Source organism: Aphanizomenon sp. CS-733/32 (genome assembly GCF_028330045.1).
Taxonomy (GTDB): Bacteria; Cyanobacteriota; Cyanobacteriia; order Cyanobacteriales; family Nostocaceae; genus Dolichospermum; species Dolichospermum gracile.
Genome location: NZ_JAQMSE010000112.1, coordinates 1 through 57671, shown reverse-complemented (window position 1 = coordinate 57671; position 57671 = coordinate 1). Strand labels below are relative to the sequence as shown.

General features: G+C 38.4%; 50 protein-coding genes and 1 pseudogene (1 of these 51 running past the window's edge). 19 read left to right on the top strand and 32 right to left on the bottom strand.

The window, feature by feature from the left end:
* From aroC to PN471_RS08560, 4 genes are all read left to right on the top strand, one after another.
* Window positions 1-718, top strand: partial view of a chorismate synthase gene (gene aroC, locus PN471_RS08575; RefSeq protein WP_271776481.1) — the 3' portion only. 371 nt of this gene lie to the left of the window's left edge; the window shows 718 of its 1089 coding nt (coding positions 372-1089); the start codon falls outside the window, past its left edge; the stop codon is at window positions 716-718.
* A 129-nt stretch (window positions 719-847) separates the two neighbouring features.
* A complete protein-coding gene (locus PN471_RS08570; protein ID WP_271776480.1) occupies window positions 848-1945 on the top strand; it encodes an AAA family ATPase in 1098 nt (365 codons plus the stop codon).
* A 15-nt stretch (window positions 1946-1960) separates the two neighbouring features.
* Window positions 1961-2188 (top strand): DUF4276 family protein, encoded by a 228-nt coding sequence (locus PN471_RS08565; protein WP_271776479.1) that lies wholly within the window; start codon window positions 1961-1963, stop codon window positions 2186-2188.
* A gap of 168 nt (window positions 2189-2356) precedes the next feature.
* Window positions 2357-2506, top strand: a complete 150-nt coding sequence (locus PN471_RS08560) for a nicotinate phosphoribosyltransferase (RefSeq protein WP_271776478.1) — start codon at window positions 2357-2359, stop codon at window positions 2504-2506.
* 92 nt (window positions 2507-2598) lie between these two features.
* Here PN471_RS08560 and PN471_RS08555 read toward each other — a convergent pair whose 3' ends face one another.
* Window positions 2599-3279 (bottom strand): tetratricopeptide repeat protein, encoded by a 681-nt coding sequence (locus PN471_RS08555; RefSeq protein WP_271776477.1) that lies wholly within the window; start codon window positions 3277-3279, stop codon window positions 2599-2601.
* A 259-nt stretch (window positions 3280-3538) separates the two neighbouring features.
* Between PN471_RS08555 and PN471_RS08550 the strand changes: the two genes are divergently transcribed.
* Window positions 3539-3865: a YbjQ family protein gene (locus tag PN471_RS08550; RefSeq protein WP_027402424.1), complete on the top strand. Its 327-nt coding sequence runs from the start codon at window positions 3539-3541 to the stop codon at window positions 3863-3865.
* 205 nt (window positions 3866-4070) lie between these two features.
* On the opposite strand, the gene PN471_RS08545 is transcribed toward PN471_RS08550, so the two are convergent.
* The 10 genes from PN471_RS08545 to PN471_RS23420 all read right to left on the bottom strand — a co-directional run bounded on the left by PN471_RS08545 (window position 4071) and on the right by PN471_RS23420 (window position 12865).
* On the bottom strand, window positions 4071-4619 hold the full coding sequence (locus PN471_RS08545) for a carbonic anhydrase (protein WP_271776476.1): 549 nt from the start codon (window positions 4617-4619) through the stop codon (window positions 4071-4073).
* 24 nt (window positions 4620-4643) lie between these two features.
* Window positions 4644-4883: a SulP family inorganic anion transporter gene (locus PN471_RS08540; protein ID WP_271776475.1), complete on the bottom strand. Its 240-nt coding sequence runs from the start codon at window positions 4881-4883 to the stop codon at window positions 4644-4646.
* 232 nt (window positions 4884-5115) lie between these two features.
* Entirely contained in the window at window positions 5116-5376 is a 261-nt protein-coding gene (locus PN471_RS08535) for a hypothetical protein (protein WP_271776474.1), read from the bottom strand.
* A gap of 143 nt (window positions 5377-5519) precedes the next feature.
* Entirely contained in the window at window positions 5520-6167 is a 648-nt protein-coding gene (locus PN471_RS08530) for a Uma2 family endonuclease (RefSeq protein ID WP_271776473.1), read from the bottom strand.
* A 252-nt stretch (window positions 6168-6419) separates the two neighbouring features.
* Entirely contained in the window at window positions 6420-6518 is a 99-nt protein-coding gene (locus PN471_RS23320; RefSeq protein WP_334311906.1) for a type II toxin-antitoxin system HicA family toxin, read from the bottom strand.
* A gap of 180 nt (window positions 6519-6698) precedes the next feature.
* On the bottom strand, window positions 6699-9164 hold the full coding sequence (gene recG / locus PN471_RS08525; RefSeq protein WP_271776472.1) for an ATP-dependent DNA helicase RecG: 2466 nt from the start codon (window positions 9162-9164) through the stop codon (window positions 6699-6701).
* Window positions 9165-9277: 113 nt separating this feature from the next.
* Window positions 9278-10144, bottom strand: a complete 867-nt coding sequence (locus PN471_RS08520) for a hypothetical protein (protein WP_271776471.1) — start codon at window positions 10142-10144, stop codon at window positions 9278-9280.
* Between the two features lie 224 nt (window positions 10145-10368).
* Complete coding sequence (gene tsf, locus PN471_RS08515) at window positions 10369-11313, bottom strand: translation elongation factor Ts (RefSeq protein ID WP_271776470.1); 945 nt, start codon at window positions 11311-11313, stop codon at window positions 10369-10371.
* Between the two features lie 459 nt (window positions 11314-11772).
* A complete protein-coding gene (gene rpsB, locus PN471_RS08510; protein WP_193894661.1) occupies window positions 11773-12546 on the bottom strand; it encodes a 30S ribosomal protein S2 in 774 nt (257 codons plus the stop codon).
* Between the two features lie 217 nt (window positions 12547-12763).
* Window positions 12764-12865, bottom strand: a complete 102-nt coding sequence (locus PN471_RS23420; RefSeq protein WP_442867142.1) for a type II toxin-antitoxin system PemK/MazF family toxin — start codon at window positions 12863-12865, stop codon at window positions 12764-12766.
* A gap of 468 nt (window positions 12866-13333) precedes the next feature.
* Between PN471_RS23420 and PN471_RS08505 the strand changes: the two genes are divergently transcribed.
* Complete coding sequence (locus PN471_RS08505) at window positions 13334-14395, top strand: D-alanine--D-alanine ligase family protein (protein ID WP_271776469.1); 1062 nt, start codon at window positions 13334-13336, stop codon at window positions 14393-14395.
* A gap of 91 nt (window positions 14396-14486) precedes the next feature.
* Window positions 14487-14981, top strand: coding sequence for a hypothetical protein (locus PN471_RS08500; RefSeq protein WP_271776468.1), 495 nt, complete (start codon window positions 14487-14489; stop codon window positions 14979-14981).
* 676 nt (window positions 14982-15657) lie between these two features.
* On the opposite strand, the gene PN471_RS08495 is transcribed toward PN471_RS08500, so the two are convergent.
* Entirely contained in the window at window positions 15658-16809 is a 1152-nt protein-coding gene (locus PN471_RS08495) for an alanine--glyoxylate aminotransferase family protein (protein WP_193894669.1), read from the bottom strand.
* 324 nt (window positions 16810-17133) lie between these two features.
* Between PN471_RS08495 and PN471_RS08490 the strand changes: the two genes are divergently transcribed.
* The gene (locus tag PN471_RS08490; protein WP_271776467.1) at window positions 17134-17517 is read left to right on the top strand and encodes a hypothetical protein; all 384 of its coding nucleotides are present in this window, start codon (window positions 17134-17136) and stop codon (window positions 17515-17517) included.
* 158 nt (window positions 17518-17675) lie between these two features.
* Here the strand turns inward: PN471_RS08490 and PN471_RS08485 are convergent, their stop codons facing one another.
* Window positions 17676-19862, bottom strand: a complete 2187-nt coding sequence (locus tag PN471_RS08485) for a recombinase family protein (protein ID WP_271776466.1) — start codon at window positions 19860-19862, stop codon at window positions 17676-17678.
* Window positions 19863-19920: 58 nt separating this feature from the next.
* Between PN471_RS08485 and PN471_RS08480 the strand changes: the two genes are divergently transcribed.
* The 4 genes and pseudogenes from PN471_RS08480 to PN471_RS08465 all read left to right on the top strand — a co-directional run bounded on the left by PN471_RS08480 (window position 19921) and on the right by PN471_RS08465 (window position 25168).
* On the top strand, window positions 19921-21234 hold the full coding sequence (locus tag PN471_RS08480; RefSeq protein ID WP_442867141.1) for a proton extrusion protein PcxA: 1314 nt from the start codon (window positions 19921-19923) through the stop codon (window positions 21232-21234).
* Window positions 21235-21452: 218 nt separating this feature from the next.
* Window positions 21453-21524, top strand: a pseudogene (locus PN471_RS08475) (phycobiliprotein lyase); the annotation flags it as partial.
* Window positions 21525-21883: 359 nt separating this feature from the next.
* Window positions 21884-22207 carry an RNA recognition motif domain-containing protein gene (locus tag PN471_RS08470; RefSeq protein ID WP_271776465.1) on the top strand — a complete coding sequence of 108 codons (324 nt, stop codon included), beginning with the start codon at window positions 21884-21886 and terminating at the stop codon, window positions 22205-22207.
* 354 nt (window positions 22208-22561) lie between these two features.
* Entirely contained in the window at window positions 22562-25168 is a 2607-nt protein-coding gene (locus PN471_RS08465; protein WP_271776501.1) for a chloride channel protein, read from the top strand.
* 112 nt (window positions 25169-25280) lie between these two features.
* Here the strand turns inward: PN471_RS08465 and PN471_RS08460 are convergent, their stop codons facing one another.
* Window positions 25281-26531 carry a hypothetical protein gene (locus tag PN471_RS08460; RefSeq protein WP_271776464.1) on the bottom strand — a complete coding sequence of 417 codons (1251 nt, stop codon included), beginning with the start codon at window positions 26529-26531 and terminating at the stop codon, window positions 25281-25283.
* A gap of 1316 nt (window positions 26532-27847) precedes the next feature.
* On the opposite strand from PN471_RS08460, the gene fmt reads away from it, so the two are divergent.
* Window positions 27848-28849, top strand: coding sequence for a methionyl-tRNA formyltransferase (gene fmt, locus PN471_RS08455; RefSeq protein ID WP_271776463.1), 1002 nt, complete (start codon window positions 27848-27850; stop codon window positions 28847-28849).
* A gap of 62 nt (window positions 28850-28911) precedes the next feature.
* On the opposite strand, the gene PN471_RS08450 is transcribed toward fmt, so the two are convergent.
* Together PN471_RS08450 and PN471_RS08445 are read right to left on the bottom strand one after the other, a co-directional pair.
* On the bottom strand, window positions 28912-29262 hold the full coding sequence (locus PN471_RS08450; protein ID WP_271776462.1) for a DUF6464 family protein: 351 nt from the start codon (window positions 29260-29262) through the stop codon (window positions 28912-28914).
* A 325-nt stretch (window positions 29263-29587) separates the two neighbouring features.
* Entirely contained in the window at window positions 29588-31903 is a 2316-nt protein-coding gene (locus PN471_RS08445) for a fimbria/pilus outer membrane usher protein (RefSeq protein ID WP_271776461.1), read from the bottom strand.
* A gap of 6 nt (window positions 31904-31909) precedes the next feature.
* On the opposite strand from PN471_RS08445, the gene PN471_RS08440 reads away from it, so the two are divergent.
* Entirely contained in the window at window positions 31910-32431 is a 522-nt protein-coding gene (locus tag PN471_RS08440) for a Csu type fimbrial protein (RefSeq protein ID WP_271776460.1), read from the top strand.
* Window positions 32432-32546: 115 nt separating this feature from the next.
* On the opposite strand, the gene PN471_RS08435 is transcribed toward PN471_RS08440, so the two are convergent.
* Both PN471_RS08435 and PN471_RS08430 read right to left on the bottom strand, forming a co-directional pair.
* Window positions 32547-33329: a fimbrial biogenesis chaperone gene (locus PN471_RS08435; RefSeq protein WP_271776459.1), complete on the bottom strand. Its 783-nt coding sequence runs from the start codon at window positions 33327-33329 to the stop codon at window positions 32547-32549.
* Between the two features lie 121 nt (window positions 33330-33450).
* Entirely contained in the window at window positions 33451-33984 is a 534-nt protein-coding gene (locus PN471_RS08430) for a Csu type fimbrial protein (RefSeq protein WP_271776458.1), read from the bottom strand.
* A 1036-nt stretch (window positions 33985-35020) separates the two neighbouring features.
* Here PN471_RS08430 and PN471_RS08425 point away from each other — a divergent pair.
* From PN471_RS08425 to glmS, 3 genes are all read left to right on the top strand, one after another.
* The gene (locus PN471_RS08425; protein WP_271776457.1) at window positions 35021-35635 is read left to right on the top strand and encodes a Uma2 family endonuclease; all 615 of its coding nucleotides are present in this window, start codon (window positions 35021-35023) and stop codon (window positions 35633-35635) included.
* A gap of 495 nt (window positions 35636-36130) precedes the next feature.
* Window positions 36131-36376: a photosystem I iron-sulfur center protein PsaC gene (gene psaC / locus PN471_RS08420; RefSeq protein WP_015080270.1), complete on the top strand. Its 246-nt coding sequence runs from the start codon at window positions 36131-36133 to the stop codon at window positions 36374-36376.
* Between the two features lie 226 nt (window positions 36377-36602).
* On the top strand, window positions 36603-38498 hold the full coding sequence (gene glmS / locus PN471_RS08415; RefSeq protein ID WP_271776456.1) for a glutamine--fructose-6-phosphate transaminase (isomerizing): 1896 nt from the start codon (window positions 36603-36605) through the stop codon (window positions 38496-38498).
* A gap of 113 nt (window positions 38499-38611) precedes the next feature.
* Here glmS and PN471_RS08410 read toward each other — a convergent pair whose 3' ends face one another.
* From PN471_RS08410 to PN471_RS08385, 6 genes are all read right to left on the bottom strand, one after another.
* Window positions 38612-40138 (bottom strand): lipopolysaccharide biosynthesis protein, encoded by a 1527-nt coding sequence (locus PN471_RS08410; protein ID WP_271776455.1) that lies wholly within the window; start codon window positions 40136-40138, stop codon window positions 38612-38614.
* Window positions 40139-40429: 291 nt separating this feature from the next.
* A complete protein-coding gene (locus PN471_RS08405) occupies window positions 40430-41407 on the bottom strand; it encodes an FkbM family methyltransferase (protein WP_271776454.1) in 978 nt (325 codons plus the stop codon).
* A 52-nt stretch (window positions 41408-41459) separates the two neighbouring features.
* The gene (locus tag PN471_RS08400) at window positions 41460-42593 is read right to left on the bottom strand and encodes a glycosyltransferase family 4 protein (protein WP_271776453.1); all 1134 of its coding nucleotides are present in this window, start codon (window positions 42591-42593) and stop codon (window positions 41460-41462) included.
* A 104-nt stretch (window positions 42594-42697) separates the two neighbouring features.
* Entirely contained in the window at window positions 42698-43780 is a 1083-nt protein-coding gene (locus PN471_RS08395; RefSeq protein ID WP_271776452.1) for a hypothetical protein, read from the bottom strand.
* 134 nt (window positions 43781-43914) lie between these two features.
* Window positions 43915-45084, bottom strand: coding sequence for a glycosyltransferase family 4 protein (locus PN471_RS08390; RefSeq protein WP_271776451.1), 1170 nt, complete (start codon window positions 45082-45084; stop codon window positions 43915-43917).
* Window positions 45081-45869 carry an FkbM family methyltransferase gene (locus PN471_RS08385; RefSeq protein ID WP_271776450.1) on the bottom strand — a complete coding sequence of 263 codons (789 nt, stop codon included), beginning with the start codon at window positions 45867-45869 and terminating at the stop codon, window positions 45081-45083. The genes PN471_RS08390 and PN471_RS08385 overlap by 4 nt, the downstream gene beginning before the upstream one ends.
* 636 nt (window positions 45870-46505) lie before the next feature.
* Here PN471_RS08385 and PN471_RS08380 point away from each other — a divergent pair.
* Window positions 46506-47144, top strand: coding sequence for an acyltransferase (locus tag PN471_RS08380; RefSeq protein ID WP_271776449.1), 639 nt, complete (start codon window positions 46506-46508; stop codon window positions 47142-47144).
* Window positions 47145-47211: 67 nt separating this feature from the next.
* On the opposite strand, the gene PN471_RS08375 is transcribed toward PN471_RS08380, so the two are convergent.
* The 8 genes from PN471_RS08375 to PN471_RS08340 form a co-directional block, all read right to left on the bottom strand.
* Window positions 47212-47832, bottom strand: a complete 621-nt coding sequence (locus tag PN471_RS08375) for a hypothetical protein (protein ID WP_271776448.1) — start codon at window positions 47830-47832, stop codon at window positions 47212-47214.
* A 389-nt stretch (window positions 47833-48221) separates the two neighbouring features.
* Window positions 48222-49007 carry an FkbM family methyltransferase gene (locus PN471_RS08370; RefSeq protein ID WP_271776447.1) on the bottom strand — a complete coding sequence of 262 codons (786 nt, stop codon included), beginning with the start codon at window positions 49005-49007 and terminating at the stop codon, window positions 48222-48224.
* A gap of 103 nt (window positions 49008-49110) precedes the next feature.
* Window positions 49111-50238: a glycosyltransferase family 4 protein gene (locus PN471_RS08365; protein WP_271776446.1), complete on the bottom strand. Its 1128-nt coding sequence runs from the start codon at window positions 50236-50238 to the stop codon at window positions 49111-49113.
* Window positions 50239-50243: 5 nt separating this feature from the next.
* Window positions 50244-51605, bottom strand: coding sequence for a hypothetical protein (locus PN471_RS08360; protein WP_271776445.1), 1362 nt, complete (start codon window positions 51603-51605; stop codon window positions 50244-50246).
* A gap of 30 nt (window positions 51606-51635) precedes the next feature.
* On the bottom strand, window positions 51636-51971 hold the full coding sequence (locus PN471_RS08355; RefSeq protein WP_271776444.1) for a hypothetical protein: 336 nt from the start codon (window positions 51969-51971) through the stop codon (window positions 51636-51638).
* 56 nt (window positions 51972-52027) lie between these two features.
* On the bottom strand, window positions 52028-52705 hold the full coding sequence (locus tag PN471_RS08350; protein ID WP_271776443.1) for a class I SAM-dependent methyltransferase: 678 nt from the start codon (window positions 52703-52705) through the stop codon (window positions 52028-52030).
* A complete protein-coding gene (locus PN471_RS08345) occupies window positions 52702-53826 on the bottom strand; it encodes a glycosyltransferase (RefSeq protein WP_271776442.1) in 1125 nt (374 codons plus the stop codon). Before PN471_RS08345 ends, PN471_RS08350 begins: the two co-directional genes overlap by 4 nt.
* Complete coding sequence (locus tag PN471_RS08340; protein ID WP_271776441.1) at window positions 53823-55031, bottom strand: glycosyltransferase; 1209 nt, start codon at window positions 55029-55031, stop codon at window positions 53823-53825. Before PN471_RS08340 ends, PN471_RS08345 begins: the two co-directional genes overlap by 4 nt.
* Window positions 55032-55556: 525 nt before the next feature.
* Here PN471_RS08340 and PN471_RS08335 point away from each other — a divergent pair.
* The gene (locus tag PN471_RS08335) at window positions 55557-57650 is read left to right on the top strand and encodes a GumC family protein (protein ID WP_271776440.1); all 2094 of its coding nucleotides are present in this window, start codon (window positions 55557-55559) and stop codon (window positions 57648-57650) included.
* Window positions 57651-57671: the final 21 nt, after the last annotated feature.

Below are 57671 nucleotides of genomic sequence, written 5' to 3'. Positions count from 1 at the left end.
GTCGTCCGCCCGTGAGACAATAGGTAGAGTTGCTGCTGGTGCGATCGCTAAAAAGATTTTACATCAAGTTGCAGGTGTAGAAGTAATCGCCTATGTGAAGCGCATTAAAGATTTAGAAGGGGTTGTTGATACCAATACTGTCACTTTAGCAGATGTCGAAAGCAATATCGTCCGTTGTCCAGATGGCGAAATTGCCAACACCATGATTTCCTTAATTGAACAAACCGGTCGAGATGGTAATTCTATCGGTGGTGTCGTTGAATGTGTGGTGCGGAATGTTCCCAAGGGTTTAGGCGAACCAGTTTTTGATAAATTAGAAGCTGATTTAGCAAAAGCGGTAATGTCACTTCCTGCAAGTAAAGGTTTTGAAATCGGTTCTGGTTTTGACGGAACTTTATTAACAGGTTTTGAACATAACGACGAATTTTATATTGATGAACATGGGGAAATTCGCACAGTAACTAACCGTTCAGGAGGGATTCAAGGAGGAATTTCCAACGGTGAAAACATTATTATCCGCGTGGCTTTTAAACCAACAGCTACTATTAGAAAGGAACAAAGAACTGTAACGAAAGAAGGGGAAGAAACGGTTTTAGCAGGAAAAGGAAGACATGATCCTTGTGTTTTACCCCGCGCTGTGCCGATGGTTGATGCGATGGTGGCTTTGGTTTTATGTGATCATCTATTAAGGCATTATGGACAGTGTAAGGTGTTGTAGGAAGTTAGAGTTTTAGGTGATTTTAAGAACTACACAAAGTATTGATGTAACAAGCTATCTATATTTTACCAAGTCCTTAAATATAGCTATCTTCGCAGTTCAAAAAATTAAAAATCAGGAGATTATTATATGCCTGAATTAATCAGTACAAGTCAGCTATCGAGAATTGTTTTGAAGGGCTTTAAGTCCATTGTAGAATGCGACATTGAGCTTACTCAACTCAACATATTCATTGGCTGCAATGGTGCTGGTAAATCTAACTTTATCGGCTTTTTTCGGATGATTGAACAGATGCTTGAAAATAAACTCCAAGTTTTTGTCAGTCGTCAAGGTGGACCCGATGCGATTTTGCATTTTGGTCGGAAAATAACCGAACAATTAGAAGTTGAACTCTACTTTGGACACAACGGTTACTTTGCAACCTTTGAACCAACTCAGGATAACCGTTTGATGTTCTCTAAAGAATCTTTTTGGTGGGACATGAGTGGAGAGAAGAGAATCAGTAGTGGTCATTTTGAAACTAAAGCCTCACAAGGGACTGGAACTGGAAGTGATATGTATGTATTACCTGCTATGAAGCAATGGCGAGTTTATCATTTCCATGATACAAGCGATAGTGCTTATGTGAAGCAACCACATGGCATTAATGATAATGCTTACCTGCGGGCTGACGGGCGAAATCTTGCAGCTTTTTTGTATTTATTAAAGGAAAAATATTCTGAATCTTATCAACAAATCGTAAAAACAGTTCGACTTGTCGCTCCTTTTTTTGGTGATTTCTATCTACGACCTTCTCCACAAAATAATGATGTCATAGAACTAGAATGGTTTGAGCAAGGTCAGGATATACCCTTTAAAGCTCATCATTTTTCCGATGGAACGTTGCGGTTTATCTGTTTAGCAACGGTTTTTTTGCAACCTAATTTATTTTATAAACCTGCAACAATTTTAGTGGATGAACCTGAGTTAGGTCTTCACCCTTATGCAATTACTGTTCTGGCATCGTTAATGCGTGCGGCTGCACAAAAAAAACAAGTTATTGTTTCTACTCAATCGGTGGAATTGCTAAATGAATTTGCAGCCAAGGATGTAATTGTTGTAGATAGAGATGATGGTAAATCATTACTGCGAAGATTGAAAGAGGAAGATTTATATGAGTGGTTGGAAGACTACAGTTTAGGAGAACTTTGGAAAAAGAATATTCTTGGAGGAAGACCTTCACGATGATTCGAGTCAACGTTTTTGTGGAAAGATATATTACAGAGTGAGCGTGACTTATTTCCTTCACCTGAACATATCAATGACGGTCCGATAACAGCTCCATCTAAAAGGATTAAAAAATGCTGCCCTTTCTATGATAAACCATTACATGGATCTTTGATTGCAATGGATATCGGGTTAGATGTAATTCGTCAGCATTGTCAACATTTTGATAAATGGTTAACGCGGCTGGAAAAAATTATATTGTAGAGATTTTAAATATCAGACTAAAAAAATGCAATTATAAAGTATTGCAAAGTTATTTGAAAAAAGATTTTTTTTAGTATAGATATATGAAGAATATGAGCAAATAGATCATCACAGTATTACAGTACGAATATCAACAATTAAAAGATTTAAGAAAGGGGCTATAGTATTATGGCTATCTCCAAAATGTTTGCTGATATGGCTGAGTTTGTTTCTGAAGCCTTCATGCGGATTTTCACCCCTGCTAATGATGCCTATCCTGTGATTGGGGTACAGCCCTTTACAGGGAAAATATATAAAAAAGGTAAAGCAGCTTGGTAGGTATTAAGTTAGTAGCACTGAAGATTTTTCTCTATCATCAGAGTAGGGACAAGGTAAACATTTTGATAGCCTGTCCCTATTTTTAATTGATTCTAACCGCCTATTTCTTGCAGCATGGTTTGGATTCTGGCAACGCCTTCTTGATCATTTCCCCGCTGATACAAATCTAATGCCTTTCTGAGAACCTTGTTTGCTTGTGTCGTTTGTCGTCGTTGTTTAAACATAGAACCGATTAACTCATAGGTGCGGGGATTATTTTTATCCAAATTAATAGCTTGTTCATAAGCCCACATAGCTGCTTGATAATCACCCAAACTAGTTTGAGAAACTCCTAATCCTAAATAGGCGTTGACATTATTCCGATTTAACTGAATAGCCCGACGGTAAGCTTCTTTTGCGCCTTTGTTATCTTTTGTACTACTTTTAAGATAACCGACGGCATAGTAAAAATCACTATTATTAGGATTAATGGCAATAGCTCGACGATAAGCATCTAAAGCAGAGGTAAAATTGCCTTGTTGAGTATATAAGTAGCCAATCCCAGCGTAAATTCTGTCATTTTTGGGATCTAATTTTGCGGCTTGTTGATAGACTGCGATCGCTCCATGATAATCTTGAGCATCTACCAGTCTTTTTCCCTCATCTATCAAGCTTTTCAACTCTGGATTATTCACCTGTGCCACTAAGACCTCAGCTTTCGCTACTACAGGTGTGTTAGTAAATAAACATCCTAGTAATAAAGCAGTTAACAGGACTGATGTTTTTCTGTACATAGTAAATTTTCCTAAGTTTTCTTAAACCGTTTTTATTCGCACATTAAAACAAAAATCTTGATCTTTGTAATCTGTATTTATTCACATTTACAGAATATTAATAATTTCTTAAAATTACTTGACATCCTCATAACTATAACAATAAATTGATCCTTTCGCCAACCGATACGGATAAATTACACAAAATGACAGGTATAATGAAGTATCAGGCGATGTTTTTTCTGGAATTTGGCCATAATCACCTAATGTACATGAATGTATGCTGTTAACTACTACTGATGTGATTCAAGGTGCTGTAATTCAATCCTACTTAGGTATTGTCACAGCAGAAGTTGTCTATGGTAGCAATTTCCTCCGAGATTTCTTAGCGAGTATTCGGGATATTGTTGGTGGACGCACTGGCAGCTATGAACGTCTCTTTGAAGAAGGGCAGCGGAAAGCAATGGAGGAATTAGAACAAAGAGCGCAACGTTTAGGCGCAGATGCTGTTGTCGGTATTGCTGTTGATACTGGGACAATTAATGTTGATCAATCTGGTGTTTTATTAGTAATTACAGCCACAGGAACAGCCGTCAAAATTCGTTAATATTTTGATAATTTTGTCATTTTTTACCATTTCTCATCTAGCCAATTTATAACTAAAGAAATTGAGTTCATTTTTTAGCGCCCTTGGTACAGGGAGAATTGCTGAATCCTTAGCGCCGAGAACAATTGCTCCTACTATTATTAGTGGGAGCAGTGGCGGGGGCGCGAACTTCTCGAATTAATAATTACAATTCTTGACGGAAAAATCACAATTTCGGCAATATTTGTGAAAATTCTCCTTGATTGAGAGTTGCAAAATACAGTTCAACTTTAAGATCAGGATAGCGATCGCGAATTGATGAATAGGCACAACTTAAATAATCTGTATGTATTTGCAACTCTCGTTGAGGATCTTTACTTAAATTAGGGTCAATCATCATTGCATAAGCCCCACAATCTTGATGATCAATAATAATAACTGTGTTGATATGATGGAGTTTATAGGAGATATCTAACTGATCCCAAAATGCTTCAGCGTCAGATTTGTGGGGGAATCCGGTTAAAGCTAATGAAGCACCAGCTAAAGCTGTTAAATCATATTTATCTGTGAGATTTTTATCCCTTAAAAAAGACTGTTCTGCTGTCCAAAACCGGAAGTCAATACAACTCAGAACTAAAGCTTGGGATTGATTGACTGTGGCTTTTGCTGGTGTTGCTGATTGCAGAACAGTAAATGCCACTGCTGCGGGAAGAAAAGATCTAAGAAAATGACGACGACTATAACAACAAAGACATTGATTGATATTTTTATTCATGTTTTACTTAGTCATTTAATTCCATTAATTCTTTTGATTTCGGCAATCTTCACCAAACTCAAATCGCTCATCCGTTTGATAAATAAAGCACCGCCAGCAATTAATCCTACCTCCACGAATTACGCCAGATAGTCGGGTTTTGCTCCCAGAACGGAAACTCATCGCAGTTCCCGCGATCGCCCCTGTGGCGGGAATACCACCAAAAAATTGATTCTTGGAGGGTATTTGCGATCGCCATATCGTTATTCCAACTCTTATACACAACTAGTTGATGCCACAGTTTGTGCTATTCGATTGTTAGTAAAGTTTAATTCTGTCCCCTAAAATATTGCTGCCTACCAGATACGCAATTTTTATTGCATTTATTTTAAGATAGTTCTTCCTCGTCAAGTGTATTATAACAAATTACAAATCCATTGTCAACCCCCAAATACTCTTTATTGGCGTTGAACAATCAAAAGATTACCGCCAGTCAGGATATTCTAGATACCACAACTTACCACTTCAAAACCGCTTCCTCAATTCCTTTCTCTCTTCTAACTTTGGCATCAGTTTCAAACCAAGTAATAATTTGCCTAGTTGTCAACTCCTCAATAGACACATCATATTCCTGAGCAATATGTTGTAAAATCCGCAAAGAAGAAATAGTCAGTCTAGTTAAAAACTTCTCAGGAGAAGATAACAAAGCTGCATCAACTTGTGCAGATTCGTCATGGGTTAAAAATTGAGTTGATGATTGATTAGGGGCGATATCCATAAAAATTCAAAATTCTGTTTAATCGAGAGGTTGCCTTCATACCATTAAATCATATTATTGTCACCCCTGAGCAATAAAAACCGAGCAATAAGTAACTCAACCTTAAAAAGCATAATACCCAGATCACCGACTTATTAATTTAATCAGGAAATCTGTGTTTTTAACCAACTCCGAAAATTTTTAATCATTGACACCTCACCCACTTGTAAACTAGAAGCTAAAAACCGAGGAACTTCTGTATTTAAAGGTAAATTCGCAAAGGTTGGTGAACCATTGCCAGGAATATATTTATCCTCATATAAACTATAAATTTGCATTACAGGTTCAGCATAACGCCAAACTTCAGGAACACCTAAAGCTAAATAAATCGGTAATTTATCAATAGAAGAACTAGCATAATCAACTTCTATGACTAAATCAGGTGGGGGATCTTGAGTTAAATCTAAACTGGTTTTATTTCTCATGATTGGTTCATTTTGAATATAGAAACTAGAATCAGGTTCTACACCTCTAGCTAGATCTTCTCTTTTACAAGTTAATGAACCAGTGCTTTTGACATTGAGATTTAACTCTTCAACTAAAACAATAATTAGATTTTGTAACAAACGGTTATTATGTTCATGGGGCATTAATGGAGTCATAATTTCTAAGATTCCCTGATTATAAGTAAACCTGTTATGGCGATCATCACCTGTTTCTAATAAAATTCGTTCAAAAGTATTCCAAGAAATATGATGGAGGATGACGCTATTGGTGTGAGTGTTGCTGTAAGTAGGTGCTAGAATTACCATAGAAATTTACTTTGCAGTTTTAATTATTCTATTATATCACTTTAGGGAATAAAGAAAATTCTCCCTAAGAACTAATTTAAAACTTCGATCAATTCATCTTTAGTTAAATCTGCATCTCAAATTATTTTTACTAATAAGCCTTTTCCGATAGTTTTAAGTAATGGGACAGAATTAATTACACAACTGATTTTTCTGTTCCCAGTTAAGAGTTAAGAGTTCCCTCTCTCAACGAGTGAATTTAATTTTGTCCGACTACTTACCAATATAAGAAGGAATAGAAACAACTCGATTATCTTCATGTTTCATTCTTACATGACTTCCCTTTTGTCTGACTAAGTAGGGTGAACACAATAAAACCAATCTGTGTAAAGAAAAGTAAAATTTTTCAGCAAGCCCTATATAAAAACCTGCTTTTTCTAAGAGGGTGTTGGAAAAGTTTTGAGGAGTCAAAATTTATGCCAATCGCCTAATCATAATACGGATCGTAAAAGTTATCGCCATTCCCGTTAACCAAGATATTACTCAGTTATTTTACGTCAAAATCGCGCCACCCATTAACCGCTCATACCTATACCTTAACTCATCCTGCATTAATGGCCAACGCGCTAAACTTGCATCCATATCAATCACCTTTTCCGCTGCTTGTCGCGCTAACAGCAAAATGTCCTCATCTTCCACCAAACTCGCTAAAGTAAAATCTGCTACACCAGATTGACGAGTTCCCATCACCTCCCCAGGACCGCGAAACCGCATATCCATTTCCGAGATAAAAAAACCATCTTGGGACTGTTCTAGCACCTTTAAACGTTGTTGAGCATCAGGACTTCGAGAGCTACTCATTAATAAACAATAAGATTGCGCTGCACCTCGTCCCACTCGTCCCCGCAATTGGTGCAATTGTGATAAACCGAATCTCTCCGCGTGTTCAATCAGCATTACAGTAGCATTAGGTACATCTACACCCACCTCAATCACAGTCGTAGAAACAATAATTTGAGTTTCATTATCGCGGAATTTATTAATTGCTTCTTCTTTTTCTGCTGAAGTCATGCGTCCATGCAATAACCCAACTTGAACATCAGGAAACACACTTTCTTGTAACTTCTGATATTCATCTACAGCCGAACGCAAATCTAATTTTTCCGATTCTTCTACCAAAGGTAAAACTATATAAACCTGTCTACCTTGAGCAACTTCTCGCCGGATTAAATCGTAAGCTTGGGGACGTTGTTTTCCACTTAACATCGTGGTTTGAATTTGTTGTCTTCCCGGTGGTAATTCATCAATTTGACTAACATCTAAATCCCCATGTACAGTTAATGCTAAAGTCCGGGGAATGGGTGTAGCTGTCATTGTTAAAACATGAGGTTGTTCGCCTTTTTGCTGTAACTTTGCCCTTTGTTCTACTCCAAAACGATGCTGTTCATCTATTACTACTAAACCCAACTGTTGGAAATTAACTTTATCTTGAATTAGAGCATGAGTTCCTACCAATAAAGGTAATTCACCTGTTTCTAATTGGGAATAAATTTCTCTTCTTTTAGCTACTTTTGTCGAACCTGTTAATAATTCAACTGGTAAATGGAGGAGATTAAACCAACTTACTAATTTACGATAATGTTGTTCTGCTAATACTTCCGTAGGAGCCATTAACGCCGCTTGATAACCTGATTGAATTGCTGCCAAAATAGCAATAACAGCAACAACAGTCTTCCCTGAACCAACATCACCCTGAACTAAGCGATTCATAGCTACAGGTTTTTGTAAATCCGTGAGAATTTCATTCACAACTCTCTGTTGTGCGCCAGTTAATTGAAAAGGAAGAATTTTGTCGAATTGTTCTAATAATTTGCCTGTGGGTGTCAGTATGGCACTGGTTTGAATTTCTTGCGCCTTCTTTTGTCGTTGCAGTAAGCCAAGTTGTAAATAGAAAAATTCATCAAATACTAACCGACGACGGGCAATTTTTAAAGAGTCACTATCTTTAGGAAAATGAATATTCGGAATTGCTTCTTTCAATTCCATCAAAGCATATTTTTTTCGTAAACCTTTAGGTAAAGGATCTTTTAAATTCACTGCTGCTGTTAAAGCTGTCATTACAGCCTGTCTGACTGTATTAGCCATTACTCCTTCAGTCAAGGCATAAATAGGGACAACTCGCCCAATAGTTATAGAATCAATAGGGTCTCCTGGATTTGCCAAAACTTCTAATTCTGGATTATCCAAAGTTAAACCATATTTACCACCTTTGACTAATCCACAAACCGCCAACATACTACCTACAGGATAGTTGCGTTTTAAACTTTCTTGCCAACCACGACTACTAAAACGCGCACCTGCGTAAAAACGGGTAACTTTAATTTGTCCGGTATTGTCTTTTAAAATTAATTCTAAAATTGATAACTTTTTATTTTTAGGACTGGTGAAAAAATTAAATCTTTTAACGGTCGCTATGATAGTTACTGTTTCCCCTCCTTCCAGTTCGCTAATATTTACCTGACGGGCATAATCAATATGATCACGAGGATAATAAAGCAGTAAATCCCGAACAGTATGTAAATCCAGCCGCGCTAAACTATCAGATTTTTTAATGCCAATTTCTGGGACATCTCTAAGTTTTTTATCCAGTGTTAGTGGTAATTTTTTATTAATTTCGACAACAATTGGCGTAATGGGATGTTGGTTTTTAGATTCGTAATTTGTTTTGGGTTCTTCTGTTTCTAGTTCTTGTTGCAGTTGATTTAGATATCTTCTAATTTCGGCTACTAAATGTTGTCTTTCTGGTAATGTTAAATTTGGATAATTGGCAAATTGCGTTCCTACTTGATGCCAGCGGAGTCTTTCTTTTGGTGGTAAGGCAGTTGGGAAATTACCAAAAGTCAAACACAGAAATTCACTAAAGCGGTATTGCTTACCTACTAAATCTATAAAGCCTTTTTCAGCTTCAAATGCTAAGGCTTTATGTAATCTTATCCAATCGGGCGTTTCATTAGTCATTGGTCAGTTGTCAGTTGTCAAGGGAATATGTAGTGTTAATAGATAGATATTTTTAATAACCTATACAGGTTCTAATTTTTAATTTTGCATTTTTAATTTCCCTGCTCACCTACTTAATCCTCAAACCAACTGGCACGCCAAGCGGCTTCGGCTTCAGCAATTTTCAGTTCTCGTTGCCTTTTTTGATATTCTCGTCCTAGTTTATTCAATTGCATTAAAATGTTACGAATTCCTTTGCGTTCTGCCAACAGTGTCGCTTCAGCAAATTCTATTTCTCCTAGTCGTAAGTGAATAGCCATAATCTGAGTCAGGCTAGAATCTTCGGAATCTTCTTCATCACTAATTTCTATCACTAAGTTTAAGAGATTAGGGGGACTAGGTATCATATTACTAGAACCCTCTGAGGAAGCAGCAGCAGCGGTGGCAGCGACTAAAATTGGTTCTGGTAGTTTTTTGGGTAAAACTCCGGTTTTTTGGATTAAAATATTAACCGCCTGGGAGACTTTTTTCAAAGTTTCCTGAATTGCCTCTTCTAAATCTTGTTGCCATTCAACTAGTTCTACGGGGTTAGAAGGATCTAATGCTTGAGGTTGTTGTTCCTTTTCTTCATTTTCTTCGTTCCCTTCATTTTCTTGATTTTCCGTTTCAATGTTCTCTTTTTCTTCAGTTTCTACAACTGCTTCCGCTTGAGTAATTTCTGGGGGTTGAATATAACTAATTAATTCTTGAGCGGCTTGTTGACTGAATTTACGAATGCCTTGTTGTAATTTTTGCCGCTGATTTAGTGATAAGTTCAGAAATTCATCAGGATATCCCTGGGTACAAAGGTAATAACTAGCTAAAATCAGTTGCTTTTGTAAGGCTGCCCCCAGTATATTTATATATCTAGCATAGGCTAAATTGAGTTCTTGAGCGATCGCCCTAACCGCCTCTTTTAATTCATTAATATCTTTTTCTATCCGTTCAATTGCTCTTGCCATAAGTTTGTCAGTTGTCAGTTGTTAATTGGTTTGTATAGTACAAATATAGGCAATTTTGAATAAATAATCATCATTTAAATAAAATACAGGCCAGCGTGTTTTACGTGGCCTGTAAATACATAGAGTTATTAGTCAAAGGTAAAAGTCCATAATCAACAGCTAACTATTAAGTGTATATTCTTAACAACTTACCACTGACCACTAACCACTGACTAATCACAAAATTACTTAGCGCCAATTTGGGCCGCAACTTCATCAGCAAAACTCATTTCGTTCTTTTCAATGCCTTCACCGAGGACATAACGCACAAAGCGACTAACTTGAATTTCTTCGCCAACTTTAAATTTTACTTGCTTCACCAAGTCTTCTACCGAAATACTTTGATCACGGATAAAAGGTTGATCTAGTAAAGTCATTTCTTTGAGACGTTTCTCAATTCTGCCTTGAACAATCTTTTCTTTGATGTTCTCTGGCTTATTACCCAAGTCATCCTTACCCATTTCGATATCTTTTTCTTTGGTGACAACTTCGGCAGGAATGTGGTCTACACTAACGTACTCAACATTGGGACAAGCAGCAACTTGCATTGCTGCATTTTTAGCCAAGTTTTGGAAATCTTCCTTAGTAGCAGCCGCATTCGTTTGAGAATTTAATTCCAATAATACACCAATACGACCACCAGTATGAATATAGCTAGCTGCTATTCCTGGTGTGTCAGTGGTGGGAGAGAAATTCACAAAGCGGCGAACTTGAATATTTTCACCAAGAGTCGCAATGGTCTCTTTGATGAATTCATCAACGGTGACACCGGACTTTTCAATATAGGGTTGAGCCAATAAAGACTCAACACTATCAGCGGTTGCAGCTTGTTTTGCCAGGTTCTTAACTAAGGATTGGAAAGCTTCATTGCGGGCAACAAAGTCGGTTTGGCAGTTTACCTCGATGAGTACACCTACCTGACCATCGGGTTGAATGTAAGTGTCTACTAGACCTTCTGCAGCGATACGAGCGCTTCCTTTATCAGCTTTGGCAATACCTTTTTGCCTTAGCCAAGTGATGGATTCTTCGACATCGCCATTATTTTCCTTCAGTGCCTTTTTGCAGTCCATCATGCCAGCACCGGTTTTTTGGCGTAGCTCTTGGACGAGTTTTGCAGATATTTCCGCCATATTGCCTCAATTCTTAACTTGACAGATACAAATATTATTCAAGATTATCAGACGATCAGGACTCATTTGAAAATCATTTACAGCAGGAGTCACCGAGTCAGGAGTAAAACTGAATTGATGTCTGACTTTGAACTTAGATCCCGTACCTAATTAATCTACAATCGCCTGTAAGGGACTTTCATTCAAAGAAATACCGCAATCTTTAGTATAGACTTAGGGGTTTAGTAAAACGGGCGGTTAGAAACCGCGTCTACACAGGCAAAACCCACCTACGTGGGTTTCAATCCTTGATTTTTCCTTAGTCCGCGCAGGCGGACTTTGTTTGTGTAGCCGTGAATTCCATTCGCCAGGGCTTAAGTTGACACCATTAAACTTTTGCTTTACCCCTACTTGTTTGCCAGACTACTAAAAAATTGGCTAATTTATTTTTTGGTATGCCTTAATCCCGATTATAGATGCTTATGCTTCGTCCTCTGAATCAGTGCTATCACTTTCATCATATTCGTAGTCTTCGTCAGCGTAATCATCGTAGTCTTCTTCCACTTCTAGCTGACCGTGACGACCTTCATAGATAGCATCTGCTAATTTACCAACAATTAACTTAATGGATCTAATTGCGTCGTCGTTGGCTGGGATAGGAATATCTACAACGTCTGGGTCACAATTGGTATCCAACATGGACACAATGGGAATCCCCAATTTTTCGCATTCTTGAACAGCATTATATTCCCGCTTCTGGTCAACAATAATCACGATATCGGGGACTTTCCGCATATTTTTAATGCCGCCCAGATATTTTTGTAGCTTCGTCATTTCCCGACGCAGCATGGAGGCTTCTTTCTTGGGTAATAAATCCAGTGCGCCGCTTTCTTCTCTCCGTTCTAAATCTTTGAGACGCTCTGCTCTGGTTTTAATGGTTGCCCAGTTGGTGAGCATTCCACCCAACCAACGTTGGTTAATGTAGTGAGAACCACAACGGAGGGCTTCTTGGGCAATAATTCCGGCTGCTTGGCGCTTAGTGCCAACAAACAGGAATTTTTTACCTTGCTCTGATTGAGTCCGCATATAATTATACGCGTTATCCATCAACTGGGCTGTTTGTACCAAGTCAATGATATGTACACCATTTCGTGAGGTGTAGATATAAGGAGCCATTTTGGGGTTCCAACGTCTGGTCTGGTGACCAAAGTGAACACCTGACTCCATCATTTGAGCCAAGGAAACTACTGGCATATTCTGTTACTCCTATTCGGGTTAAACCTCCATCTAGGTGTATTTCTCAATTTTAAGAAACACCCGAATTCCCAGATGTGCGGATTTTAGACAACTGTTCTAGGGTAACACATTATGGATTTTTTGTAAAAGGTAGGAGTCAGGAGTCAGGAAGAAGAAGAAATTACCTATTCCCCAGTCCCCAGTCCCCATGACTCCATCATTTGAGCCAAAGAAACTACAGACTAACAACTATACAGGGTCTAGTTTTGCCCGTCTCCGATCCTTGACTGGGATCTAAATTGACATTGATAATTAATCCCCGGTATAGTTCGCTCATACTGGCCAATCAGCGATCGCAGCATCTGTAAGTTCTTGAAGTTCTTCATCTTGTGCTCTTTGTTTTGGCTACGCTCAAATACAATTTGGGCTACGCAACTCAACTCACTCGCATTCATCCCACGCTCCTAAGAGTGAGACGTGGGGCTTCTGCTGATTAAGCTAAAAAATCAATATGGGATTGTTCTAAGGTAAATTTTGCTGAAATCATAACGATTGAAATTAAGACCCTATATTAAGAACTATTTTACGCCCCTAATATCGGCACTTGCAATTTAGCATCATGATCACACCTGAGTTCGGAGTTATGATTTTTTCAACGAGAGAATAAGGGCTTGAGACTCCTACGTGGGGTGAGTTTTCCACAAATTATCGTTATGTCGAAGTCACGTGATCACAATTCTCCTCCACCCTGTTCCCTTTCTTTGGTGATAATGGAAATTGCGGATTTGTGGAGATAGAGAAGAAAATGACTAAGCTACGGGTGGGTTTGCTGTTTGGTGGACGTTCTGGAGAACATGAGGTTTCAATAATTTCGGCGCGGGCGATCGCTCATGCCCTCAGTTTAGAAGAAAATGCTCAGGAATACGAAGTTTTACCTTTCTATATTCAAAAAAATGGCAGTTGGCAAGCAGGAGTTACTGCACAACAGGTTTTAGCATCTGGTGTTCCCCCTGAAATCCCCTCCACAACCCCTAATTTATGGCAATTTCCCCCAGAAACTCAAGAAGTTGATCTTTGGTTTCCCGTGCTGCACGGTCCAAATGGCGAAGATGGAACAATTCAAGGCTTACTAACTTTAATGCAAGTTCCCTTCGTAGGTTCTGGAGTCTTGGGTTCAGCAGTGGGAATGGATAAAATTGCCATGAAAATGGCCTTTGCCCAAGCGGGATTACCTCAAGTAAAATATAAGGCGGTGACGAGAGAGCAAATTTGGTCAAATGCTTGCGTATTTCCCAAACTGTGTGATGAAATTGAAGCCACATTGGGCTATCCCTGTTTTGTCAAACCTGCTAATCTAGGTTCATCGGTGGGAATTGCCAAAGTGCGATCGCGCCAAGAACTAGAAACAGCTTTGGATAATGCTGCCACCCATGATAGACGAATTATTGTCGAAGCTGGAGTTATAGCCAGAGAAGTCGAATGTGCCGTTTTCGGTAACGACAACCCCAAAGCCTCCGTTGTTGGTGAAATTACCTTTAATAGTGATTTTTACGATTACGAAACCAAATATACCCCTGGGAAAGCCGATTTATTCATTCCCGCCAATTTACCAGATACGGTGGCACAGCGAATTCAAGACATGGCTTTACAAGCCTTTGCGGCTGTGGATGCCGCTGGTTTATCTAGAGTAGACTTTTTCTATGTAGAAGCTACCGGAGAACTTTTTATTAACGAAATTAACACCTTCCCAGGGTTTACCTCCACAAGTATGTATCCCCAACTTTGGGCTAATACGGGTATACCCTTTGCCCAGTTGGTAGATCAGTTAATTCAACTAGCGATCGCCAGACATTCTCCCATTAATTAGGGGGATTAGGGATAGGAGATAGCGGATTAGTTAAAAGGGGAAAATATTTCTTTTTCCTCTTGTCATAAATATGATTTATGTGATTAATATAATGGACAATGAACAAGAGTTAAAAAGAAAGCGAAATCCTGGAAAAATTCTAGTAAACATACTGAAAAATTACTCTGGAATCTGGTTTTTAAGTTTGTTACTAATTCCTGTAGGAGTTGTAATTATTGCCTATAATCAATTGATTTATACTGGCTATGTGCCACAGGTAGAAAAAGCAGAAACCGCATATATCCCGATAAAATCAACCATTTCTACATTTGCCGATACTAGTAATCCCCTACCTCTATGGTTGATCATTGCCGTGATCTTTTGCTGTTCTAGCGGTTCGTTTGTAATTTTCTACCTATTGCAAAACTCCAAAGAAAGCACAAGAAATAATCAACGCTATCGCCATAGTCACAAAATGCCCTCCCGGAAGCATTATAAATCCACTAACAGCAAAAATATGCTGATAATTTCGCCTCCAGAGAAAATTTATCCCCTCAATACCAATACAGCATTTATCAAAGACAGACAAGATTCAAGATTCTTCTAAAAACTTAGCAATACAAAACTTTCAATAAAATGCCAACTTGGCAACCAAGTTTTAATTACCTAAGTTACATTGATGCAAGATAAACAAATTCAATTTTGTGGTTATCAACGTTTACTAAATATTGACTATTTCAAACAATCCCTTAATTTATGCTCACGTTTTTCAGCATAAATAACAATAATTTATAAACACCTAATTGACCATTAATTGAATCAAAAATAATCACAATAATCAGATTTGACATTTGCTGCAAAGGGAATATTAACCGCATATCAATACTGTCGTTGTTAAATCAACCCCCCTAAATAACTGGCAGTGTTTATATATGTTCCCAAACGCTACAGCAGTAAATGTAGAGTGGGAGATTTTAGGCTTTTGGTATGCCTTCTCCCACTCTCTTTTTATTTATTTGAACAGGTAATTGGTAATTGGTAATTGGTAATTGGTGAAAACTATTCTTCTTCCTCCTGAACTCCTGATAGTGCAGCGTGGCGTTAGCCATACTCCTGACTGGGCGCAGAAAAAAGCGCCCCTACCTCCTGACTCGCCTAAGTAGGTGAACACAATAAAACCAAACTGTGTAAAGAAACGTAAAATCGCCCAAACCCTCTTCACTCTTGCCTCTTGCCTCTTGCCTTTTGCCTTGCCATAACGACAATTTTCAACGCCAACCTACTTAATTATTAGAGATCATTGTTCCTAGTGCGGCTATCAACTTATCTACACTTTCAGGACGGCTATTAAAACCCATTAGACCTACACGCCAAACTTTACCGGCAAGTTCACCTAAACCGCCGCCAATCTCAATATTATGCTCAATTAATAACTGCCTAGCAACTGATTTACCATTTACTCCTTCGGGAATACAAACAGTGGTTAAAGTTGGTAATCTGTATTCTTTGGCAACGTGCATTTTTAAACCCATGTCTTCCAATCCTTCCCACAGATATTCGACATTTTTTTGGTGACGTTGCCAACAACTAGCTAACCCTTCCTCTGCTACTAAACGTAGAGCTTCCCGTAATCCATAATACAGGTTAATTGGTGCAGTGTGGTGATATGTGCGATCGCTTCCCCAGTATTTCCTCAACAATGTCATATCTAAATACCAGTTTGCCACCTTAGATTGACGCTTCTGTAACTTCTCCATTGCCCGCCCACTCATGGTAAATGGTGACGCACCAGGAGAACAACCCAACCCTTTTTGACTACAGCTATAAGCCAAATCAACGCCCCATTCATCCAAAAATATGGGAACACCACCTAAACTGGTAACGGTATCTACTAACAACAATGTGTCATGTTGACGACACAACTCACCCACACCTTCCAAAGGTTGACGTGCGCCGGTGGAAGTTTCAGCATGAACTAAAGCCAAAATAGCCGGTTTATGGGTAGCTACTGCGGCACTGATTTCCTCTAAATTAAAAACTTGTCCCCAGGGTTTAGTAATAGTTCGCACATCTGCCCCATATCTACCCGCCATATCTACCAGGCGATTACCGAAATAACCCGCTACCCCAATTAATACGACATCACCCGGTTCTACAGAATTAGCTAATGTGGCTTCCATAGCGGCTGTACCTGTGCCACTGACAGCAATAGTATGGGGGTTTTCTGTTTGCCATGCGTAACGCAACAGACATTGAACCTCATCCATGAGGTTTAAAAAAGCCGGATCTAAATGTCCTACAGGTGTGCTATTCATCGCCTGTAATACCGCTGGATGGGTGTTAGAAGGACCTGGTCCCAATAGGAGACGGTGGGGAATATTTAGGGGTTCAAGTCCTAACCGCTGACTGTCGTTAATGGAAATGGTAGATGTCATAAACTTAATTTATCTGAGATTCAATGGGAATTAATCGCATGATATAGCGGTATGTAGTCAATGTGTATGCCGAAGTGCAACTAATTAACTTATCTTACTAATGATCTCTTTGGCGATGAATCCCATGAAGCTAAACGTAAGTAAACCTTTGTGAATTATCCGTTGTTATTACGGCATTTTCTGACAAATATCTCATCATAAGTAAGTCATCTAACTTAGGGTTAATTTAAAATATCTAACTTAGGATTAATTAAATTACTTCAATTAAAGCATAAGCTGTTTATAGCAGGTTAGTTCCAACTATGTAATTGCGGAGATATTAAGATGATGTTGCAAGGAAATTTTACGACTTCTCAGACAGAAAAAGATACTTCTTTAATTGGTTTTGATGAAAATTGTCTATCGGAATTAAGTTCGGAACAAGCTTCTAATATTGTTGGAGGATTCACACTGAGAAATAATACGGAAGCACCAAGGACTTTCTATAATTTTGGGGAGAATTTACCCCTGAAACAGCAAACTTTACAACCCGGAGAAAGCGGTACTTATCAAGGAGAGTTTCTTTTATATAACTCTTCAGCATCAAAGCCGGGAATTAGCCCAGCCGTATTCAAAGCAGACCCTTCCGGTTCGTTTAGTTTAAATCAATCAGGAACTAAGATAATTCCTACTGATCTTAGTTCTTCTAATGGAAGTGCAGATTGCTAAAAGAGCCTGTAAATAAATTTTGCATAAACAGCCTCTAGAACCTAATCTGGAGGTTTTATTTATAAGTAGTCGTGCAAAATAAATTTTATATTTGGGACAGGTAATTGGTAATTGGTGAAAACGATTCTTCTTTCCTCCTCCTGAACTCCTGACTTCTGCTAAACTACTTCACAGGAATGAACTAAAGGTAATAATGGACCTATTTGTTCCTGTCCATTTATAGCTAAATCACTATGACATAAATACAATTTATCAGACACACGCGCCAGTAAGTCAGCAACAATTTTTTGTAATCTTTGTGCTTCCGCTAGTTGTTCATCTGCGGCTGTCCAAGGTTGTCCTAACCTATCTCGTAAAAATAAAGTAGCACCAAATAAAGTAGCTGCACCACCTTTCGCCCACAGTGGTGAACCAATATCTAACCAAAAATGCCAACGGTGATGTTTACGACTGGCACGGTACTGGAAGATGGTTGCTAAAGTTACGGCTTTTCTACTGCTACCGATAGGACGGATAGGATAGGGATTTGCAGTAATTGTTCCTCGTCGCAACAGTTGAATAAATATGGCTATCGCCACGCTATCGCTATCAGTAATGTTAATACTAAGGGTTTCTGGTGTATGCAGTGAAAGTAATAGAGTATCGTTTTGTTTTAAGCGAGTATCTACTTCCCAATAATGTTGAGCGGTTTCTATTAATTCTCTTAATGCTGCTAAGTCTTGATATGAAGGGTTTTTATCCTGACACAGAAACTCTTGAATGGCTTTGTAGAGGAGGAAAATGGGGGTGAGGAGAAGTCGCTGGTGATATTCCTCTCTCTGTGTCTCAACCCATTGTAATATATCTTGATACGCCCGAGTGGCAATATAGCCAATTCTATCCCAGCGTTCAAAGGTTTTCACTGGTAATAAATTGGGTGTGTCGGGGTGGGGAACGAAACAAGCATCAGCGATTAACCCAGCCCGCACCGGATCTATTTGAGAATGATGGAATTCTTTTTCCTGCCCATTTTGGGTTTGATATTGACTCAAAACCACCAACATTTCCGCCACTGCATCCCTATCTACTAACCGCCCCAAACCGGGGTAAACTAGAGCCATGAGGGTAAGTAATGCTCTCACCACTGAAGAACTGATTAAGGGGCGTTGTTCGTTGAGAGATTCTACCTCGATATTTTGCTTAGTTAATATTTCTACTAGAGTATAACGAGCGATCGCATCTAAACCCGGTGCAATAATTACTACTTCGTCCGCCCCTACTTCCCCGGACTGCACCCCAGCAATAATCATCTCGGCTGTTTGGCGTAATAATTGAGCGCGGGAATTAGTTTGAATAGGCTTGACACAACTGGGTAAACTCAACATCGTCATCGGCTGTGTTACCAATTCTACCATTTGCTCAGTCAGAGTATAGCCCAAACTATTTACAGGAGGTGAAGTTAAAGTTTCTACTTGACAACGTTTAGATATTTGGTATAAATACTCAGGATCTGCACCTAAACCCCAACGGACAGCCCCATGAGGATTATAGCTAAAAGCCCCCACAGCACCAGTATCTAACAAAAATGCAAATAAGTTAGCAGCGATCGCTGGATAATCATCCACATCATCTGCTATGATCCCTTGATAACGGTGTTGTAAATGCTGTTGATAGCTACAATCAGGTAATAATTTTTGGTGATACAATTCAGTAATTAGTGCGTAAGTCAATAAACCTTTTTCTAAGCACCAATTCCGCCAATTTAGTAGTAAAAAACCCAAAAAATCTGCTTCTAAATTAAGAGAATTATCCTCTAGACCACTTTGTAATATCTGGGGAATATCTTCGCAGGATACACCGCTATAAGCCGCCAATTGCCATAAATCTAGAATCCTTCTGACCAAACGATTCTCATTCATCCCTACACGCCGCAAAACTTCTGAATTTAATTGAGAACTCCAGAGTTTCGTCGCCAATTCTTGTTCTGTTTCGGGACGTAATCTCACCGGAAATTGTGCTTTGATTGACAACGAGTCAATTAGTAAAGGCCAAAACAAAATTACTTCATCTTGAAAAAACCCCAAAGCTGTTTTGACACGAATAGGATATCTTCCCAGGGTTAAAGTAGTAACTCTATCAGCTAATTCCCGGCGATTATCATCATTAGCAGCTAACAATAAAATACCTAGTTCTTTTTGGTGTAAATTTAAATTTGGATCTATAGGTTGAGAATTGTTAATATTTTCATTATAAGATGAACTAGAAACTTGATTGTTAACTTGCAACCAAGCATCAAAATAGCTGACCAAGCGAGTAGTTTTACCACTACGACTAGTACCAAAAATCCAAAGAGAATCAGAAATCATGGTTTTTGCGTTCACTTAAGTTTAAGAATTTAGTAGATAATGCCAAATAATCATCTTGATGAAAAATACCGTGTTTAGCCAAAAAATATACCCTTTTTTACTAGCTGCTTATAAGTGGTATCTAATGACACCAGAACGTTCTTTAAATACAGCCTATCAAGCGGCTATAAAAATTAAGGAAATAGAAGATCAACACTTTAATGGTAACAAAATAGACTCTGAATTTACCATACACAGCGCCAGTGTCATGGATTATTTTCAAGGAGATTTGCAAAAGTTATTAAAAACTGTGCAAATGCGGCTGACAGAATTTAAAGCCAGTCGGTGGTTTGCGAATGAATCTAAACAAAAAGCCGCCCTAAAACTGGGTATAGAATATTCTAGCCCCGCATTAATTTTAGAGAAACTAGAATTCATTGATCAAGTCACCTCCAAATATACTGATAATGATATAGATACAAATTATAACACCTCCAATCCTCCACCTGTCGCACCATCCAGAGATTTAGTTAATTCCCAACAATTTATCCCTAAAACATCAAATCAAGCTAACAAAAACCTACCGAAAGGAAAAACTAATACAACAGGTATTTTACCACGTTCAATTTTAAGCACAATCACTCGCCTACAGGTAGAATTAGATCCGGAATCTGAGCAAAATGTAGTTCAAAATTTTCGTAAAGCCCAACAAAGAAGTATTATTTCAATTCGGTTTATACTTTTACTGATTATCGTTCCTCTTCTAACTCATCAATTATCCAAAGCTTTAATTGTGAGTCCGTTAGTAGAACATTTCCGCCATGATAAAACAGGAGAAGTTTTCCTAAATGGAGAAATGGAAGAAGCAGGATTATTAGCCTTACAAAGATTTGAAGAAAGAACCAAATTTGAAGCCTTAATTAGTAATGCACCTCCTCTTACTACCGAAGAATTAGAACTCAAAATAAAGAAGAAAGCAGATGAAGTCAAAGAGGAATTTCGTAAAGAAAGTGATAATGCTATTAAAAATGTATTTGCTGATATTTTCGCAGTAATTACCTTCACCATCTTATTACTTGTTAGTAAGCGTTCTATCGCAGTCCTCAAGGAATTTTTTGATAACGTAGTTTATGGTTTAAGTGATAGTGCTAAAGCATTTATTATCATTTTATTTACTGATGTTTTTGTCGGTTTCCACTCTCCTCACGGTTGGGAAGTTCTCTTAGAAGGAATATCACGACATTGGGGATTACCAGCCAATCGGGATTTTATTTTCTTATTTATTGCCACATTTCCCGTAATTTTAGATACGATCTTTAAATATTGGATTTTCCGCTACTTAAATCGGATTTCACCTTCTGCTGTTGCCACCTACCATAACATGAATGAATAGCCAGTATTTTGCTAACATTACTATTAGCTTCAGGGGAAACCCATCTAAATTATCTTGACAAAATACTATACTAGTACCGCAGGGCGGAAGTCAAAAGTCAAAAGTCAAAACGAAGACAGTATAGGCTTTTTAACGATTTAGAATGGTTGGTTTATTTACGCCGTGTTGTACTAGTGCATCATTAGTGCATCAAGATGGAAAAAATAGTTTCCTTATGTAAATACCGTACCCGACAAAGCATCATTTCTCGCGCCAGTGAACAGTTTATGATTGATCAATATCTAGAATAGCGGATACAAGCTAAGATGTGATGGCTGAAATACAGGGTATAGGGTTAATTAACGGGTGTAACTTACAGGATTATCCCGTCAGCATAAAGCGCAGAGTCATGTCTTTGATTTAAAGAATCTCAGCGGCTTCGGCCCTGAGAGTGTCAAAGGTGGGAATGCCCATAAGCAACAAATATGACTTTTTACAACATTTTTTAAACTTCTTCCCACAATTATGATTTTTTGTGTAATCATTGGAAGGTGGGAATTAATTCGGCAGTAATGTTTGTGGTTAGTATTGACAGGCTTTCCCTTTTGGTATTTACAGACTTTTCTCCGAAATCTAAATCTCTACACTCTTATGATTTTGGAAATATTCTATGTCAATTTACGTGGGTAACCTCTCTTATGAAGTTACACAAGATGCGCTTAGTGCTGTTTTCGCAGAGTACGGCGCTGTGAAACGTGTTCAGCTTCCCACTGACCGTGAGACAGGTCGCTTGCGCGGCTTCGGTTTTGTGGAAATGGGTACTGAAGCTGAAGAACAGGCTGCTATTGATGCCCTTGATGGTGCTGAATGGATGGGTCGTGATTTGAAAGTTAACAAAGCAAAACCCAAAGAAGACAGAGGTTCTTCAGGTGGTGGACGTGGTGGCTACGGCGGTGGCGGTGGCAACCGTGGCGGTGGCGGCAGTCGCTATTAAGCCAAATATAACTAAAGTTTTTTAGTTATTAAATGCTGAAAAATTACCTATTCCGTCAGCGGGGTGGGTAATTTTTTCATCTTCAAATCCAACACCCAAATAATCAAACTCCACGTTTTGTCACCCCAGAACCAAAAGCGAAAACAAAACTTTTTGATGTTACCTGAGTTCGACATAAGATAATTTTTGGAAAACTGCCCCAAATACGAGTCTCAATGTTATTCAAAAACTAATTAAATTATACTTCACAAGGTCATAATTTGAGCTTTTACTTAAAGGGGAGATGTGGATGTAAAAACCCAAGTTATTACCTTCTCAAGTATAGCGATAGGTGGAGAAAACTTAAAATTTATGATGTCCTTGGCGTTGCTAACCCAGTATTTTCGGAACTTTTGGCAACCTCGGAGGGGATTAGCCATAGCAGAAGCTTCTGTAATTGGGATAGTAGCCGCTTTATCTGCGGTATTACTCAAACAAAGTTCAGGGTGGTTGGGAACATGGCGAGTGCATACAACTCACATTTTTCCTGTGTGGATAGCCTTACCAATTATTGGTGTAAGTTTGGGGTTTCTTTCTGGTTGGTTAGTGCAGAGATTAGCACCAGAAGCCGCTGGTAGTGGGATTCCCCAAGTCAAAGCCGCTCTAGGAAATGTGCCGATTAATTTATCATGGAGAGTGGCCTTTGTCAAGTTAATTTCAGCAATTATCGCCTTGGGTTCAGGCTTAACCTTGGGCAGACAGGGGCCTACAGTCCAGGTAGGTGCGGGGTTAGCGGCGGGTATGAGTCGCTTAGTTCCCACCTCTCCAGATCATCGCCGACAGATGATTGCAGCCGGCGCGGGGGCTGGTTTAGCAGCAGCTTTTAATGCACCTCTAGCCGGGGTTTTATTTATTATTGAGGAACTATTACAAGATTTATCAGGGTTAACATTAGGAACGGCAATAATTGCCTCTTTTATTGGTGGGGTAATTTCCCGGTGGTTAGGTGGTGGGAGTTTCCAACTAGACTTAAAACTGATTAATCACTCTAGCAGTTTCTCCCTATTAGAAATTCCAACTTTATTAATTTTAGGAATTTTAGCGGGTTTATTAGCAGCTTTATTTAATCGGGGATTAATTTTCAGTATTCAAGCTTATCGCCGTTTACATATTAGTTTACCTTTGCGGGTGGCAATAGCGGGTTTGGCTTCTGGTTTAATTATGTCTTTGCTACCAGAATATTTTCGGGATAATACAGGTTTGCGGGAGTTTTTAATCGCCAGTGAACCAAATATTCCTTTAGCGGGAATTGCCTTTATTGCCCAATTTATTTTAACATTAATTGCCTTTGGTTCGGGCGCACCTGGGGGATTATTTGCACCGAGTTTAATTTTAGGTTCTTGTTTAGGACATATTATTGGCGTATGTGAATTGCAAGTATTTGGATTTGGTTCACCGACTACCTACGCATTAGCCGGAATGGGGGGATTTTTTAGTGCGGTTTCTAAAGTTCCCATTACTGCCATTGTGATTGTTTTTGAAATGACGACAGATTTCAATTTAGTCTTACCTTTGATGGTGGTATCTGTGACATCTTATCTAGTAGCGGAGAAAGTTGTTCCGGGTTCACTCTATGACAAACTTTTAAAATTAAATGGAATTGTTATTCAGAAAAATAGTCCAACCCAAGGGATATTAACTGAGTTAACTGCTAAGGATGTAATGCAGTGCTTGGTGGAAACTTTAGAGGCAGAAATGACGGGAGATGAAGTGATTAAGGCTTTTTCTCGTTCCCATCATCGCGGTTTTCCGGTAGTAGAAAATAATAAATTAGTGGGTTTAGTTTCCCAAACTGATTTACAGAAGATTCCTAATCATCTTTTGCCCCATGAAACTCTTTTAAAAGAAATTATGACACCTAAGCCGGTGACGGTGACACCAGCAGATAGATTAAGTCATGTTCTCTATTTATTAGATAGATATCAAATTAGTCGTTTACCTGTGGTAGATGGTAAAAAATTAATTGGGATTATTACTCGCGCTGATATTATTCGTGCTGAAGCAGATCATTTGAATGGTGAAGATGGGGTGACAGGTCTTCAAGCCGAACCTTCTTATTTAGTTTACCAAACGCGATCGCCTAGTCTTGGCAGAGGGAGATTATTAGTTACCATTGCTAACCCGGAAACCGCCCCGGCATTACTAGAAATGGCTGCGGCTATTGCCCGCGATCGCCATTATGAAATAGAATGTTTACAAATTATCCTTGTATCTCGTCATATTTCCCCCGCAGAAACCCCAGTCAACACGGCAAAAAGTCGTCGCTTACTCCGACAAGCTGAAAGTTTAGCCAAAAAGCTGCACATTCCCATTCATACCCAAATTCGGGTCGCCCATGATGTCGCCCAAGCAATTTTAGAAACCACTAAGGAACGATACATAGATCTAATTTTCATGGGTTGGAAGGGAAATACATCTACCCCCGGCAGGATTTTTGGCAATGTTGTAGATACGGTAATTCGTCAAGCAAATTGTGATGTTGTTTTAGTAAAATTAGGCGATAATTTTCGTTCCTACCAACAATTTAAACGATGGTTAGTCCCTATGGCTGGGGGACCAAATGCACCCATAGCTATCAAATTATTACCAGCTTTAGTCACTTTGGAAAATGAGATAGAAATTCGTTTAACCCAAGTTGTTAAACCTGGGGAAACAACACCAGATATGACAGTTTTAGAAGCATCTACCCGGCAATTAATGCGTTACCGCAATTTACAAGGTAATGTTATTGCTGCATCCTTACAAGCTGAATCTGTCACCGCTGGAGTAATTGAGTTGGTGAAAACTGAAGGTTTCGACGTTGTAGTTTTGGGTGCTTCCCGTGAGGGATTATTACAACAAGCTATTCAAGGAAACATTCCCGAAGCGATCGCCTCTGGTGTTGATATTACGGTAATTTTAGTCAGCAGCGCAATGTCTTGACAGGGAATAGGGAACAGGGGACAGGGAACAGGTAATTGATAAAAACTATTCTTCCTCCTGAACTCCTGATAGCGCAGCGTGGCGTTAGCCATACTCCTGACTCGGTGACTCCTTATCGAGAAGCAAGCTGTGGATCTACCCAAATGCTACCTTTTTCACCGAAAGTTACTGCTTGATCCCCTTCTGCTGAAATATCTACAGTTCTACCATCATTAGTCACTTGCAACAGCGGCCAATTTTCCTCCCCTAATTCACCAGCACGGAATAACACATCATTAGGTTGCTTTTTACTCCAACCTAACAAAATGGCTATTTTTTCGTGATCATCTTCGGATTGCACAGGACTAACCACATTCAGATTATTCTGTTGACGATTCCAAATTACAGCCTGATCTGTGGCATCTGCTGTATTGAAAATCGCCACAAATTTCCGGGCTAAAAAGCGATCGCCTTTTTCAGACCAACTTACAGGCACTAACACACCCATATTTCCATCACGATCCGCCTCTACTGACAAACCAGCCTGTCTCTTTAACAGCGGATCAATCACCACACTAGTTGATGTCATCACCCGTAACCGCTTAGTTTGTCTATCTTCTACAAACAACACACTATTAACTCGGCTATTGTGCATTTCCGGTTTTACTTCCATCTGCACCCGACTATAAATCGCATACTTGCCATCAGGAGAAACCACAGGAATACTCCGATAGTAGCGGAGACCAGAACCACCTTTCCCGCCAATCGCTTCTTGAGTAGCCAAAATCCATTGCCAAGGGATGGGGTGGGGACTGCCTATAGGATCAGTTTGTGCTGTCTCTGACTCATTTTGCTGTTCACTAACAGGAATTTCTCCGACTTTAGGTGTAACTGTTGATGTTGCTAATTCCTTGGATTTAATGTTCTCACTGACTGGGGAATTTAAATCAGCCTTTTCTTTTGTATCTTGTAATTTTTGAATTAAATTAACTTGATTAACCAGTCTTGGTCTTGGAAATTGTGCAACATCAACTGATGGCACAGTTTCACTAACAACATTATTCCCCACTTGAGAATTTTCTCGTTCTACCCCTGAAATCATTCGATCTTTTGGTAATGAATGTATTCCTTCACCAACAGATATTTTTCCTGTTTGAGAGTTAACTTGAGCAAATTGGAAATTTAACTTCTTAGTAGCAGAACTTTCTGTCAATTTTAGCTTAGATTTGCTAGTTCCAGAACTCACAATTGCTGTTTCTAATTGTTTCGCTAAGGTAGCATTAATGAATATGCCCGCGAAAGGTGAAATTATAATAACAATGGCAATGTATTTGAGAAATGGTTGAACACGAAACCATCCAGACACCAAAAGGGGTTTAAGCATGATGAGACTCTCTAGGGGCAGTTGCTAAGTGCGGGCAGTATTTATACAGGAACGGGAAAAAGCTATGATTATATGTATATCAACAAACCAAAAGCTTTTACGAGATAATTTATTCAAATGTTGCATCGCTTTACAAAAGTTTTAGTGTCACCATTTACCCCCTGATAATCTTTACATAATATACAATCATGACGGGATGAAAGTTAACAGTAAATTACATCTGTTAATAAATACCATCATTATTGTCAGTTCCAGCAACATCCATATTTAACACCAGTAGAATACAGGTAGGAGCATAAATTCAAGCATTTAGCCGTCAGCAGTTCAGCAAGAATTGAATTAATCAGTATTCTGAATGTTAATTTACTGCTATCAGTCTTACCCATTCATAACCCCTTAAATCCGGTTTTGACTGAATACTTACGTAGCCAAAACCTCAGGATGCTATTAAAAACTGTCTTAGAGCTTGTTTTAAAAGCTTAAATTCATACATATTTGGGCGGTGGGAAACCGCGTCTACACAGGCGAAACCCAGCTGCGTGGGTTTGAAAACCTTAATTTTCTGTTAGTCCACTTTCGTGGACTTTGTTTGTGTAGTAGCGAGTTATATTCGTCAAAAAGTCTTCAAACATCCTTTTGAACCAAGTAATTTCCCAATAATATACTTTGTTTCTGGCTGGATATAATAGCGCAGGACTTATCCAATCAGAACCTATATATTGGCAAATCCAGATTAACTGATGCACAATCAATAGTAAATAAAACATTAAATTCATACACCCGAACAACAAACTGTAATTTACACTCGTAACCGCTGCGATTAAGCAAATACAGTTTACTTTTAACTTGGGCAATTATCGAATAATTTTGATTTAGTAATGTAAGTTGCTAATTAGGTACATTGTCAGAATCAGGATGTCCAGGATGAAATTTCTGTTTTCATCACCAATTACCTATTACCAATTAGCCATTACCAGCCTCAACTAGATAACTAGCAACTTGAGTTAGTGGAGAAATGACCAACTCTAAAACACAGTTGGATGCACAAAACCTGTCAACAGTAGATGCAAATAATGATAGGCTTCCGAACCGAAAGCATCGCCGAACTAAGTAATTAGACTACTGATAGTTTATCGAAGCTGTTTTCGCTCAACTAATAATAAACACTATACCATCAAACCATGAAAATTGATTTCCCATCATCAAAAATGCTCAACATAATTTTATTAACATTCAGATGTGGCAGTTGTCAGTGATGAGGAAGACACTTACCATTGATCAATGACTCATGACTTGTAATTAATAATTAATAACTAATGAAAGTAGTATTTTTTGGCACTCCAGATTTTGCAATTCCCACTTTAAAAAAACTCTTGGAAAACATTGATTTTCAGGTACTTGCTGTAATTACCCAACCAGATAAACGCCGAGAACGTGGGAATAAACTGACACCTTCCCCCGTGAAAGCCTTGGCTACAGATCATCATATCCCAGTATGGCAACCGGAAAGAGTCAAAAAAGATGTTGAAACCTTAACACAACTCAAGCAAATGGAAGCGGATGTGTTTGTAGTTATTGCCTATGGACAAATTTTGTCTAAAAAGATATTAGATATGCCAAAGCTGGGTTGTGTTAACGTACATGGATCAATTCTCCCTCAATATCGGGGGGCTGCGCCGATTCAGTGGAGTATCTACAATGGCGAAAAAGAAACCGGGATCACAACTATGCTGATGGATAAGGGCATGGATACAGGTGATATGCTGCTCAAGGCAACTACACCGATTGATTTACTAGATAATGCTCAGATTGTAGCAGAAAAGTTAGCGATCGCTGGCGCAGATTTACTTATAGAGACTCTGTATAAACTAGAACGCCAGGAAATTGCACCCATTCCTCAAGATCATACCATAGCCACTTACGCATCCTTGATTCAAAAACCAGACTATGACATAGACTGGTCTAAAAGTGCCATTCAATTACACAATCAAATTCGCGGCTTTTATCCTAACTGTATTACCAGCTTCCGCAATCAACCATTAAAAATCACTGCTACTGTCCCCATAGAGTCAGCGTACATTCAAGAATTACCAGAGCAGTTACAAGAAAAAATTAACAAAATACCTCATTTGTCAACTATATCAGGTCAACCCGGAGAAGTAGTAAACATTACAAAAGGACTAGGGGCAATTGTCCAAACAGGGGCAGGTTTATTACTGCTGCGAGAAGTGCAATTAACAGGTAAACGTCCCCAATCAGGATGGGATTTTGTCAATGGAACTCGATTAACTGTTGGGGAGGTAATGGGTAATGGGTAATTGGTGATTGGTGATTGGGCAACATTGTCTCTCCTCTCCACCTGTTCCCTGTTCCCTGTTCCCTAATTTTCATAAAACCGGCAGGATTTACATGGTCCTTCTGGGTTAACCGCACAACGGATAATTTCTGAAAGAGCATTATATTTACAGGTAGCATCACCAATAACCCAACGTCCCTCTACCAAACTTTTTTCTTCCGGTCTTTGCGCCTTTTGTACATAAATGGCGACATTATGTAAACTATAGCGTCCTCCTCTAAGCTGATATCTATGGCAACGCTCTAAAACTGCATAGGTTTTTCCCTCAAAATCAAGATAGTTTCCCGGTTGGGGTGTCCAATCAAGTTGTAACTTACCAAGAGACTGACGCGGATGTGTCAAAATTATCTCAGTGGGTAAGGAATTTAGCTCCATAATTAGTTACAGCGATTTCCAATCATATAAGGTACATCTTAGCCCCCTCATCGCTTGCGGGGAGGGGGTTGGGGGTGGGGTTTTTGTTCCGGGTTTGATGACAATTTGCTGTAATATAATGTGATTGACATATAGAATTTCCAACCCACATATCCCTTGCGGGACAGAAGAAATAGGTGGGTTTTGTCTGTGTAGCAGTGACTTCAAGTCGCTAAGGCTAGTACCACAAGGCGTTCGTCAAAAGTCAAAAGTAATATTGAGCAAGCTTTTTGGCGATTAAGAATGGTTGGTTTATTTACGCCAAGCTGTACTAGTATGACACCCTCTAAGGAATAATACACTTTAAATTACCTAAATTAACCATTTGTTCCTGAGACTGGGGAATAGTTAGCTCAAAATTACAAATACCGCCTTCATAGTCCACATTAGCTGCATATTTTCCCGGAGCAACACTGTCTAAATAAAAATCTCCCTCCTTACCAATGGGTAAATTAATAATTTGATTATTCACAGTGATATTTAACTGACCATAGGACGGAATTACAGTTTTTCCTGATGTTTCTACCGACAATGTACCAACAATACTCTGAATTAATTGCACAGGAAAACGCACAACCGCCCCACCTCGAAAAGGTGGAGTAATTACTTTTTCATTAGCATCAATTTTGTAGTTTAAAGGAATATCCTGATCTTGGATTTTCAAATTATTCCCATTATAAGGGCGCAGATTACTAATTATTAAATTACCGCGAGAATCAGTGCGTCCAACTTCCTGATTATTACTGTAACCACGCACACCCCTCACCCCTGGAACTTGTATAAGTGCAAAGCTTTGGGTGACAGGAGGAGCAAGAAAAACACTATTTCCTATGCCGATAATACTACCAGAAACATTAACAGAACCACTATTTTTACCATTATTGCGGTTGAGGTTTAACTCATAAACGCCAAAGGGAGCGCGATACTGAATACTACCATTGCCAGGAATTTTTTCCCCGTTGGGGTTAACCTGAAGACGGTAGCCCAAGCCATTACCAGCCGGTGGAGATTTCTGTACGGATACAGTTGAGTTAATTGCAGTTTTACCATTGGTATTTTGCCGATTAATACTAGCCCTCGCATTACCTAAAGTATAATTGAAACCGATAAATAGTTCATTTGTAGTTGGTTGTGTAGGCTGGTCAGACCGACTGAGATTGATAGATAAATCTGCACGGGAACTGAGACGCAAACCACTGGTGAGAGCTAGACGGTTACTGTGTCCTTTGTCACGGAAGTCAGAGGACGCATACTGCAAACCTAAGCTGAAATTACGGGTAGGAGAGACAGAAATAAAAGCATTATTTTCTAACTTGGCTCTGTCATCTAATGCTGTCAAACTTAAATTAGCATATCGGTCACTCAACAGCCGCACCGAACCACCAAAACCGATATTACGACCAGAATAGCTATAAGTCAGAGCAGCAGCAGCCCCCGGTATTCCTGATTCACTACTGGCGGCTAGGGATAGTCCTAAAGCCCCAAAAGGCAGAGTAGTGGTTAGACTAGAACCACCACTAATTAAATTACTAGCAACTTCCAAGCGCCCGCCCAGGGTCAGGGAGTTGGTGATACCCTGACGATAGCGACCGAGAAAAGCCGGAGAACCATAATTAAAATTATCGGAGTCTAGTTTAAATCGCCGTAAACCTAAATTAAAACTGTAGTCAGATAAACCGGGTTTTAGTAACCCTGGAGCAAAATAAAAAGGTGAAGTGATTACCTGTTCTCGACCCAAAGCATCACGAATTACCACTTTTGTAGAACCACTACCGCTAGGTAGGAGTAAATTATCAAATTGAAAGCGACCGGGGGGTACTTCTGTTTGATTTACTCTTTGTCCATTCACAAAAACCTCTACTTTGGAAGGTGTTAAGGCTGCACCAGATAAACTAAAAGTTGGTTGTTGAATGACTTGAGGATTTAGTCCAAAATCCCGTGAATTACTCACACCAGCCATAAACATTCCTCCCCCTAAATTGCCGGCACTGACAAAGGAATCACCAATTACCCATTTAGTCATTTTTTGGGGATTGTCTAAGGTGAAATTTGTTAAACCTCGCAGCCAAGAACCGTCAGTTTTGCGGGAAAAACTGCTATAAAGTAAACTTTTATTAATGCTTAATCCTGATTCTCCAAAAAATGTATAATTGTTGAGGTTGAATTTTTCCACGTCAACAGGTAAATTAAAAGCATAATTCAAGAAAACACTAGTGTTTTGACTATAAGTAATGTTTTGGGGTAACTGGCGACCTAAATTAAATGAATTACTCTTTAATAATTCCGGTTGGGCTGTTATCCTTAAAGTTAAGCCTTTTTCATCAAAAATATAGCTGACCTGGGGAGCTAAGGAAGTCAGAGAAACATAGATTTCATTATTAATAGTTTCTCGACTACCAGCGAAACTTTCTAACCCGGCTTTTTCTAAATCGGAACGAGTAACCAAAATATCCTGGGGGCGTAAGATCACAAAAATTGCTTCTTTAGCTACCTGATTAACGGTAAGTTCCAAAATGGCATTTTGTTCTTGTGCCGCAACCTCAGAACAGACTGCAAAACTCCAAGCAGAAACCAACAGCAACAACCAGCCATTATTTACCATAAAACCATGAAAGTGCGCTCTTCTCTATTAACTGTTTTATTACTTATAGCCAGTTACCCTGCTCCCGCAATGGCAGGTAGCGCAAATGCTAATTTGAATGTTTCTGCTTCCGTAGTTCCTAGTATTATAATTGCCCCACCTGCTCCTGTGCAATTAGATGAATATAACCCCATAGCTACCCCCTATAATCCTGTTACTCCTGTAACGAAAACCGCACCAGTCCCTATCACTTTACCGAGTAATACTACTGGGAAAATTACCCTGGGACAAGGACAAAATCCTGCTCCTGATTCGACTGACCCTACCCCGGTGCGCCGCATGACTGATGGTAATGGAAATTATCTATTGTATGAATTATATCAAGATGAATCTCAGACAACAATTTGGGGGAATACTAATGATACTGGTTTGTCATTGACTGGTACGGGTTCAGCCAGTAATGTCAATGTTCATATTAAGATTCCGGAGGGGCAAAATGTGCCGGCGGGAAATTACCAGGACACGGTGCAACTGAAAGCGACTTTGTAAGCATTTTAAAATTAACCCCACCCTAACCCTCCCCTTAGCAAGGGGAGGGGACAAGATTCTCTAGTTTCCCGCCCTGACAACAAGATTCTCCAGTTTCCCCTCTTACAAGGGGGGACTAAGGGGGGTAAGCAGCAGCACAAGCGCCCTGGGGAGTGTCTAGGGTTTCTTTAAAGGTGGTTTTTGCGGTTTTGACTTCCACTACCAGTTTCTTGACCCCATTACATTTTTCTTTAGGTGGTAATTCTACACTGTAGGATTTAGTATTACCCGCTAAGATGTACCAACTATTAACAGCAGTTTCAATAATTTTTTCCCCTGTGGCACTTAGTCCTTGGACTGTAATTTGCTGTGGACGAAGATTCACATTACCAGTATTATTGATCTCAAAAGATAAATTACCTTTTTTGATTGCTAGTTGTCCCATTTTTCCTGACTGGTTGATTTGGCTCGGTTGTAGAAAAATAGGAATACTTAAATTAGTTAAGATTTGGATGGCATTCTGAGTGGGTTTACTGGTTTTTGTCGGTATTTCTTCCACAATCAATCGGTAAGTCTTTTCCACAGTATTAATGGGAACTTTAGAACCGAGTCTAATTTGCCGCTCTCCTTGGGATTCTACGGAAAGTAAAGATGGAAACAGAATAATATCTTCAGTAGGAGTGAGTTTGTCTTCTCCTTGGGCATTTTGTTCCCATTTGAATACTTTGAACTGAAAGCTGCCAGCACTGGTATCCTGGTTACGTAATTTCAGCAGAGCAGTGGCAACTCTGGGAGAAAGCACAACATTAATGGGATTAACGCTATAATTACTTGCCCAGGCTGTTGAGGGTTTTAGGGATAGGCCAAATACCAGGCTCAGGAAAAAAAGTAGTTTTGGTTGGTAGGTACGGTAAAACATTAAGTAATAAATAATATGGTATGCAAACCATAATTTTCGTTCGGGTAGGGTTTTTCAAACAACCTCTCAGCAAAGAAATACCTGACTTCTGGAAGAGGTCAGGTATCCAAGTATTTTTAGATTAAAAGGTGACTGTAGCCACTACAGTATCAGCGTATGAACCAGCAGGAACATTTTGTCCGCTAGGAATTGTACCGATAGGATTCAGTTCTGATGCACTACCAGTTCCAGTATGTGATACACCAGTATCTGCGGTATTTCCCCAATAAGCAACACTTATTCCACTCTGGAAAACGACATAATAATTGAGATAACCAGTAGTACCATTGCTAAGTCTACGCAGTGGGAGGGCATTAGTAGAACCATTAGCAGGATTAGCACCCGCATCTAATGTAATAGTTGCTGAAGCTCCACTGGTACAAGTTACGGTTACGGACCCTGTTCCAATAAGATCGCTACTGGCATTATCAGAAATCGGATCATAATTACCAAAATTAATTGAACTTGTAGAAATAGTGCAATTATTAACAACATTACTTGAGACAGTTAAATCACTTGTTGCTGTACCTGCCATTGCTGGAGCGGCAGAAACGACAGAAACGGCGGAACTGGCAGCGATTAAGATGGCGGAAGCTAGGGCAAAACGACGAATCATGGTTTAAGTTTCCTGGTTACAAAAAAATATTACAGCAAATTGTCATCAAACCCGGAACAAGAACCCCACCCCCAACCCCCTCCCCGCAAGCGATGAGGGGGCTAAGATGTACCTTATATGATTGGAAATCGCTGTAGGTTGAGAAAAAAATATGTCTCTTGGTGGATGATTTTTTCTCAGTGTATACTAGCATTTACCCCCCCCCCGCATAACAATATAAATACTGATTTTATTGGGAATTGAGAAAATTTATTATACAAGCTATGGATATCTATGAGGATACTGAAAATACTTTATTTAGCTGCATTGATTACAAATAAACATTTACACATATTCCGAAATAAGTAAATAAAGTTACTTAATACATAAATGCCTCTTTTCTCAACGGGGCTTTCAGGCTCTATCTTTTATGAAACAAGCTGTTTAGCCGCTTTGCCATCCATTAAGCTTCTTTTAGCCTCGACGTAACTGTGATTAGATGACGTGATGCCCCGATAATTGATAGTTGGGATAATTCATTTTCTATCAAGTTTGACACTCTGCGTCCTAAAGGAGCGCAGATTCTTGATTCAACGAGTCCACTTAGACTAGATCCCTTGCAGTTTCTAGCCCAGAGGTGGTTCTCTCCTCAAGCGTTACTTAGGGAATGCCCTTCCCTAGTTGGATTATTCCAAATTTGTTTGAGTTTAAATTCTGTGTCGTCTAGCCCCCATGAAGATTTTACCTATTCCTGGGTAGGAACTAGAACTATGGAATAGAACCCCATATCTTCAATTGTCAAGGTACAGATTGCCGTTAGGCAGTTAGGTTTTTATACAGGTTGATTACCATGCCTGTTGAAAAACAATATATCATGACTGCCCCCTAAAGGGGCAAGCCGTTCGCCTACATCCACCGCCTGATAGCTTGCGTGGCGAAGCCATAGTACGATAAAGTATCTCCACCAAGTTTCGATACTTTATCAGGCGTGGTTTTGGCTCACTCGATTTTCTTATAATTAAATCATCCATAACGATGAAGTTAAGGTATATAAATCATGGTTCAAGTTTTACAAAAACCAGTAACCTTTGCAGAATTTGCAGATTGGAAACCAGATGGAGAACGCTATGAACTGCATAATGGAGTAATTGTGGAAATGTCACAACCATTAGAACCACATGAAGATATCATAGGATTCTTGATAGAAGAATTAGTAACTGAATACAAAAGACTGAAATTATCTTATTCCATTCCCAAACAAGCATTAGTCAAACCACCTGAAAGCGAATCAGGTTATGTACCAGATATTCTATTATTAAACAAAACTAATTTAGTCAATGAACCCCTGTGGCAAAAACAATCAACTGTAACTCAAGCTGCTTCTATTCCCTTAATTGTTGAGGTTGTTAGTACAAATTGGCGTGATGACTACTTAACTAAATTACGAGATTATGAAGAGATTGGCATTCCTGAATATTGGATTATTGATTATTTAGCTTTAGGTGGTATTCGTTATATAGGTAGTCCTAAACAACCTACTATATCTATTTACTTATTAATTGAAGGTGAGTATCAAGTAAGGCAGTTTAGAAATGATGAAAGGATCATATCACCAACTTTTCCAGATTTGAATTTGACTGCCCAACAGATTTTTCAAGCTGGTAATACCTGAGTTCGGTGTTAGGAGTTTCTCCTTCGGAGACGCTACGCGAACGGAGTTTCTCCTTCGGAGACGCTACGCGAACGGAGTTATGATTTTTTCAACGAGATCATAAGGGTTTGAGACTCATACTTGGGGCAGTTTTCCACAAATTATCTTATGTCGAACTCAGGTAACGCAAATTTAATAACCTGCAATTCTGATTTAACGTGGAATGGTGCGTTACGCTGTCGCTAACACACCCTACTTTTGCTACTTTTGCACCTTGTACTTTATTTAAGATTTAATTCAGATTCCTAGGGAACCATTTGGGTACACACTAGATAGCCATGTTGCTGATTACAACTAGATAACAGCGATCTTAGTAGATGAATTGTCCAAAGTGTCTATTACATTGTTTGAAGTTATGTAGCCTTTTACTTACAAGCTATCAAGCTCTGGGGTAAACTATGCCTTGATTATGATTATTTCACCTCAGAAGAACACCCGAAAGGAGCAGTTTTTTCAATGTCTCATACTGTAAAAATCTACGACACCTGCATTGGCTGTACACAATGCGTCCGCGCTTGTCCTACTGACGTACTAGAAATGGTTCCTTGGGATGGCTGTAAGGCTGCTCAAGTGGCTGCTTCTCCCCGCACTGAAGACTGTGTAGGTTGTAAGCGTTGTGAAACTGCTTGCCCCACCGACTTTTTGAGTATTCGCGTTTATTTAGGCGCTGAAACAACTCGCAGCATGGGCTTGGCTTACTAAGAATTTCATTTCTAAATTCTTGGTACTTTAGTGCTGGGGAATGAGAACGGGAGAAACATCAAGATTCTTTCGTCATTCCTCAGCATTTTTATGGGAGGAGGCAGGGGGCAGGGGGCAGGGGGAATATTTCTTCCCAATGACCAATTACTAATTTGCTAAAGTGGCTTATTCATTTCAGCAACTATACTTAAAATTTAATCATCCTGAAACTGGAGTGGTTTAAGCAATGTGTGGAATAGTTGGATATATAGGCACTCAGACAGCGACAGATATTTTATTGGCTGGATTAGAGAAATTAGAGTATAGAGGTTACGATTCGGCGGGAATTGCCACTATTTTAGAAGGTGACGTGCATTGTGTACGGGCTAAGGGTAAATTACTCAATTTGCGTTCTAAACTAGAACAAATCGAAAATCCTGCCCAAATTGGAATTGGTCACACACGGTGGGCAACTCATGGTAAACCGGAAGAGTACAATGCCCATCCTCATTTAGATACGGTTCTGCGGATAGCAGTGGTACAAAATGGGATTATTGAGAATTATCGAGAGTTGCGAGAAAGTTTAAAGGCTTTAGGACATGAATTTCGCTCGGAAACAGATACAGAGGTAATTCCTCATTTGATTGCTGAGTGTTTAAAAAATTCTTCTTCAAGTTCTACTTCTCCTTCGGTGTTTTTAGACGCGGTGCGAGAAGCTGTAAGTAAATTAGAAGGGGCTTATGCTGTTGCAGTTATTTCTGCTGATTACCCTGATGAGTTGATTGTCGTTCGTCAACAAGCGCCTTTAGTGATTGGGTTTGGACAGGGTGAGTTTTTCTGTGCTTCCGATACGCCGGCGATTGTTCCCTATACCCGCGCTGTGTTGTCCCTAGAGAACGGTGAAATTGCTCGGTTGACTCCTTTAGGGGTGGAAGTCTATAACTTTGCGGGAAATCGCTTGAAAAAGCATCCTCGGACTTTGAACTGGAATCCCATTATGGTGGAAAAACAGGGATTCAAACATTTTATGCTCAAGGAAATTTATGAGCAACCGGGGGTGGTGCGGGATTGTTTGGAGGCTTATTTCTCAACGGTGGAGAATGGAGAAATTACTGCGGAATCACCGGTGAAATTGGATTTACCGGCGGAATTTTACGCAGATTTAGAACAAGTTCAAATTGTTGCCTGTGGGACAAGTTGGCACGCGGCGTTGGTGGGTAAATATTTATTAGAACAGTTGGCAGGAATTCCCACTCAGGTACAATATGCTTCAGAGTTTCGATATGCACCTTCACCGTTAACGGCTAATACTCTGACTATTGGGGTGACACAATCTGGGGAAACTGCTGATACTTTGGCGGCTTTGGCGATGGAAAAAGAACGCCGACAAGGGAAAGAATCTAAGTATCAAGCGCGACTTTTGGGAATTACTAATCGCCCGGAAAGTAGTTTGGGGAATATGGTGGCGAATATTATTAATACTCATGGGGGAATTGAAATTGGTGTAGCGGCGACGAAAACTTTTATAGCGCAATTGATGGCGTTTTATGCTTTGGCGTTAGATTTGGCTTATCGTCGTCAGGAGATTAGTGATTCGAGATTTGAGGAAATTCTCACGGGTTTACGGCAGTTACCAGGGGAAATTGAGGCGATTTTGGAAACTCAAGAACGTTATATTGAACATTTGGTACATGATTTTTCAGAGACAAAAGATTTTATCTTTATTGGTAGGGGAATTAATTTTCCGATCGCGTTAGAAGGGGCTTTAAAATTAAAGGAAATTAGCTATATTCATGCGGAAGGTTATCCAGCGGGGGAAATGAAACATGGACCGATCGCTCTATTAGATGCTAAAGTACCGGTGGTGGCGATCGCTGTTCCTGGTAATGTATATGAAAAGGTGATTTCTAATGCTCAAGAAGCTAAAGCTAGAGATTCCCGATTAATTGGGGTGACTTCTGTGAAAGATGGGGAAGCGGCGGAAATCTTTAATGATTTAATTCCGGTTTCGGAGGTTGAGGAAATTCTGTCACCAATTCTCACGGTGATTCCATTACAGTTGTTAGCTTATCATATTGCTGCCCGACGAGGTTTGGATGTAGATCAGCCAAGGAATTTGGCGAAGTCAGTAACAGTTGAATAAATTATAATTTGTAGGGGTGGGGTTTCCCCGCCCTCGATTGTATTGGCATCCGACTATAAATTGAGGATGAACCCACAGAAATTATCAGCGTTTATTTTTCAGAGTTTGAGCTTTTACCCCACATTCCGCATTGACAATAGCATTTTCAAGCGATCGCTCCACTGTTTACGCTCATACTCGTTCAATACCAGTAACCAAGCTATAACCAGGTAAATAAGAGCAGCTAAACTCATTTCTGTACCTAAGCCTATCCATCCCCAGGGTGTATGACTTTTGGCAATGTACCAAACTGCTAAACCATAAGGTATGCCCACTGCTAGGGGTTGAGCAACAGCTAAAAACAGTTGTTTTACAGATGTACCAAAAACCTCCCGCATTAATAGGGGTAACTGCCATAAACTAACGGTTGTCAAGGCAATAAAAGTACCTAATAATGGTCCAATAATGCCAAAAAAGTGAGTACAGAGAATGCTGGCTAGAAAATTAATTCCCGCCGAAAGTGCAGTAGGGCGAACTAATTTAGGTTGGTTGCCAGTACCACTAAAACACCACCCCCAAAGCGATAAAAGCCCTAGTAATAATCCGTTATAAGCAGCTAGTAAAGTGACACCATCACCAGCAAAGCGATTTTCTCCCACCCATAATCTAATAAAAAAATGATTATAAGCTGCGATCGCTACCATAAAGCTGACTCCCATCACAGCTACTAACCGCGTCAGTTCAATTAGCCGAGCATTGAATTTTTCTGTTTCTCCTTTAGCATGGAGATCAGCAAGAGCCGCCCAAGTAGCATTTCCAATACCTTGTATTTGTGTTTGTGCTATTGCCAGCAAACGTTGAGTAATAAAAAATGGTACAACTGTAGCGGGACTAAGAATATAGGAGATAATAATGTTATCTGTCAACAAACCTAAACGACCTGAAAGATTGAGGATGAATGTAGACCAGTTGAGTCGCCAAAGTTCTTTCTCTATGGGGATTTGGGATTGGCGATCGCCCACAGCTAAAAACACATCTGGATAGCGTCGTAAGCCATCCCAGGACATTAAAACTTGAAAACAAATACCACCAATAAGTACAGCTAGATATTGTCCAGTAATACCAAATCCGCGCCATGCCAGCAATAGGGACAAACCTGTAATAATCAGGCTTTGAAACATGAGAAAAACATTAGCAAAATAGCTGCGTTGACTTGCATCTGCTAACAAACGGAAGGGGGCTAATGGTAATAAAAATATACCGACAAATGCCCACCAATAACCTGTTTGCAGTTCATTAACTAAAGATCCTGTAACTGGTACAAGCTGAGTAATAAAAAAACCTAATCCAACTCCTGCCAGTACCATCGCTATCATGATTTGTAGATAGGCTCTGATGCCTGTAGCCAGAGTGAGTCGGATTTGTTGAGATTCTCCAATACCCACAGCTTTTGCTAACAGTGCCATTAAGGAGCCACCAATACCCAATTCTAGGAGATTGAGATAGTTTCCCCAATCACTAGCAGCGCGAAATGCTCCATAGCGTTCATCTCCCAGCCAATGGAGTAGTAGAGGTGTACTAATTATACTTATGCCCAGCATAATTACCTGTAACATAAGTCCAGAGGCATAGTTAACTACAGAGCGTCCAGTTCGTTGCATTTTGCTTGTATTAAATCAATTAAGAAGAGTGACAGAAAAGCTTGATCTAAAAACTTAGATAATTGATTGCTCAATTCTCAGTTTATCAGTCCTGTCTTTCCCAGATAAAGGTTTAGATGCAACTGGGTAAGCCAATTAATACAATAGGGAACAGGAAACAAGGTTAGAAGTGTCTTCCTACAAGGTTTTATTCTTGAGTTTTGTACCCTTCGGTTGACGCTCACGGAAGCCTCATTCACATGAAATATCCTGTATATAAGGCTCTACAAATTAAACTAAATATCATAAAAATTATTTTTTACCTTTTCTAGCCCAACGAAGCACAGCTTTATAATCCCAATTTTCTTTGATGAAGTTATCATTTACAGATCGATGGATAAAGACAATATTTTTTTGGTTAATTTGAGAAACATCGCTTAATTCCTGAAAATAACCATTATCAATTAAATACCCATTGTAACCAAATTTATTAGTTAGCAATACCCAAATCTCTTCAGGATTATATCCTAGTTTCTGCAAAGCAATACGATTAATTTCTGCTAAAATAATTGGGTAATCTCGCTCAATTATACCTTTCATACCTAACAAAGCGCAAAATTCTGCACCTTCAATATCCATTTTTATTAAATCAACTTTTTTTATTGATTTACTAGCCACATATTCATCTAAACTAATTGATATTGATTCAACTTCTTCAGTAAAAGAATCATTTATACCCATAGTATAAGAACCAATATTATCACTCATTTGTTTGTCTAAACTGAGTTTAATCCTCTTGGACTCATTCCATAAAGCAGCTTGATTAAGATATATATTGGAAATCTTATTATTTACCACATTGTTATTTAAAATAGCAAATGTTTTTGGTACTGGCTCAAAACTATGAACACTGCCATTAGCACCTACTAAATTGGCAGCAAGTAAGCTATATTGTCCCACATTTGCCCCAGCATCAATTACTGTCATACCGGGCTTAAGCATTTTAGTAAATAAATAAGATTCTATTGGCTCATACACACCTAAAAAATAAATTTGGCTTTGAACATGATCTTTTAAGTTGCAAGATATAAAACAGCCATTTGGCAAAATACCTGTTACGTAAAAAGGGTTTTTTAACATCAAGGAAAATTTTTCAATACTTTGGTAATGCCAACCGGGAGCGATTCCAATTTTTCCCCATATATCTAAAATTTTAATTCCCACATATTTCAACATATAGCTGTTCCCATTTATGTACAAAATGTTAATTAGATTGGCATTTTTCTGCATATTTATATTACTATCCAAAATCTTCCACTTAATTGGAAACTGGATTTTAATGCTAAATATTTTTTGCTATTTCTTTATATATCTCTTCAGTTTGTTGAGCCGTAATTTGCCAATTAAATTCCAAACTGCGTTTTTTAGCTTTATTTACTAAATCATGATGATTAGATTTATCAGTTTTCAAAAGTTGGAATAAATTAGCTAATTCTGTCGTTTCAGAAATAGAAAAAGTTTCACCCCCATCACCTAAAATCTCTGGTAAGCAAGTGCTTCTAGCTGCCAAGACTGGACAACCAACCGCCATCGCTTCACATAATTGTAACCCAAAACCCTCATATTCACTGGGATAAACAAAACAAACAGCCTCAGCATAAAGCCCTGGTAAGTCTGCATCATCCACCCAGCCTAATAACCGTAAACGATTAGCAATTCCTAATGATTCTCCTAATTCTAAAAGTATATCACGTTGTTCATTTTTACCACCAGCAAGTACCAATTCTACACCATCTAAGTTAGCTTCTGCAAAAGCCTTGAGCAAAAAGGGAATATTTTTGCGTTTTTCCCAACCACCAATATAGAAAATATAAGGAAGTTTTAACTGGTATTTACTTCTGATTTGTAAACGTTGAGATGGTGTAACTTCCTGATGAAAATTAGCATCAGCAGCTTCATAGATCACTGTAATCTTATTTTCAGGAACTTGTAAATATTTGACAATATCTTGTTTAGAATATTCACTAACCGTAATAATATGATCTGCTCTATGTCTAGCCACCCAATTATAAAATCTGGTTTGAAGATTAGCTAGATTTAACTGTTGATACCAAGGTATATTCTGGGAGTAATAAACTTGATCTATGGCATCATGTAAAGTTAGGACACAAGGACAGGGACTAAACCAAGGTAAACCAAAATTCAGGGGACAATGTAGAATATCTACCTGATCTTGTTCACATTGTTTTGGCAACCAATATTGCTCCCATAAAATATAGCGCATAGGGGGAGAAATACGGACTTGATAACTATCTTTTGGTAATTTTGCCAAATGGCTTTCATGTAATGGACGATCAGAGTATAAAAAAAGTTCTATACCTAATGAGGACAATTCTACCAAAAGATTGATAGTATAGCGATTCCAGCCTCGGAGGGTGGGAGAGTTTAAGAGTCGGGCGTTAAAAGCAATTTTCATAATAAAACTGGTTTAAATAATGGATTGATATTTCCAAATTTCATTAGCCATTGATACAACCATGGTAAAATTACCAGATTACCAGGTAAATACTCTAGTAATATCTAGCTATTCATCATAGCTTTTTCAAAAATGTCCATAATTTGATTTGCAAAAGATACTGAATTTCTACCATTCATGACTAAATTTTTAGCCCTTTGCCCCATTGCAAAGGCTTCATCTTCATTATCTTCAAAAAACTGGATTGCCTCTTTCCAACCATTAATATCTCCTGCTTCAACCCACTTACCAATTCCTTCTGCTTCAATATCTAAATCAATTAAAGGATGCTTCGTCATAATTACTGGTTTACCCATACCTAAGGCATCCATTAAGCTAGTCAAACCCAGAAGTGTTGTAGTTGTTGATAAAGGTATTGCTAATACTTGTGCATTTGCATAAATTTCTAGTAACTTATCATATTTCATGTAATCTTTCGTGGATTGAATGATTATTTCAACATTTTGACCAAAGTTAGCTAAATTATTAGAAGATAGACCTTCTAAGCAGATAATTTTTGTCTGAATATTTGTTTGAGATGCTGCTATACCTAACGTATTAAAGTCTCTACCAGTCATACCAGCAGCAATTACTCCTTGACCTTTGACTGGAATAGATGGATAAAAATCAATATCTGGACCCCAACAAACAGGAAAAGACTTGTTTTCTTCACTTGATATTTTATTAATATCATGGGCAACTTTTTGACTTAAACTAGGAAAAGCGTCAGTCCCTGCAACCAATAACTTGATTAATGGTTGACGAAATTTAGCAAGTTTACCTCTATTTAATGGATGATGTGCTAAACAAACTATCGGAATTTTAAGTAAGCCTAAAGCTCTAAAGTAATTAAGAATATGTGTTTGTGTTTGGCAGGGAGCATAAATTAAATCAGCATCATTTAGGCTTTTTAGTGATGACCATTGCTGATCTAAATCGCCAATTGGGATAAAACCTTTATTTTTTATATAAAATTTTTGAGCATTAACAAGTAATTTACATTTCTCAAAAGGAATTATTTCAACTTGAAAATCTCTTTTATGAAAGTAATTTATGCCATAAAGAAGATGATCAGGTTTTTGTTTATTTTGAACATATAAAGTTTCATCGTGTAAAGAATAATTATTTAAAACTATAATTTTATTCATATTTTTAATCCTACTAATTTACATCACATCAATTAATTAAAAATCTAATCAATTATTATCTCTGGACACTCCCTGCCCTATAGAATGACGGAGATTATTGCTTCAATGAGCAACATTACCCTGTAGAAAAGATATTACCGCGATTTTTGATAAATTCGTTCAATCTGATCTACAGTTACCTGGGGACTACAATAAATTTCCAATAGTTCCCTAGCTTTTACCCTCCTTTCTTGTCGTATATTTGGATTATTTAATAATTTCACAGTTCGGTCAATCAAACCTTGATCATCCTCACAAATCCCAGCGTGAATTCCATCTACCGCCGGCATACCTTCCACACCATCAGTATTTGTTACTACAGGTGTACCTAAAGCAAAAGCCTCCATCACTTTCACTTTCATGCCACTTCCAGAAATAGGTGCATATAACATCACATCCATATTAGCAAAATATGGTAAAGTATCTGGTACATCTTGGTAAATTTCTAAGTCTTCTATATCAGTAAATTCTGCCAGTGCATCTTTAGCAGAACGCCCCACAATTTGTAGTTTAGCATTAGGAACACGACGTTTTATTTGTGGCCATAGCCTAGTTAAAAGTCTTTCAGCCGCAGTATAGGATGGTGTCCAATTAAAGCTACCAATTAGACCTACTATTGGTTGAGAATTAACTTGTTTTTGTTGAGCAAATGGATAAAGTGAAAAATCTATTCCCAATGGAACTGTATAAATCTGAGCTTGGGGATTAATTGTTTGAATATGTTTGCTAAGACGTTCTGATAAGGTAATTATTTTCGGAAAAGCCTTCAATAATTTCTGTTCGGCTCGATGGGTGAAGAAATTCCTAAATCGAGTTTCCAGAGATTTGTTATCCTCAAAAGTTCTATCTAATGAAAATAGGTAATGAATATTGACTATTGCTCTTTCCCTATGTTCAAGTGCTAACCACCCGCTCCAAATTATTTCACAATGTAGAATATCATAAGATTTGACAATCTCTCCAGCCAAGTCTTTTTTCAATTCATGGCTGAATATATAAGAATAAGGACGCTGTAGAGTTTCAATTTTGGAGATAATTCCTATCCGCTTGGGAATTAGATAGCAACGTAAATCATACTCAGGTTTGGGAAAAAAATGGTAAACTTTGTCAATTTCTTCTAACTGATTACAAACAACAAATACAGTTACATTGTGATGGCGTGCAACTAAACCTCTAATTAAAACATAAAACCACCGAGATGCAGCCCCTCCAAATGGTAAAGGTGGCACAGGAATTAGTAACAGAATACGCAGAGATTTTTTCATGATTCTACTAAAGGCTTAAAAATAAAATTATTGATATAAATCTGTTGAGACATATCCTCTAAAAAATGATTCTGTTTTGCTTGAATTTGAGTATAAAAATCTGCTAGTTTTTCTATACGACCTTTATACAGAAATCCACCTTCATATCCAAATTCAGATATTTGATCAAATATATCCGTTATAGACTTACCTTCCAAGTGCCTATTTTCAATTTCTATCAGAAGTATAGGTTTTTCTCGCATAATGGTTTGACTAGCACCAGCAATTACTTTAGATTCAAAACCTTCAACATCAATTTTAATAAAAGAAACATCTTGAAAATTATAATCATCTAGTTTACGGACTGGAACTTCCATAGTTTTTTGTTCACCTTCTATGTTTCTAAAACTAGCTAATCCAGTCGTTAAGCTACCTACTCCTTTAACTACTTGTGAATAACCTCCTTCACTAACAGGAATATGTAAATTTAATGAACCATGAAAATCAGCTAAACCTATATTGTAAGCATTAATTTTAGAAGCGGATAATTTACTATATGATAGTATATTTTCAGTACACCAAGATTGAGGCTCAAAAACTTCGATGACATCATATAAACGAGAAAGTGCATAAGTATAAAATCCAGCGTTTGCTCCTATATCAATAGCCCGTTTATGAGTACCACCCAACTGCTCAAGATAAAAAATTTCTTTTTCCAACCTATTTCTAATTTGGTGATAGTAATACTTAACAGGTAAGCGAAAAGGTTTAGGAGTTAATTTCATCAGTGTTTTTTCTAATCTCATAATTTCATCCTCAAAAATTAATTCAGTATTTTAAGTATTTTAAAATGCCTCGAAAATGTTATGAGTCACCATTTTATAGATGTTGCTGGGACTAGTTAAGTTTTTTTTCCCGTGCGTTTCTAAATATCTGAGTACAGAAATGATGTTATTGGCAAGAGCATAATTGATTTGCTACAAGCAGCAATTGATACTGTGAAGTTATCTGATGACAGCAGCGGGATTTTAGGGAAGTAAGGATGGAGAAGGCTGACCTTCACGCTCTGCTTTCACAGCTGAGTTTATTACCTCTGCACACTCTGATGCTCAATTCACCAACGTGTTCAGTTATCATCTAAGATACTTTTTAGTATATCATCCTAAGTGTAATTTCTTGGTTCTTGACTATAATAAAATATTAACTTATTGTAACTATGATTTATATATTGACAAAATTTGTCAAAAAATAATATATATGACAGGTTTTGGTCATTTCTAGGAGATTTTTTGATTATTTTCGGGCGATCGCCATCTAACTAAATATCGTTAATACATATCATGGTGAATTTGTATAGTGAGCAAGTCCTTAGATAAAAAAAGTGTAGACAACAATGTACAATAAGGTTGAAGTATTTCTAAATGTTTTAGGGATTCGGAATAATGCGTAAGATACTGTTGCTTCTGGCAGTTATTCTGCCACATCTATTAAAGCTTTTTATTTACAGACGAGTGATGGGCTGGGAAATTGGTAAACAGGTGAAGATCGGTTTTAGCTATATTGATTGTGATCAAGTTTTTATGGGTGATAATATACGGATTAGACATTTCAATATTATTCGTGGACTGAAGCATTTTCAAGTCGGAAGTAATTCCTATATCGCCAATTTCAATGAATTTTTCGGTAACAATAGCTCAGATGAAAAATGGAAAAACGACCTGACTTTAGGAGAAGGGGTTCTTATTATGAGTCACCATTTTATAGATGTTGCTGGGAATGTAACAATTGGTAACCACACGACAATTGCAGGGCGAAATACACATATTTGGAGTCATAGTTTAACCTATCCTCACGATATTCCTGCTCTTGTGCCAATGGATGTTTCTATTGGTAAAGAAGCTTATATCGGAGCAAGATCAACATTGATTGGTTGTAGTATTCCCGATAGAGCGGTAATTGGTGCAGGAAGTGTGGTTAACAAAAGTTTCGCCGCCGAAAGCTGTCGTCTGTTAATTGCGGGAAACCCCGCCACAATTAAAAAGCGATACGATAATTCAATTGTAATTGATGGGCAAGAATAAAAGTTTACAAGGACTGTATCTACGAGAATGAATTTGTTGAGCAAGTTAAGTTTTTTTCCGTACATTTCTAAATATCTGAGTACAGAAATGATGTTATTGGCAAGAGCATAATCGCTAAAATCAAATTAACTTGATTAATATAATACTCTTGAGAATCAATTGAAACAATATTCTCTTTTAAAATTATAAACTTCCAGACTGTTCCCGTAGAAACAACGCCATAAATTTCAGGTATAACTTGTCCTTCTTGCTGATTAAATATTTGAGCCGCCACCATTTCTGCTATACACTGACCTAAACCCCCTTTAATATTTTCATTTTTAGCTTCCACAATTGTTAAAACTGGAACACGAATAAAATACTGCTCTTTCGAGCAACTAATAATATAGTCACAATAGCCCGACAAACCTTTTTCTTGATCAACATTAAACTCAGTGCCAGAAAACAAACTAATTCGATAATTGGCTTGACGACGTAGTTCTGCTAGAATGGGTGCTATTAAAAATTCAGAACGAGCCTTTTCTGTATTGATCGCAGTTGCTAGAGGTAAATATTCTTGAATAGTTTGTTGTAAATAATCGGTCGGCATTACGCTTTCAGTATTTGAAAATAAATTGCGATCCTCCTCAATAACTAAGTTAAAAGCGGTTTGTACTTTACTGAGTGTCGTAAATTCACTATAAGACATAATTTAGTATCCTACAAACTCGGTAAGCTATATCTCCCTATTAAATACTAACATTGTTCAGGAGTCTTACAGAACTCCACAAAAACAGCAATTCTCATTTTAAGGTTTCATGACATTTAAACCCTTACATTCATAGGGTTTTACAATTCTTAACAAATCCGGGTATCGCTGAAATGGCGCAAACTCCTTTCAAAATGAGAATTGCTGCCACAAAAAAGATGATCCAATTTTACTCCTATCAAAACGACTTTTCCTCCCCCTGCTCCCTGCTCCCCTACACTAAAAACACTGACTATAGCTGATAAACTACAACATAAAGCTTCATGTACTCCTAAACTATAAGCCTCATAACGAGTCAGAGCAACCAAACAAGTAGACGTTAATTAATGTTATTCAATTGAAAAAAATAGGTTTTGTAAAGAAGAATTAATATCTATATTTTGGGTTTTTGACTTAAACCCTAATTCTAATAACTTTTGATATAGGGAGGCAACACTGCTCCCATTACACTCAAGCCAGTATTTATTGAATTCTATAAGAATGGAATGAATTTTTTTAGATTCAATAGCTTCTCTGGCTCCTTCAATAACATTAGGTTCAAAACCTTCCACATCAATTTTCATTAGGTCAACATACGCAATATTATTGCTTTTCAAATATTCATCTAATCTAAACACAGGAACATTAATTGGTTGTCCGCTATTATTCTTGATCATTGTTGGTGAATGATTTCCCCATTGATTATCAGGTATATAAAGTTGTATGGTGCTTTCAGAGTCACTAAGACCTGCTTGAACTAGGCTGACTTGAGATATATTATTTCTATTGACTGTATTTTTTAATCTGTTGTATGCATATGAACTTGGTTCAAATGCTATGACCTTTCCCTCACTTCCAACTAAAGCTGCTGCCATAAGAGTGAAATAACCAATATTAGCGCCTACATCTATGAATGTCATACCTGTCTTGAGATAATTCTTAATGAGGTTTGATTCATATGGTTCAAAAACATTTAAATAAGCACTTCTTTGAATATAGTCACTTAAGTCTAAACTAAGTTCATACCCATAGAAATCAATAGTTTTTTCTCCTACTTTTGGGCAAATTAAATGCAAAAATCCAGCCTTACGAGGAAAATTAACCTGACGAATCCACTCAACAAAAAATTCTTTCATTTTTTACCTTCTATAAATATGTTTGATTTTTGTACTAAATTGTTGAATTGTAGTCGTATTATAGCGGTATGCATTTGAATGAGATACATTCTAATTTCCATATTCATGAAATTAATTGCTGAATCGCCTTAGCCATATCATCCCAAGTATAATTCCGTAATTCCTGACTAAGAGAAAATACTAAATTATTGTAATATTGTTTGTCCTGCTGCCATTTTTGTAGTCTTATTACCAAATCATCAGCATCATCAGGATTAGGAAGTAACAAATCTTGCAACTGTGGAGAATAGCGTTCCGCAACACCAGCATCAGCACTAACTATTCCTGGTAAACCACAACACAAAGCTTCATGTACTCCTAAACCATAAGCCTCATAACGAGTCGGAGCAACCAAACAATCAGCAGCCCGTAGCAAATTCGGGACATCGTGACGAAAGCCGAGAAAATGAATGTTAGAAATGCCAGCATCAGCAGCACGGCTTTTCCATAACGGTAGTTCTGCACCAACCCCCACTACCACCAAATCAGCATCCCAATTAGAAGATTTACATAACTTTTGCCATGCTGTAAATAGAGTATCAAATCCTTTCCGGCGATCGCCTAAAGCACCGATAAATACTACAATATTTTTATCTGGCGACCATCCTAACTGCTGACGAAGTATAACTCGTTCTTCCTGTGTCGCTGGATAAAAGATTTGGGTATCTATACCATAATAAACTACGTGCAGTTTTTGTTCAGGAATCGCCAACTTCTCCATTAAATCTCGTTTAGTGCGGTTTGAATTCACAATAATTACCCGTGCAGATGTCAATGCCTTTTTTTCATCATCTAAAAACATCCGATGGGAAATCTTCCCCTTTAATTGACGCAATAAATTCACTTGAGAGTCAGATTCATAACCTGCATGAACATAATGTACCCAGTTAACATCTCCCCATTGACAATTACCACCATTGACTATAACTCTAGCATTCTCCCGCATCAGACGCTGTGCTTGTAAACGTCCTATCCAATTCAGTAAGGGGCTACTCAATAAATCAGAATTAGCTAATTTTGGCACAGGATGAAATTGAACATGAGGGTAAGCCAATAATTCATCCGCTACTCGATAGCCTACTAGATGTACTTTTTCTCCTTGTTTTGCCAAATAGTTCGCCAAAGCAAAATTAGCCCTATCCATGCCACCAGTTTTGACAAAATCCGCTACTACGAGTAAATAAGATTTCATAACTACTAGGTTGTTGAAAGATTGTCATTTTTAATATTATTAGTAGCCGCAAATAGTGCGCCATTCAATAACCATAATTCCATACCCCCTTGACTATTAAATATGGGATAATTAAAGGTAATGGCTATAGCACCAAGATTGTAAGCAAAAACCAATCCACCCCACAGCGCAAAGTCATCTAGTTTACGATTAATAGCAATTTTCCAAGCACTAATGCAAGCCAAATAAAGTGCAGCAACATAAGCAAGTATCAGGGGTACACCTCCATCTAATAGCCACCCTGTCCACTGGATTTCTACCCAAATAGGTTGGGATTCCAGATAGGTGTTATCACCAAAATAGTTATTCATCATTCCCCAACGCCCTAAACCAGCCCCCAAAGGATATTTAGGGAGTAAATCGTTAATAGTATCCTGCAAAAAATGTCCCCGATTTTCCTGGTATACTTGGTGAGCAGAAACAACAAATAAGCTAGTTATCCGTCGGAGGGTAGACTCACCACCAATTGCAACTGCCCAAGAAAATGTTGCCGCAAATAAAGCAGTAACAGTGGAAACCATCATTGTCAAACGAGCAATTTGGGCTGTCCTGATTAAGACTAACGCTAAGAAAACCATAGATATGGCAGCTAAGACCAAAATAGAGCGCACTTGGGATAAATAGATGCAAAATAAACCAATACCACCACTAGCTATGCCGGCAATTTGTAAAATCGGATTTTTGTGTTTGATGGCAATAACAACACCAAACAGTAAAGCATAAAAACCAGCATTTGCTGCCCCTCCAGGTGAGTCAGTCAACCCCATTGGCCTATACACTTGTATGCCATTAGTTAAAGTAATTAACAAGTTATCTCCACCATAGATACTATTCTGAATAACTGTGGAAAGAGATGGCTGAAATTTGCCAGGAAAGTAGACTTGCAACACACCAAAACATGAACTAAGAGTGTGAATTCCCCACATCAAAAACATTAAACTATTGAACCCAACCTGTGTAATTTTTAAACCTCTCACCCAAAATAAAGGACTGAGAATAGCAAGATACATAGCACATTGAGCCAGCCCAGCCGTTATAGAATTAATTTGGGGATGTAAACTCAACTCTAACACCAAGATGGCCATGACTATCAATGCTAGGTTAGTGGCAGGATGTTTACTTCCTTCTGGCTTCAACTTTACTAATAAAAATAGACTCAGTGCAAAGGAAACGACCCGCATGGGTACACGAAGAAGACCTAGTTGGGGAATCAATAGTAATAGTTGCAGAGCAAACTGGATGAGAATAAAACTGTGCGCCCAAGTCCAGTTTAGGTTTGCAATTTTAGGCGATGAAAGGAGTAAGCTATGATCTGGTTTCAAAGTCATATATCTATTTGATTAAGTAAAGTCATTTACTTACTGAGTTATGACAGGCATGGGTTGATTGCGAAGTTGTTTGAATAACTTCAAAGTCTGGTTTTGTATAGGGCGGCGATTGGACAATGCAAAAGGTACAAGATTAGTCAAATTGCTAATTATCCAAAATACTCCAGCCCAATCACGTTTTCCTTTTTCATCTTTCATTCGCAGAAAAGTGATTGGAGTAGCTATTAATGCTGGTAAAGCTGCTAACCAAGGATATCGTAACAATGTTGTTAGCATGGCATTACGCGCCCATAAACGCCTAATTCTCTGCCAATTTCGCCTCCGCTCATCAGCATAATGTATAACTTGTAGTTCAGGATCATACATAACTTTATATCCTGCATCCAATAGTCTGAGCGTAAACTCTACTTCCTCATAGTACCTTAATTAATTTTTTTTCCTACACAAAGAATATTGTCACTGAATGCCTGCCCCCGAAAACCTAGATTTTGTGGCCAGTGCCAAGGTGTAAAAGGTATGCGTCCACAATGACTATAATCTATGTTAATATTAGTCAACCGGCACTCTGTAAATATTCTAATTAGGTCAATTTCCAATAATGCAGTTATATGGGCGGGATAAAGACCAGGTGCTTCTTGAAAGGCGTTAAACTGATTTTTGAGAATTAACGTTAACTTACTCAACAGGCTTAAATTATTAGGTGTAGTCACAATTACCAATCCACCTGGTTTAGTTAACCTAACCAATTCTCGCATCAAAGCTCGTGGGTTTTCTAAGTGTTCAATAACCTCCACTGCACAGACTACATCAGCCACTTGTTCTGGTAAAGGTACTTTGCCAATATCTAAATCAAAAGGAATAAATTCTATCTGTATTGGTAAATCATCATAGCGAACAGCATCTACACCAAGATAACGGTTAAAGCCATTATTTACTAATGAATAGAGTTTGCCCTGACCACAACCCACATCTACCAATACACCACCTTGAGAATGTCCTTGTGCTATTATTCTCGCTACCATTTGATAGACATGGTTACCACTAGCACCAAGGCTTTCTCTTGCCCTATTTTCAACATTGCTGACATCAGATACACTCATGCTGCAACCTCCCGTTTCACAACTTGAGAAAGTAACCTGTAAAGCTGATTTAATTGCCTTTGGGGATTACACAAATACTCAGCCCTGGACTTACCACCAGATGCTAAAATTGCTCTTTCACTAGGACTATTAATTAATGTACCTAAAACATCACTCAAAGCATTAATATCATGAGGAGCAACCAAGCGCCCACAGGAATCATCAACAATTTCCATTGCTCCTCCCATAGCTGTTGTCACCACTGGTAAACCTGCATAAAGGGCTTCTATAAAAGCAATACCAAAAGGTTCAGAACCAGTATTGGGCTGACAGTGAATGTCAGCAGATGTTAATAAGTATGGTACATCAGCACGTTGTCCCAAAAAGCGAACCTGTTCACTAATACCCAGTGTTTTTACTTGAGTTTCCAATTCTTGAAGATATTCCGCTTCATGGGGACGTTGAACTCCCCCAGCTATCCAACATACCCACCCTGGTACTTCCCGCAATTGTCCCAAAGCCGAGATTAACAGACTTTGACCTTTCCAGCGTTCCAAACGAGATACTTGAATAATAACTATAGCATCATCAGGGGTACTGAGTTCAGTTCTGACAGACTGGCGAATTGAAGCATGATTAACAATATTTGCTGGAGCTACAGGCAGATAAACAGTTTCACAGGGGGTTTGATAAAGTTTTGTTACAGTCCCTTGGGTGTAACGACTATTAGCAATCACTAAATCTGGAACAACTAACTTTGCTAACTGTTCTAAAACTTGGTTGCCATTCACTGTATCATGACACCAAAAAACAAGCGGTATCTGATTAGCTTTGACAACTGAGCCAAAAATTCCTTGTACCCAGCAAGCATGACAAATCACCACATCAAATTGTTCTTGTTTGAGAATTTGCTGGAGTTGATTTCTCGCTTTCCAAACGGTCAAAGGATGACTAATTTTGACGTTACCCAGTTGATGTACTTTAGCGTCTAAATTTCGCAGTTCGTCAGCTAACCTATCTTCAAAACATAAAGCAAACTGAGGCTGCATTTCCTGACATAAACTTTGCTCTTTAGCTAAAGTCACCAATAGAGTTTCAATCCCTCCAAAGAGATTTCCTGAGTAAATATGGAGGATTTTCATGGTAAATTCCCCGCTTGTGCCATTGTATAGTTCAATTCTTGACTCAAAACGTTGTCATATATCTCCAAACTACGTTCACCCATAGAAATATGATTAAAATATTCGGCGCGGTTTCGGCTGGCTTTGACGAGTCTGTTATGCAGTCCCGGTTCTACAAGGAGACGGTTTGCCGCTTGAGCAAAGGCTACTGGATCGTTAATAGGTACTGTTAAACCTTCCTTTTCATGTCGGCTGACCCAAGATACACCACTACAGGGAATATTGGCATTAATCACTGGACAACCACTAGCCATTGCTTCTACCTGAACTAATCCAAATCCCTCGCTGCGGACATTAGAAGGAAACCACAGAGCCGTTGCGGCATGATAAGCTCCTACTAGTTCATCTTCACTGACATGACCTAACCAAACAATACGGTTTTCTACTCCTAATTTTTGGGCTAATGCTCTTAACTTTGATTCTAAAGATCCAACACCAATGATGACGAGTTTTCCCTGTACTCTTGTGAGAGCCTGAATAGCTATATGCAAGGCTTTGTAATAGACCAATCTACCTACAGCCAGCCAGATTGTATCTCCGTGTTCTTCCTGAAGGCTGCGACTGTAAGCCAGTGCTTCTTGATTAGGTTGTTTATAGGTTTCAATATCTAAACCTAGTGGGAGCGCGTTTAATTTATGAGGATAAAATCGCAGAAATTTTGAGCCTTGAATATACTGAGAACTGGTAGTTAAAATTCTTGAACTTTGATTGTAAACTAAATGCTCAAAGGGACGCAATCCATACTTCAAAATCTTTTGTTTAATGACATCACTATGGTGGGTAATTACTAAAGGTATTTTTCTATCCAACATGGTTAAAGCCATGAGCATAGTTGGATTAGGTGTATGGAGATGAAAGATAGTATTTGGTTTGTTAGCAAATTTATTAATTTTTTTGCACAGTCCTGAACAAATATCAAATCTTGCTACTGATAAAAAGCGACCAAGACGGGTAATTTTAACATTTCCATCCATTTCATAAACAGTCCTGGTTTTAGTCGCTAAATGTCCCTGTTCATCAAATCCGTTGACACAAATTACATGAACTTCTGCACCCATAGCTGCTTGAGTTCTGGCTAGGGTTTGAATATGAGTTTCTATACCTCCTCTATCTGGAGGATAATATTTAGATAAATGAACAATACGGATATTATTAGTTTTTCGCATTTTCCTGACTCTTGAGTAAATTTACAGGACTTGCCGAACCGGCATATTGGTAGGGTGCGGGTGCGTCAGATATCAACAATTTGTTTATTTGCACGATTTATCCAGTAGTAAAGCACCCTACAACAAATTTTTAGTGTGACATTTGCGTAAGTCCTATTCATGTTTGTTCCTTCTGAGTGATGTATCCATTTACAGAAACTAACAAAAGACTGTACTACAAATTTGGTATTAAATCAATATATTTAGAAACCCATATAATATCCCAAGGTTTGTTGTGGTGAAGGCTGCCCATCCCACAAGACTTGATAGCCCAGTGCTGCTGCAAGCAGTTCATCTTTTTTTTGTAGAGTTATCTTCCAGAAATTTACTGAAACATATATTTACGTATACTTACTTTTCTTTAGAAAGAATAATTTTTTATACTAATTTACACAATTCAATCCTGAAATAGACTTAGAGTCATCAACAATAAGAAAATAAATATGGTATTGTATAATAACTAAAATTTGACTACCCCATAAATATATGGAAGAATACTTACGATATTGGATTATCCTCAAACGTCGGTGGTTGCCTGTTTCCATAGTTTTCTTGACTCTTTTAGGCTTGAGTATTGTTAAAACCGTATTAGAAACACCTATTTATCAAGCATCTGGTCAGTTAGTCCTCAAAAAGAATTCCACCTCTTCACTGACAGGAGTAGGTAGCCAATTAGGGCAACTAGAAAGTTCAGTGACTGGTAGACCACTGGGAACAGAGATAGCGGTACTACGTTCCCTGCCTATAGCTGAAAAAACAATTAGTAGTCTCAAACTCAACTTAAACCCGCTAACTCTTATAAAAGACCTACAGATCAATAATATAGAGAATACTGATATTTTAGAAATAAGTTATGCAACTACAAATCCTCGACAGGCCACTCAGATTGTTAACTCATTAATGAAAGTTTACATAGAGAATGATATTAATGCCAACCGCTTGCAGACCAAATCGGCGAGGCAATTTATCGCTGAACAACTACCAAAAGGAAAGCTTGTACTAAACCTGGCGGAAAGGAGAATGTTAAATTTTAAACAAGAGAATAGAGTGTTAGACTTGAGGGCAGAAGCGGCATCAAGCGCTAGTATTCTCGCAGATTTAGATAAACAGGTAGTAGTAACGAAATCAGAATTATCCGTGCAAACGGCAAAAATGGCATCAATTAGGCGGTTGTTTGGGATAAATTCACAGGAAGCTGTAATTGCTGGTTTTGTGGGTGAGTCACCGAATGTTAACCAAGTATTGCAACAGTTACAACAGACACAACAAAAACTGGCAATATCACGGCTGACTTTAAATGATACCCACCCCACGGTAATTAATCTCCAGGAACAGGAAGTTGTTCTTAAACAAGAACTCCAAGGACGGATCAAAAGCAGTTTTGTTGGTAACGTAGGGCGCTTAAATCAAATAAAAAATGCCGAGGATATAGTTCCATTAGGTGAATCTAGTTTGCAACAACGTATTCTTGCTGATTATGCTGATGCTGAAACGGAACGGCTGAGTTTGCAAGTGCAGTTGAAGGCTTTAGCCGAAGCAATTCAATATTATAGACAAAGGGCTAATGCGTTGCCACAACTTGAATTACAACAACGCCAGATAGAAAGAGAAATAAGTGCTACTGAGTCTAGCTATCAAAATCTCCTGGCTAGATATCAGGAACTGCAAGTAGCCGAAAATATGCAGGTTAGTAATGCTAGGATAATTACGCCGGCGATAATTCCCGTCGTACCAATTAAGAGCCGTCAGTATACTAATTTACTGCAAGGATTGATTGGTGGGGTTTTACTGGGTGCGGCTACAGCTTTTATGCTGGAAAAAATGGATAACACCATCAAGACAACTAAATCTGCTCAAGAATTGCTAAATTATACCCTCCTAGCCTATATTCCGTCATTTAGTAATAATGGTGGCGAAATTGCCGATATCATTGTCAGCAACCAATCTGACTCTCCCATGAGTGAGGCTTTTCGGATGTTGGAAACCAATTTGAGATTTTTTAATTCTCAACAACGAATCAAAGTTGTTGTCGTATCAAGTTCCGTACCGAAAGAGGGTAAGTCCACAATTTCCGCCAATTTAGCTTTTGCCATGTCACAATTAGGACATAAGGTATTACTAATAGATGCAGATTTGCGGAAACCTAATCAAAATAAAATTTGGAAAGTTGCTAATGAGATTGGTTTAAGTAATGTTATTAAAGGCCAGTCAAATTTAGATAGTGCCTTAATAGAAATTACACCTGACTTACATCTGATAACTGCGGGTAAAGAAACTAAGAACCCCTCGAAAATAATCGGTTCTAGTCAAATGCCTAAGTTGATAGACCAGGTTGCCCAGGAATATGATTTCGTGGTGATTGATACACCGCCTTTGACTGTTTCTGCTGATGCTACCATTTTAGGTAAATTGGCAACTGGAATTTTGTTTGTTGTCAGACCAGGAGTAGCTGATACTGATAGTGTTGCTATTGCTAAAAATGTGTTAGATCAGGCTAATCAAAATGTTTTAGGTGTAGTTATGAATGGCATTAGTGCTAGACAGCAATATTATGACTATGCTGGAAGTGAGGTTGGTTAGGCAGGGAGTAGGGGGCAGGGA

What these genes read in the sequence shown, in the direction of transcription:
- PN471_RS08480 (WP_442867141.1), top strand. Translation starts at nt 19,921, where the DNA reads ATGAAAAATACCGTGTTTAGCCAAAAAATATACCCTTTTTTACTAGCT.
- PN471_RS08400 (WP_271776453.1), bottom strand. Translation starts at nt 42,593, where the DNA reads ATGAAAATTGCTTTTAACGCCCGACTCTTAAACTCTCCCACCCTCCGA.
- PN471_RS23420 (WP_442867142.1), bottom strand. Translation starts at nt 12,865, where the DNA reads ATGAGCGAACTATACCGGGGATTAATTATCAATGTCAATTTAGATCCC.
- PN471_RS08570 (WP_271776480.1), top strand. Translation starts at nt 848, where the DNA reads ATGCCTGAATTAATCAGTACAAGTCAGCTATCGAGAATTGTTTTGAAG.
- PN471_RS08520 (WP_271776471.1), bottom strand. Translation starts at nt 10,144, where the DNA reads ATGGCAAGAGCAATTGAACGGATAGAAAAAGATATTAATGAATTAAAA.
- PN471_RS08545 (WP_271776476.1), bottom strand. Translation starts at nt 4,619, where the DNA reads ATGAATAAAAATATCAATCAATGTCTTTGTTGTTATAGTCGTCGTCAT.
- PN471_RS08380 (WP_271776449.1), top strand. Translation starts at nt 46,506, where the DNA reads ATGCGTAAGATACTGTTGCTTCTGGCAGTTATTCTGCCACATCTATTA.
- PN471_RS08350 (WP_271776443.1), bottom strand. Translation starts at nt 52,705, where the DNA reads ATGAGTGTATCTGATGTCAGCAATGTTGAAAATAGGGCAAGAGAAAGC.
- PN471_RS08470 (WP_271776465.1), top strand. Translation starts at nt 21,884, where the DNA reads ATGTCAATTTACGTGGGTAACCTCTCTTATGAAGTTACACAAGATGCG.
- PN471_RS08495 (WP_193894669.1), bottom strand. Translation starts at nt 16,809, where the DNA reads ATGACATCTACCATTTCCATTAACGACAGTCAGCGGTTAGGACTTGAA.
- PN471_RS08405 (WP_271776454.1), bottom strand. Translation starts at nt 41,407, where the DNA reads ATGCAGAAAAATGCCAATCTAATTAACATTTTGTACATAAATGGGAAC.
- PN471_RS08460 (WP_271776464.1), bottom strand. Translation starts at nt 26,531, where the DNA reads ATGCTTAAACCCCTTTTGGTGTCTGGATGGTTTCGTGTTCAACCATTT.
- PN471_RS08370 (WP_271776447.1), bottom strand. Translation starts at nt 49,007, where the DNA reads ATGAAAGAATTTTTTGTTGAGTGGATTCGTCAGGTTAATTTTCCTCGT.
- PN471_RS08355 (WP_271776444.1), bottom strand. Translation starts at nt 51,971, where the DNA reads ATGTATGATCCTGAACTACAAGTTATACATTATGCTGATGAGCGGAGG.
- PN471_RS08505 (WP_271776469.1), top strand. Translation starts at nt 13,334, where the DNA reads ATGACTAAGCTACGGGTGGGTTTGCTGTTTGGTGGACGTTCTGGAGAA.
- rpsB (WP_193894661.1), bottom strand. Translation starts at nt 12,546, where the DNA reads ATGCCAGTAGTTTCCTTGGCTCAAATGATGGAGTCAGGTGTTCACTTT.
- PN471_RS08340 (WP_271776441.1), bottom strand. Translation starts at nt 55,031, where the DNA reads ATGCGAAAAACTAATAATATCCGTATTGTTCATTTATCTAAATATTAT.
- PN471_RS08425 (WP_271776457.1), top strand. Translation starts at nt 35,021, where the DNA reads ATGGTTCAAGTTTTACAAAAACCAGTAACCTTTGCAGAATTTGCAGAT.
- PN471_RS08360 (WP_271776445.1), bottom strand. Translation starts at nt 51,605, where the DNA reads ATGACTTTGAAACCAGATCATAGCTTACTCCTTTCATCGCCTAAAATT.
- PN471_RS08500 (WP_271776468.1), top strand. Translation starts at nt 14,487, where the DNA reads ATGGACAATGAACAAGAGTTAAAAAGAAAGCGAAATCCTGGAAAAATT.
- PN471_RS08395 (WP_271776452.1), bottom strand. Translation starts at nt 43,780, where the DNA reads ATGAATAAAATTATAGTTTTAAATAATTATTCTTTACACGATGAAACT.
- PN471_RS08450 (WP_271776462.1), bottom strand. Translation starts at nt 29,262, where the DNA reads ATGGAGCTAAATTCCTTACCCACTGAGATAATTTTGACACATCCGCGT.
- PN471_RS08435 (WP_271776459.1), bottom strand. Translation starts at nt 33,329, where the DNA reads ATGTTTTACCGTACCTACCAACCAAAACTACTTTTTTTCCTGAGCCTG.
- PN471_RS08410 (WP_271776455.1), bottom strand. Translation starts at nt 40,138, where the DNA reads ATGCAACGAACTGGACGCTCTGTAGTTAACTATGCCTCTGGACTTATG.
- PN471_RS08385 (WP_271776450.1), bottom strand. Translation starts at nt 45,869, where the DNA reads ATGAGATTAGAAAAAACACTGATGAAATTAACTCCTAAACCTTTTCGC.
- PN471_RS08365 (WP_271776446.1), bottom strand. Translation starts at nt 50,238, where the DNA reads ATGAAATCTTATTTACTCGTAGTAGCGGATTTTGTCAAAACTGGTGGC.
- PN471_RS08375 (WP_271776448.1), bottom strand. Translation starts at nt 47,832, where the DNA reads ATGTCTTATAGTGAATTTACGACACTCAGTAAAGTACAAACCGCTTTT.
- PN471_RS08440 (WP_271776460.1), top strand. Translation starts at nt 31,910, where the DNA reads ATGAAAGTGCGCTCTTCTCTATTAACTGTTTTATTACTTATAGCCAGT.
- PN471_RS08345 (WP_271776442.1), bottom strand. Translation starts at nt 53,826, where the DNA reads ATGAAAATCCTCCATATTTACTCAGGAAATCTCTTTGGAGGGATTGAA.
- PN471_RS08490 (WP_271776467.1), top strand. Translation starts at nt 17,134, where the DNA reads ATGATGTTGCAAGGAAATTTTACGACTTCTCAGACAGAAAAAGATACT.
- PN471_RS08335 (WP_271776440.1), top strand. Translation starts at nt 55,557, where the DNA reads ATGGAAGAATACTTACGATATTGGATTATCCTCAAACGTCGGTGGTTG.
- PN471_RS08555 (WP_271776477.1), bottom strand. Translation starts at nt 3,279, where the DNA reads ATGTACAGAAAAACATCAGTCCTGTTAACTGCTTTATTACTAGGATGT.
- recG (WP_271776472.1), bottom strand. Translation starts at nt 9,164, where the DNA reads ATGACTAATGAAACGCCCGATTGGATAAGATTACATAAAGCCTTAGCA.
- PN471_RS08535 (WP_271776474.1), bottom strand. Translation starts at nt 5,376, where the DNA reads ATGGATATCGCCCCTAATCAATCATCAACTCAATTTTTAACCCATGAC.
- PN471_RS08430 (WP_271776458.1), bottom strand. Translation starts at nt 33,984, where the DNA reads ATGATTCGTCGTTTTGCCCTAGCTTCCGCCATCTTAATCGCTGCCAGT.
- PN471_RS08445 (WP_271776461.1), bottom strand. Translation starts at nt 31,903, where the DNA reads ATGGTAAATAATGGCTGGTTGTTGCTGTTGGTTTCTGCTTGGAGTTTT.
- PN471_RS08530 (WP_271776473.1), bottom strand. Translation starts at nt 6,167, where the DNA reads ATGGTAATTCTAGCACCTACTTACAGCAACACTCACACCAATAGCGTC.
- fmt (WP_271776463.1), top strand. Translation starts at nt 27,848, where the DNA reads ATGAAAGTAGTATTTTTTGGCACTCCAGATTTTGCAATTCCCACTTTA.
- PN471_RS08390 (WP_271776451.1), bottom strand. Translation starts at nt 45,084, where the DNA reads ATGAAAAAATCTCTGCGTATTCTGTTACTAATTCCTGTGCCACCTTTA.
- PN471_RS08485 (WP_271776466.1), bottom strand. Translation starts at nt 19,862, where the DNA reads ATGATTTCTGATTCTCTTTGGATTTTTGGTACTAGTCGTAGTGGTAAA.
- glmS (WP_271776456.1), top strand. Translation starts at nt 36,603, where the DNA reads ATGTGTGGAATAGTTGGATATATAGGCACTCAGACAGCGACAGATATT.
- psaC (WP_015080270.1), top strand. Translation starts at nt 36,131, where the DNA reads ATGTCTCATACTGTAAAAATCTACGACACCTGCATTGGCTGTACACAA.
- PN471_RS08465 (WP_271776501.1), top strand. Translation starts at nt 22,562, where the DNA reads ATGTCCTTGGCGTTGCTAACCCAGTATTTTCGGAACTTTTGGCAACCT.
- PN471_RS08560 (WP_271776478.1), top strand. Translation starts at nt 2,357, where the DNA reads ATGGCTATCTCCAAAATGTTTGCTGATATGGCTGAGTTTGTTTCTGAA.
- PN471_RS08550 (WP_027402424.1), top strand. Translation starts at nt 3,539, where the DNA reads ATGCTGTTAACTACTACTGATGTGATTCAAGGTGCTGTAATTCAATCC.
- tsf (WP_271776470.1), bottom strand. Translation starts at nt 11,313, where the DNA reads ATGGCGGAAATATCTGCAAAACTCGTCCAAGAGCTACGCCAAAAAACC.